General features: G+C 54.5%; 60 protein-coding genes, 1 pseudogene and 1 riboswitch (1 of these 62 cut by a window edge). Of the genes and pseudogenes, 36 read left to right on the top strand and 25 right to left on the bottom strand.

All coding sequences use genetic code 11. From position 1 onward, the window contains the following. The 7 genes in view from ACMHXI_RS13660 to ACMHXI_RS13630 are tightly spaced (at most 22 nt apart) and all read left to right on the top strand, a layout consistent with a single transcriptional unit that may run on beyond the window. Positions 1-20, top strand: the final stretch of a protein-coding gene (locus ACMHXI_RS13660; protein ID WP_109247453.1) for a hypothetical protein. Its footprint begins 220 nt before the window's first position; only the last 20 of its 240 coding nucleotides appear in the window; its start codon lies off the left edge, out of view; its stop codon occupies positions 18-20. Next, positions 17-1249, top strand: coding sequence for a flagellar hook-length control protein FliK (locus tag ACMHXI_RS13655; protein ID WP_115389480.1), 1233 nt, complete (start codon positions 17-19; stop codon positions 1247-1249). The genes ACMHXI_RS13660 and ACMHXI_RS13655 overlap by 4 nt, the downstream gene beginning before the upstream one ends. Before the next feature lie 21 nt (positions 1250-1270). Beyond that, positions 1271-1708 (top strand): flagellar basal body-associated protein FliL, encoded by a 438-nt coding sequence (gene fliL, locus ACMHXI_RS13650; RefSeq protein WP_037474831.1) that lies wholly within the window; start codon positions 1271-1273, stop codon positions 1706-1708. Positions 1709-1730: 22 nt separating this feature from the next. Beyond that, complete coding sequence (locus tag ACMHXI_RS13645; RefSeq protein ID WP_044736031.1) at positions 1731-2441, top strand: RNA polymerase sigma factor FliA; 711 nt, start codon at positions 1731-1733, stop codon at positions 2439-2441. Between the two features lie 15 nt (positions 2442-2456). Further along, positions 2457-3314: a flagellar motor stator protein MotA gene (motA, locus tag ACMHXI_RS13640; RefSeq protein ID WP_413735190.1), complete on the top strand. Its 858-nt coding sequence runs from the start codon at positions 2457-2459 to the stop codon at positions 3312-3314. Next, positions 3314-4282, top strand: a complete 969-nt coding sequence (locus tag ACMHXI_RS13635) for a flagellar motor protein MotB (protein WP_025009155.1) — start codon at positions 3314-3316, stop codon at positions 4280-4282. The genes motA and ACMHXI_RS13635 overlap by 1 nt, the downstream gene beginning before the upstream one ends. After that, positions 4282-4704, top strand: a complete 423-nt coding sequence (locus ACMHXI_RS13630; RefSeq protein WP_025009156.1) for a hypothetical protein — start codon at positions 4282-4284, stop codon at positions 4702-4704. Before ACMHXI_RS13635 ends, ACMHXI_RS13630 begins: the two co-directional genes overlap by 1 nt. Before the next feature lie 12 nt (positions 4705-4716). Here the strand turns inward: ACMHXI_RS13630 and ACMHXI_RS13625 are convergent, their stop codons facing one another. From ACMHXI_RS13625 to ACMHXI_RS13610, 4 genes are all read right to left on the bottom strand, one after another. Then, on the bottom strand, positions 4717-5148 hold the full coding sequence (locus ACMHXI_RS13625) for an acyl-CoA thioesterase (protein ID WP_109247455.1): 432 nt from the start codon (positions 5146-5148) through the stop codon (positions 4717-4719). A 174-nt stretch (positions 5149-5322) separates the two neighbouring features. Then, positions 5323-6003: an acireductone synthase gene (mtnC, locus tag ACMHXI_RS13620; RefSeq protein ID WP_025888419.1), complete on the bottom strand. Its 681-nt coding sequence runs from the start codon at positions 6001-6003 to the stop codon at positions 5323-5325. A 239-nt stretch (positions 6004-6242) separates the two neighbouring features. Beyond that, positions 6243-9374, bottom strand: a complete 3132-nt coding sequence (locus tag ACMHXI_RS13615; RefSeq protein ID WP_062793330.1) for an efflux RND transporter permease subunit — start codon at positions 9372-9374, stop codon at positions 6243-6245. A gap of 16 nt (positions 9375-9390) precedes the next feature. Beyond that, entirely contained in the window at positions 9391-10530 is a 1140-nt protein-coding gene (locus ACMHXI_RS13610) for an efflux RND transporter periplasmic adaptor subunit (protein WP_025009159.1), read from the bottom strand. 469 nt (positions 10531-10999) lie between these two features. Here ACMHXI_RS13610 and ACMHXI_RS13605 point away from each other — a divergent pair, with 469 nt between their 5' ends. Together ACMHXI_RS13605 and ACMHXI_RS13600 are read left to right on the top strand one after the other, a co-directional pair. Continuing rightward, a complete protein-coding gene (locus ACMHXI_RS13605; RefSeq protein ID WP_025009160.1) occupies positions 11000-11947 on the top strand; it encodes a LysR family transcriptional regulator in 948 nt (315 codons plus the stop codon). A gap of 139 nt (positions 11948-12086) precedes the next feature. Beyond that, positions 12087-12824: a TorF family putative porin gene (locus ACMHXI_RS13600; RefSeq protein ID WP_054744273.1), complete on the top strand. Its 738-nt coding sequence runs from the start codon at positions 12087-12089 to the stop codon at positions 12822-12824. 126 nt (positions 12825-12950) lie between these two features. Here the strand turns inward: ACMHXI_RS13600 and ACMHXI_RS13595 are convergent, their stop codons facing one another. Together ACMHXI_RS13595 and ACMHXI_RS13590 are read right to left on the bottom strand one after the other, a co-directional pair. Then, positions 12951-13412 (bottom strand): GNAT family N-acetyltransferase, encoded by a 462-nt coding sequence (locus ACMHXI_RS13595; protein ID WP_025009162.1) that lies wholly within the window; start codon positions 13410-13412, stop codon positions 12951-12953. Between the two features lie 87 nt (positions 13413-13499). Next, the gene (locus tag ACMHXI_RS13590) at positions 13500-14159 is read right to left on the bottom strand and encodes a 7-cyano-7-deazaguanine/7-aminomethyl-7-deazaguanine transporter (protein ID WP_025009163.1); all 660 of its coding nucleotides are present in this window, start codon (positions 14157-14159) and stop codon (positions 13500-13502) included. Between the two features lie 168 nt (positions 14160-14327). Between ACMHXI_RS13590 and ACMHXI_RS13585 the strand changes: the two genes are divergently transcribed. Beyond that, positions 14328-15095, top strand: coding sequence for a substrate-binding periplasmic protein (locus tag ACMHXI_RS13585; protein WP_413735185.1), 768 nt, complete (start codon positions 14328-14330; stop codon positions 15093-15095). On the opposite strand, the gene ACMHXI_RS13580 is transcribed toward ACMHXI_RS13585, so the two are convergent. Next, positions 15092-16450 (bottom strand): isochorismate synthase MenF, encoded by a 1359-nt coding sequence (locus ACMHXI_RS13580; RefSeq protein ID WP_025009164.1) that lies wholly within the window; start codon positions 16448-16450, stop codon positions 15092-15094. The genes ACMHXI_RS13585 and ACMHXI_RS13580 overlap by 4 nt on opposite strands. A gap of 350 nt (positions 16451-16800) precedes the next feature. On the opposite strand from ACMHXI_RS13580, the gene ACMHXI_RS13575 reads away from it, so the two are divergent. The 8 genes from ACMHXI_RS13575 (at position 16801) to ACMHXI_RS13540 (ending at position 24514) form a co-directional block, all read left to right on the top strand. Continuing rightward, entirely contained in the window at positions 16801-18951 is a 2151-nt protein-coding gene (locus ACMHXI_RS13575) for a TonB-dependent receptor plug domain-containing protein (protein WP_413735182.1), read from the top strand. A 2-nt stretch (positions 18952-18953) separates the two neighbouring features. After that, positions 18954-20303: an ATP-binding cassette domain-containing protein gene (locus tag ACMHXI_RS13570; protein WP_025009166.1), complete on the top strand. Its 1350-nt coding sequence runs from the start codon at positions 18954-18956 to the stop codon at positions 20301-20303. Then, entirely contained in the window at positions 20293-20976 is a 684-nt protein-coding gene (locus ACMHXI_RS13565; RefSeq protein ID WP_115389474.1) for an energy-coupling factor transporter transmembrane component T, read from the top strand. Before ACMHXI_RS13570 ends, ACMHXI_RS13565 begins: the two co-directional genes overlap by 11 nt. Continuing rightward, positions 20963-21517, top strand: a complete 555-nt coding sequence (locus ACMHXI_RS13560; RefSeq protein WP_037436264.1) for a hypothetical protein — start codon at positions 20963-20965, stop codon at positions 21515-21517. Before ACMHXI_RS13565 ends, ACMHXI_RS13560 begins: the two co-directional genes overlap by 14 nt. Before the next feature lie 13 nt (positions 21518-21530). Next, a complete protein-coding gene (locus ACMHXI_RS13555) occupies positions 21531-22262 on the top strand; it encodes a DNA-binding protein (protein WP_025009170.1) in 732 nt (243 codons plus the stop codon). Then, positions 22263-22478 (top strand): hypothetical protein, encoded by a 216-nt coding sequence (locus ACMHXI_RS13550; protein ID WP_025009171.1) that lies wholly within the window; start codon positions 22263-22265, stop codon positions 22476-22478. A gap of 161 nt (positions 22479-22639) precedes the next feature. Beyond that, positions 22640-23821, top strand: a complete 1182-nt coding sequence (locus ACMHXI_RS13545; RefSeq protein ID WP_144168199.1) for an HD-GYP domain-containing protein — start codon at positions 22640-22642, stop codon at positions 23819-23821. 75 nt (positions 23822-23896) lie between these two features. Then, positions 23897-24514: a paraquat-inducible protein A gene (locus ACMHXI_RS13540; RefSeq protein ID WP_025009173.1), complete on the top strand. Its 618-nt coding sequence runs from the start codon at positions 23897-23899 to the stop codon at positions 24512-24514. Here the strand turns inward: ACMHXI_RS13540 and ACMHXI_RS13535 are convergent. The 4 genes from ACMHXI_RS13535 to ACMHXI_RS13520 are packed head-to-tail and all read right to left on the bottom strand — an operon-like array spanning position 24505 to position 30059. Next, a complete protein-coding gene (locus ACMHXI_RS13535) occupies positions 24505-24810 on the bottom strand; it encodes a DUF3240 family protein (RefSeq protein WP_044735510.1) in 306 nt (101 codons plus the stop codon). The two genes, ACMHXI_RS13540 and ACMHXI_RS13535, sit on opposite strands and share 10 nt — an antisense overlap. Then, complete coding sequence (locus tag ACMHXI_RS13530; RefSeq protein ID WP_208185247.1) at positions 24807-27860, bottom strand: efflux RND transporter permease subunit; 3054 nt, start codon at positions 27858-27860, stop codon at positions 24807-24809. The genes ACMHXI_RS13535 and ACMHXI_RS13530 overlap by 4 nt, the downstream gene beginning before the upstream one ends. A 1-nt stretch (position 27861) precedes the next feature. Then, the gene (locus ACMHXI_RS13525) at positions 27862-28884 is read right to left on the bottom strand and encodes a hypothetical protein (protein WP_208185246.1); all 1023 of its coding nucleotides are present in this window, start codon (positions 28882-28884) and stop codon (positions 27862-27864) included. Then, the gene (locus tag ACMHXI_RS13520; RefSeq protein ID WP_208185245.1) at positions 28881-30059 is read right to left on the bottom strand and encodes a TolC family protein; all 1179 of its coding nucleotides are present in this window, start codon (positions 30057-30059) and stop codon (positions 28881-28883) included. Before ACMHXI_RS13520 ends, ACMHXI_RS13525 begins: the two co-directional genes overlap by 4 nt. A gap of 150 nt (positions 30060-30209) precedes the next feature. Between ACMHXI_RS13520 and ACMHXI_RS13515 the strand changes: the two genes are divergently transcribed. Further along, on the top strand, positions 30210-30734 hold the full coding sequence (locus tag ACMHXI_RS13515) for a helix-turn-helix transcriptional regulator (protein WP_107005845.1): 525 nt from the start codon (positions 30210-30212) through the stop codon (positions 30732-30734). Positions 30735-31139: 405 nt separating this feature from the next. On the opposite strand, the gene ACMHXI_RS13510 is transcribed toward ACMHXI_RS13515, so the two are convergent. Both ACMHXI_RS13510 and ACMHXI_RS13505 read right to left on the bottom strand, forming a co-directional pair. Continuing rightward, positions 31140-32063, bottom strand: coding sequence for a YeiH family protein (locus tag ACMHXI_RS13510; RefSeq protein WP_101059576.1), 924 nt, complete (start codon positions 32061-32063; stop codon positions 31140-31142). 227 nt (positions 32064-32290) lie between these two features. Beyond that, positions 32291-32896, bottom strand: coding sequence for a malate synthase (locus tag ACMHXI_RS13505; protein ID WP_368873297.1), 606 nt, complete (start codon positions 32894-32896; stop codon positions 32291-32293). A 94-nt stretch (positions 32897-32990) separates the two neighbouring features. Here ACMHXI_RS13505 and ACMHXI_RS13500 point away from each other — a divergent pair, with 94 nt between their 5' ends. After that, complete coding sequence (locus tag ACMHXI_RS13500) at positions 32991-34529, top strand: DUF3612 domain-containing protein (RefSeq protein WP_144168201.1); 1539 nt, start codon at positions 32991-32993, stop codon at positions 34527-34529. A 104-nt stretch (positions 34530-34633) separates the two neighbouring features. Here the strand turns inward: ACMHXI_RS13500 and ACMHXI_RS13495 are convergent, their stop codons facing one another. From ACMHXI_RS13495 to ACMHXI_RS13485, 3 genes are all read right to left on the bottom strand, one after another. Then, positions 34634-34951 carry a hypothetical protein gene (locus tag ACMHXI_RS13495; protein WP_109247463.1) on the bottom strand — a complete coding sequence of 106 codons (318 nt, stop codon included), beginning with the start codon at positions 34949-34951 and terminating at the stop codon, positions 34634-34636. A gap of 151 nt (positions 34952-35102) precedes the next feature. Next, on the bottom strand, positions 35103-37013 hold the full coding sequence (locus ACMHXI_RS13490; protein WP_413735176.1) for a methyl-accepting chemotaxis protein: 1911 nt from the start codon (positions 37011-37013) through the stop codon (positions 35103-35105). Between the two features lie 269 nt (positions 37014-37282). Continuing rightward, on the bottom strand, positions 37283-38932 hold the full coding sequence (locus ACMHXI_RS13485) for an electron transfer flavoprotein-ubiquinone oxidoreductase (RefSeq protein WP_044736027.1): 1650 nt from the start codon (positions 38930-38932) through the stop codon (positions 37283-37285). Positions 38933-39164: 232 nt separating this feature from the next. Further along, positions 39165-39300, top strand: a riboswitch (molybdenum cofactor riboswitch). Here ACMHXI_RS13485 and moaA point away from each other — a divergent pair. The 14 genes and pseudogenes from moaA to ACMHXI_RS13415 all read left to right on the top strand — a co-directional run bounded on the left by moaA (position 39288) and on the right by ACMHXI_RS13415 (position 48306). Further along, a complete protein-coding gene (gene moaA / locus ACMHXI_RS13480) occupies positions 39288-40268 on the top strand; it encodes a GTP 3',8-cyclase MoaA (protein WP_028780719.1) in 981 nt (326 codons plus the stop codon). (Overlaps the previous riboswitch by 13 nt.) A 109-nt stretch (positions 40269-40377) precedes the next feature. Continuing rightward, positions 40378-40527 (top strand): annotated as a pseudogene (locus ACMHXI_RS13475) (molybdenum cofactor biosynthesis protein); the annotation flags it as partial. Further along, positions 40520-40996, top strand: a complete 477-nt coding sequence (gene moaC / locus ACMHXI_RS13470; protein ID WP_025889198.1) for a cyclic pyranopterin monophosphate synthase MoaC — start codon at positions 40520-40522, stop codon at positions 40994-40996. The pseudogene ACMHXI_RS13475 and the gene moaC, both read left to right, overlap by 8 nt. A 4-nt stretch (positions 40997-41000) precedes the next feature. Then, positions 41001-41249: a molybdopterin synthase sulfur carrier subunit gene (gene moaD / locus ACMHXI_RS13465; protein ID WP_025889200.1), complete on the top strand. Its 249-nt coding sequence runs from the start codon at positions 41001-41003 to the stop codon at positions 41247-41249. Between the two features lies 1 nt (position 41250). Beyond that, complete coding sequence (gene moaE / locus ACMHXI_RS13460; RefSeq protein ID WP_025889201.1) at positions 41251-41709, top strand: molybdopterin synthase catalytic subunit MoaE; 459 nt, start codon at positions 41251-41253, stop codon at positions 41707-41709. A gap of 12 nt (positions 41710-41721) precedes the next feature. Next, a complete protein-coding gene (gene modA, locus ACMHXI_RS13455) occupies positions 41722-42522 on the top strand; it encodes a molybdate ABC transporter substrate-binding protein (RefSeq protein WP_219003292.1) in 801 nt (266 codons plus the stop codon). Next, positions 42523-43188, top strand: coding sequence for a molybdate ABC transporter permease subunit (gene modB / locus ACMHXI_RS13450; RefSeq protein WP_025009185.1), 666 nt, complete (start codon positions 42523-42525; stop codon positions 43186-43188). Continuing rightward, a complete protein-coding gene (locus tag ACMHXI_RS13445; RefSeq protein WP_144168203.1) occupies positions 43185-44279 on the top strand; it encodes an ABC transporter ATP-binding protein in 1095 nt (364 codons plus the stop codon). The genes modB and ACMHXI_RS13445 overlap by 4 nt, the downstream gene beginning before the upstream one ends. A gap of 123 nt (positions 44280-44402) precedes the next feature. Beyond that, complete coding sequence (locus ACMHXI_RS13440) at positions 44403-44765, top strand: YgiW/YdeI family stress tolerance OB fold protein (RefSeq protein ID WP_144131323.1); 363 nt, start codon at positions 44403-44405, stop codon at positions 44763-44765. Between the two features lie 55 nt (positions 44766-44820). Then, the gene (locus ACMHXI_RS13435) at positions 44821-45342 is read left to right on the top strand and encodes a PepSY domain-containing protein (RefSeq protein WP_025009188.1); all 522 of its coding nucleotides are present in this window, start codon (positions 44821-44823) and stop codon (positions 45340-45342) included. A gap of 2 nt (positions 45343-45344) precedes the next feature. After that, on the top strand, positions 45345-46022 hold the full coding sequence (locus tag ACMHXI_RS13430; protein ID WP_025009189.1) for a response regulator transcription factor: 678 nt from the start codon (positions 45345-45347) through the stop codon (positions 46020-46022). A 49-nt stretch (positions 46023-46071) separates the two neighbouring features. After that, positions 46072-47334, top strand: a complete 1263-nt coding sequence (locus tag ACMHXI_RS13425) for a sensor histidine kinase (protein ID WP_025889207.1) — start codon at positions 46072-46074, stop codon at positions 47332-47334. Positions 47335-47337: 3 nt separating this feature from the next. Continuing rightward, positions 47338-48018, top strand: coding sequence for a TIGR01621 family pseudouridine synthase (locus ACMHXI_RS13420; RefSeq protein WP_044735494.1), 681 nt, complete (start codon positions 47338-47340; stop codon positions 48016-48018). A gap of 120 nt (positions 48019-48138) precedes the next feature. After that, positions 48139-48306, top strand: coding sequence for a YqaE/Pmp3 family membrane protein (locus tag ACMHXI_RS13415; RefSeq protein ID WP_025009192.1), 168 nt, complete (start codon positions 48139-48141; stop codon positions 48304-48306). 51 nt (positions 48307-48357) lie between these two features. Here ACMHXI_RS13415 and ACMHXI_RS13410 read toward each other — a convergent pair whose 3' ends face one another. Beyond that, on the bottom strand, positions 48358-48792 hold the full coding sequence (locus tag ACMHXI_RS13410) for a hypothetical protein (RefSeq protein WP_413735171.1): 435 nt from the start codon (positions 48790-48792) through the stop codon (positions 48358-48360). 113 nt (positions 48793-48905) lie between these two features. After that, on the bottom strand, positions 48906-49562 hold the full coding sequence (locus ACMHXI_RS13405) for an FMN-dependent NADH-azoreductase (RefSeq protein WP_413735169.1): 657 nt from the start codon (positions 49560-49562) through the stop codon (positions 48906-48908). 108 nt (positions 49563-49670) lie between these two features. On the opposite strand from ACMHXI_RS13405, the gene ACMHXI_RS13400 reads away from it, so the two are divergent. Further along, the gene (locus ACMHXI_RS13400) at positions 49671-50555 is read left to right on the top strand and encodes a LysR substrate-binding domain-containing protein (RefSeq protein WP_208150234.1); all 885 of its coding nucleotides are present in this window, start codon (positions 49671-49673) and stop codon (positions 50553-50555) included. Here ACMHXI_RS13400 and ACMHXI_RS13395 read toward each other — a convergent pair. The 7 genes from ACMHXI_RS13395 to ACMHXI_RS13365 form a co-directional block, all read right to left on the bottom strand. Beyond that, positions 50524-51033, bottom strand: a complete 510-nt coding sequence (locus ACMHXI_RS13395; RefSeq protein ID WP_107110842.1) for a M23 family metallopeptidase — start codon at positions 51031-51033, stop codon at positions 50524-50526. The genes ACMHXI_RS13400 and ACMHXI_RS13395 overlap by 32 nt on opposite strands. Continuing rightward, the gene (locus ACMHXI_RS13390; RefSeq protein ID WP_054744289.1) at positions 51030-51278 is read right to left on the bottom strand and encodes a hypothetical protein; all 249 of its coding nucleotides are present in this window, start codon (positions 51276-51278) and stop codon (positions 51030-51032) included. The genes ACMHXI_RS13395 and ACMHXI_RS13390 overlap by 4 nt, the downstream gene beginning before the upstream one ends. 60 nt (positions 51279-51338) lie before the next feature. Beyond that, entirely contained in the window at positions 51339-51821 is a 483-nt protein-coding gene (locus ACMHXI_RS13385; protein ID WP_045283324.1) for a GNAT family N-acetyltransferase, read from the bottom strand. A gap of 535 nt (positions 51822-52356) precedes the next feature. Further along, entirely contained in the window at positions 52357-52401 is a 45-nt protein-coding gene (locus tag ACMHXI_RS13380) for a KxYKxGKxW signal peptide domain-containing protein (protein WP_208185277.1), read from the bottom strand. Between the two features lie 12 nt (positions 52402-52413). Next, positions 52414-53340 carry an alpha/beta hydrolase gene (locus ACMHXI_RS13375; protein WP_208185240.1) on the bottom strand — a complete coding sequence of 309 codons (927 nt, stop codon included), beginning with the start codon at positions 53338-53340 and terminating at the stop codon, positions 52414-52416. Positions 53341-53373: 33 nt separating this feature from the next. Next, a complete protein-coding gene (locus ACMHXI_RS13370; RefSeq protein WP_413735165.1) occupies positions 53374-53664 on the bottom strand; it encodes a hypothetical protein in 291 nt (96 codons plus the stop codon). 26 nt (positions 53665-53690) lie between these two features. Beyond that, the gene (locus tag ACMHXI_RS13365) at positions 53691-54020 is read right to left on the bottom strand and encodes a VOC family protein (RefSeq protein WP_413735163.1); all 330 of its coding nucleotides are present in this window, start codon (positions 54018-54020) and stop codon (positions 53691-53693) included. A gap of 64 nt (positions 54021-54084) precedes the next feature. Between ACMHXI_RS13365 and ACMHXI_RS13360 the strand changes: the two genes are divergently transcribed. Continuing rightward, positions 54085-55179 (top strand): ISAs1 family transposase, encoded by a 1095-nt coding sequence (locus tag ACMHXI_RS13360; RefSeq protein ID WP_109248997.1) that lies wholly within the window; start codon positions 54085-54087, stop codon positions 55177-55179. The last annotated feature ends 28 nt before the right edge of the window (positions 55180-55207 follow it).

The following is a 55207-nucleotide window of genomic DNA, read 5'->3' as shown; positions in this document are numbered from 1 at the left end:
GTAAAGGAGACCTGTATTGAGTATTGCGCTGATCCCGGCGCTGGCTGAAACGCCGGCGAAAAAAGTGCCCTTGTCCGCTCACCCGGACAGCAGTGGCAGAAAGGACTCTTATCGGCAGGAAGAACAGTCTCTTTCTCAGGCCGCGACTCAGCCGGCCAACTCCACAGCTTCCGGCATGAATGCCAAAGCGCAGGGTGCTCAAGAGAAGGGCTCTCAGGTAAAGACTACTCAAGGGCAAAGCAGCACAGTAGAGGATAGGGAATCAGGGACAGAGTCGGCAGGCGAGATGTCGGCCAATACTGTGGTGGCGCAGGAACTCTTGCCGCCTTTGATGCAGCCAACTGCAATCCACGTGACCACTCCGCCAGGAGCACCCCTGGCGCAATTGCAGGGCCAAGGTCATGATGAAAATACAGTGCCACCTTTGGCCGGCATCACGGCGCAGGGCATTGTGGGCACGCAGCAAACCAATCTGTCACTGGCAGGCATCAGCCAACCTGTGGCAGCGAACCCGCTCAATGGTGAGGGCAGAGGTGCGGGTGATATGCGGGGACAAAGCCTGCAATTGGCCGCCGCCTTCCCTCAAGCGGCTTCTCAAGTTTCGAGTGCGATAGCTGAGGCCAAAGGCACGCCTTTTCTGCCCGTTGGCACCATGGCACAGACCGCCATGCCGTCGCAACAGCTAACGGTCAATGCCGCGGCGCAGCTGGCGGCCTGGCATGCAGATCCTTCCAGCAAGCCTGTGGCTGAGCTTGGTCTGCAGCCGGAAGTTGCCGCATTGACAAGCGAGCGCCCGGGCGTGAGCCAGTGGGGCCCCTTGCCTCTGAGCGCTCAGGGAACTCAGGTGCAGCATGCCAGAGAGCTGTTGCTGCCACTCAGAGATCAACTGCGTTTTCAGATAGATCAACGCATTCAAACCGCCGAGCTGCAGTTAACCCCGCCCGAGCTTGGACGGATAGAACTGAACATTCGCCTCGACGGTGACCGGCTCCATATTCAGATGCATGCGGCCAACAACCATGTGCGCGATGCTCTGCTCAGCGGCCTGGAACGCCTGCGCAGTGAACTGGCCATGGAACACAAAGGCAATATTTCCCTGGATGTAGCCACCGACAGCGAGCGACACCAACCTGAGCAGGATGCCAGAGAAGGGTATGCCGGCGCGATCGCTTCATCCCGGGTGGACGAAACCAAAGGTGACACAGAAGCCGAGCGCAGACGCGATAGGCAACTGAACCTACTGGCCTGATGATAGAGATGAAAGATTGATATGAAACGAAATTTACTCATAGTTGCGTTACTTATTCTGGCCACTGGAGGCGGTTTTTTCATCGGCCATCAGCCGCCCGCATGGTTGGGGAAATGGTTATCGGCGGAAGAAGAAGTACAACCACAGGCCAGTTTTTACCCGCTGGATAAGATGATTATTTCGGTACCGGGGGATGAATATCCCCACTACCTGTTGCTCGAGCTGGCGCTCAAGTCCCGCAGTGACAATGCGGCCCAGGAGATCAAGGCTGCCGATCCACTTATTCGCAACACCATGATGCGAATGTTCAGCAGCAAGTCTTTCAACGTGCTGAATCAACCGCAGAATCTGGAAACGCTGCAACTGGAGGCCAGAGAATCCCTGATCAAGGTGCTGACCAAAGATCAATTTACTCTGGATATTGAAGAGGTCCTGTTCACCCGTATGGTCATCCAGTAAAGGAGGCGCCTTGGACAGTGAGATGACAGCCTATGATTTGGGTTATCAGGCGTATGGCAATGAGCGGCAATCCGAGCAGGCGTTGTTACATCAATATCTGCCCTTGGTAAAACGCACAGTTTGTTCCCTCAAGAGTCATTGTGGCCCGCTTATCGGCCAGGAGGACATGGAGCAGATAGCTCTGATGGCCCTGCTGGAGGCTGCCCGGCGCTATCCGGGAGAGTATGATGCCGGCTTTATCTCCTTTGCCGGCCAGAGGATCCGTGGCGCCATTCTCGATGAACTGCGGCGCCTGGATTGGCGGCCACGCTCGGTGCGCCAGCAGGCACACTCATTCAACGATGTGGTCAGGCAGTTGACCCGGGAGTTGGGCCGTTACCCGAAAGACAGTGAAGTCACTGCAAGAATGGGCCTGACCCAGGAAGAGTACCGGGATTACCTGCATGCAACCCTGGCAGAATCCATGACCAGTTTGGATGAGATGCTGGGAGAGGGTTTGTCACTGGGCGGTCAGGACAAGGAAATTGTCGATTTTGAACGCAATCAGCTGTTAATTGCGGCAATCAAGCAACTGAGCAACAGAGAACAGGTAATTCTGTCGCTTTATTATCAGCATGAACTCAATCTCAGAGAGATTGCAGCCACCCTGGGGTTAACCGAAACCCGGATATGTCAATTACACAAGGTTGCCGTACGCCAGTTACAGGCGATTTATCGGCAGGCTCAACTCTGATTTGGAAGCCTGATAATGAGTAAGTTTGTTGGTTTAATGGTGATTTTGGTGTGTGTCTTCGGCGGTTATGCCTGGGCCGGCGGCAACCTGCTGGCCTTGTGGCAACCGGCAGAAATCCTGATCATCCTAGGTGCCGGCATCGGCTCTTTGCTGATTGCCAACCCCCGCGCTGTGCTGGTGGAGCTGTGGCAGCAGTTGCGCCAGATCGCCAGACAGGATACTCCTGAGCCGGAACTCTACCCTCAGCTGTTTGGCCTGATGAACATGCTGATGGCGCAGATCCAATCCCAGGGGATGAAGGTGCTGGATGCCCATATCGAAAATCCGGACGAGAGTTCGTTGTTTTTGATGTATCCGGTGGTGCTTGAACACCCTCAGTTGCTGCAGTTTTTGGTTGATAACCTGCGCCTGCAGTCGATAGGTAAAATCTCTCCCCACGATCTGGAAATGATACTCGAGGAAGAGATCCACAGAATCGAAGAAGACAGCCTGCGTCCCTCGCTGGCACTGGGACGAATCGCCGAAGCCATGCCGGGATTCGGTATTCTGGCGGCTGTGATGGGGATCATCATTACCATGTCCAACATTGATGGCCCCATCAGCCTGATCGGGGTCAAGGTAGCGGCTGCTTTGGTGGGCACCTCTATTGGGATTTTCGCCTGTTATTGCTTGCTCGAGCCGTTGTCAAAGGCGCTGGAACATCAAGTGGATCGGCAGATCAGTCAGCTCAAGTGTATTGCCGCCATGCTGACGACGTTCGCCAAGGGCAAACCGCCGATACAGGCGATTGATGCCGGCCGCAAACAGATCCAGACCGAGAGCCGCCCCAGCTTTGTGGAATTGGAACAGATACTGACAGAACAGAGAAGTTAATGGCACCAAGACAGGAAACTATCATTGTCCGTCGTGCTCGGGCGGGCAAACAACACGGTGCCCATGGTGGTGCCTGGAAGGTCGCCTTTGCCGATTTTACCCTGGCAATGATGGCGCTGTTTTTGGTGCTGTGGATCATGCAGGTGGCGGATCAGAAAGAGCGGGAAACCGTGGTTAAGTATTTGAATGGTGAGTTGTATCCCTCCGGCGATATCAACCCTTTCGATCTGCGTAACATCCCCTCGCTCATCGATCTGCAAGGGCAACCCAGTGTGCAGCAACCTGTGGTTCCTACCCCGGCCAGTGGTGATGAGATGCGTGGCCCTGCGCTGCGCACCCATGTACCAGAAGGCAAGTGGCAGCCCAAGGCCGGTATGGGGCCCAAACTGAATGCCATTATCCCAGGTGAGTTCGCCACTCAGGTGCAACTGGAAGTGTTGGCGCGGCAGATCCAGCGGGTCGTCGACCAGGCGGGTATGGGGAAAAACGTACAGTTGGACGCCGTGCCTCAGGGAATAAGGATCCGCATTCACGACAACAATGAACAATCTATGTTCAAAGTGGGCCAGGCGCAGATGCGGCCCTATTTTGAAGATCTGTTGTTGGCCTTGGCGCCTGTTTTGCAACAGGTGAAAAATCAACTGATCATCTCTGGCCATACCGACTCGCTGCCCTATGTCGGTCGCAGCTATACCAATTGGGAGTTGTCCAGTGAGAGGGCGCTGATCGCCAGGCAAACCATAGAGTTTGGTGGCGTGCGTCAGGGGCAGATTCTTCAGGTTAACGGTATGGCCGACCGGGTGCCCTTTATCGATAATGAGCCCTTTAACCCGGCCAATCGCAGAGTGGAGATACTGATCCTCACCAAGGAAGCCTCCGAGCAGATCCAGAGCCTGGCAGGCGGAAAGGCACTCTTTGAGGCCAATGAGGCGGCCCGCTTTAATCAGCCAAGGGACAGGTACCAGTAATGACGGACAATAGCAGTGACGAGGCGCAGCGACGCGAGCATTTGCGTATCAGCCTGAGGCTGGGCAATGACGCCGACTTCCTGCTCGACTGTGATGGCATGACGGTGCAACTGGGACACTGGCACTGGTGGCGCCCCGGCAAGCTGGGGCTTGGAAATATCAAAGATATCAGCCGCGGCGGGGTTGGTTTGATCTCCGCCTGCCGTTTGCATCAGGGCATGAAACTGAAATTGCTGCTGAACGATGACCTGGTGTTACCCATCAGCATAACCCATTGCCGACAGTTATACGGTCCACTGTGGTTTTACGGCGGCCGTTACCTGGAGCTGTCGACAGAAGATCTGTACCGGGCACTGCGCTTGGTACAGCAGCACAGGCGCAAACTGCGACAGGGCCGGCGCCAGCCTGTTCTCGAGCCCTGACTTAGCCCTGGCTTAAGCTTCCTGGCTGTGTTGCCTGAGAATGGTCAGCAGTTCCTGCGGTAGTTTGGCCTTGGTGCCTTTCTTGAAATCGTACATCACGGCGACAGAGCTGCCTGTAGTGGTAATGGCTCGCTGCGCCTTACTGTACGCCTCGTAATGCATGGTAAACCTGTCTTCACCTATGTCGCTTATTCTGATGCCTATCAACAGGGTATCCGGGTAGGTGACCGGGCGCTTGTACCTGGCCTGGTTTTCGCTTATTACCGGCCCCATTCCCTGTTTGTACATCTCACCCAAGGGAAAATGGCGGTTGAAGAAGTCGATTCTGGCGGTCTCAAAGTAGCGGAAATAGACCACATTGTTGACGTGTTGCAGGGCATCCATTTCGCCCCAGGCCACCGAGATTTGCGAGTGTTGTGGGTAACGCTGAGTAAAATCTTCCATATTTAAACGACCGTTTTATTTTTGTTGGCTCAGGATAACAACAGCGGCTCTCTGTCTCAAGAGGGGAACAACATTCCGTACAGGCGTTGATTTTCCGGGATACGAAATAGGTGTTGTAAACAATTAAGGGGAGCCATTGGCTCCCCTTGATTTAGCGGCTAACTCTGCTTGTTATCAGTCAATCTTCAGCTCGGCGAAACTCTTCACCTGCCGGAAATCGCCTGTGCGTTGTCCGGCCTCTCGTACCATTTGGCAGGTGATCAGCCCGGCAGCGGCAGCGGCCTTGAGTTCGTCCACCATGTCGGAGACAAACAGTATCTGCTTGGGGCTCAAACTTATGGTGTTAATAATGTTGCAGTAGGCTTGCTTATCCAGCTTGCCGCCGGTGCGGGTATCAAAATGACCGTTGAACAACTCGGTCAGATCGCCGCCGTCACTGTGGCTGAACAGTAACTTCTGGGCTTCCACTGAGCCGGAAGAGAAGCTGTATATCCTGAGTCCCTGAGCCTTGTATTCCTTGATGGCTTCAATGAAGTCAGGATAGATATGACCGGTGAACTCGTTCTTGGCATAGCCCTGTTTCCAGATCAGGCCCTGCAGCGTTTTCAGCGGCGTGGCCTTGCGGTCTTCGGCAACCCACTGCTGGAGTATTTCTATTACCCGCGGCAGATCGGCATCTGGCTCCAGCGCCATCTCTTTGGTATCGCTGATACAGTTTTCTACCAGGATATTATCTTGATAGCGTTCCAAAAATTCCGGCAATGCCTTGGCCGAATAGGGGAAAAGCACATCCTGAATAAAGTTAAGATCTGTCGTAGTGCCGGCGGTGTCGACGACTATGGCTCTGATACCCATAAGGTGAATTACTCCAAAAAGTGCTGTTTTCTGTGCAGATCCTAAGCTTTATTGGCGCGCTTGACCAGCTTCTTTAACCCTTTGTTTCCCTCCAATTTTACATTTTGGGCGGCATGCCAAGCCCAGAGGCCGGATGTGAGGTATGCAGGTGTTAAGTGATTGAAGCTCAATGGAGAAGTAGCCTGCTGCAGACAACAAAAAGCCCGGCACAGAGGCCGGGCTTTGAGGTGACAGGCGAATTACTCGGCCTGTTTTCGCTGTTTGCGTTCTTCGCGCTCACGCTTACTGAACATGCGCTCTACCACCACGAAGAAGAGTGGGATAAAGAAGATACCCAGGAAGGTCGAGCTGATCATACCGCCCAGTACCCCGGTACCAATGGCATTCTGACTGCCTGAACCCACGCCTGTACTGACGGCCAGTGGCACAACCCCGAGGCCGAATGCCAGCGAGGTCATCAGAATTGGCCGCAGACGTACCCGCACCGCGTGCAGTGTCGCGTCAATCAGCTTGGCACCCTGCTCATAGTATTCCTTGGCGAATTCCACGATAAGAATGGCGTTCTTGGTTGCCAGACCTACAGTAGTCAACAGACCCACCTGGAAGAACACGTCGTTTGGCAGGCCGCGGCCATTCATGGCGATCAGGGCACCGATAATACCCAGAGGCACCACCAGAATTACCGCGAAAGGCACAGACCAGCTTTCATACAGGGCCGCCAGTACCAGGAATACCACCAGAATCGACAGTGCGTAGAGCGCAGGCGCCTGGTTGCCTGACAGACGTTCCTCATAGGAGAGGCCGTTCCATTCGATACCAAAGCCTGGAGGCAGTTGGTCAACCATGCCTTCCATGATGTTCATCGCTTCACCGGTACTGAAGCCTGGAACCGTCGCACCCTGTATGTTCATCGCCGGCAGGCCGTTGAAGCGTTCCAGGCGTGGTGAACCATACTCCCAGCTGCCGGTGGCAAAGGCTGAGAAGGGCACCATGTCTCCCTGGGTGTTACGCACATACCAGGAGTCCAGATCTTCAGGTTGCATCCGATACTTGGCATCGGCTTGAACATAAACCTTCTTCACCCGACCACGGTCGATGAAGTCGTTGACATAGGAGCCACCCCAAGCGGCAGAAAGCACGTTGTTGACATCACCTATGTTGACACTCAGCGCACGCAGCTTGGCATGATCTATGTGTAGCTGATACATGGGCGCATCTTCCTGACCATTGGGGCGTACACCCACCAGGTTGGGATTCTGAGCCGCCATGCCCAGCAGTTGGTTACGGGCCTGAACCAGCTTTTCGTGTCCTTGACCATTCTTATCCTGCAGGAAGAGGTCAAAACCGTTGGCCGTACCCAGCTCAATTACCGCAGGTGGTACGAAGGCAAACACAAAGGCTTCTTTCATCTGGCTGAACACCGCCATGGCGCGGCCGGCAACCGCCTGAACATCACTGCCTGGAGCAGTACGCTCAGACCAGTCTTTCAGTCCAACGAAGGCGATACCCATGTTCTGACCCTGACCGGCGAAACTGAAGCCTGCCACACTCAGAACTGATTTGACGTTTTCGTCTGCCAGGAATTGATCCGAAACCTTCTCCAATACCTTCAGGGTACTTTCCTGAGTGGCGTTGGTTGGCAGAATCGCCTGGGTAAACAGAATGCCCTGATCTTCGTCCGGCAAGAAGGCGGTTGGCATGCGGATAAAGATCCAGCCTACGGCCACAACCAGCGCCAGATAGATGGCACTCATACGTACCGAACGTTTAATGATGCCGGCAACAGTACCTTCGTACTTACCCGTCATGCGCTCGAAGTTACGGTTAAACCAACCGAAGAAACCGGTTTCGGCGTGGGTATGCCCTTTCTTCAGCGGTTTGAGCATAGTGGCACAGAGCGCCGGAGTCAGTACGATTGCCACCAATACCGACAAGGCCATCGCCGATACGATAGTGATGGAGAACTGACGGTAAATAACCCCGGTAGAACCCGACATGAAGGCCATAGGTACAAACACAGCTGACAGTGTCAGACCTATACCCACCAGTGCGCCGGTGATCTGGCCCATGGACTTCCTGGTCGCTTCTTTGGGACTAAGTCCCTCTTCCGACATCACCCGCTCAACGTTCTCCACCACCACAATGGCGTCATCCACCAAGAGACCGATAGCCAGTACCATGGCGAACATGGTTAGGGTGTTGATCGAGAATCCGGTGAAGGACAGGATGGCGAAGGTACCCAGCAAAACCACAGGCACGGCGATCGTTGGGATCAAGGTGGCGCGGAAGTTTTGCAGGAACAGATACATGATGACGAACACCAGTACCACGGCTTCCAGCAGAGTATGAACCACACCTTCGATAGAGTTCTTCACGAAGGGGGTTGTGTCATAGGGATACACCACCTGCATGCCGGCCGGGAAGAAGGGACGCATCTCTTCGACTTTGGCGCGAACAGCTTCGGCAGTATCCAGCGCGTTGGCACCGGTAGCCAGCTTGATTGCCAAACCTGTAGCGGGGCGACCGTTATAGAGTGACTCAATGGCGTAACTCTCGGAACCCAGCTCAACCTTGGCAACATCGCCCAGATAGACGTTGGCGCCCGAGGCGTTGGACTTGAGGATGATGTTGCGGAATTCCTCAGGCGTCTGCAAACGGCTCTGGGCCGAGATAGTCGCATTCAACTCCTGGCCTTGAACCGCAGGGGCACCACCCAGCTGACCGGCAGAAACCTGGGCGTTTTGTTCTCTGATCGCGGCGATCACGTCCAGAGTCGTCAGGTTGTAGTTGGTCAGCTTCAGTGGGTCGACCCAGATACGCATTGAGTACTGGGCACCGAACAGGGTGGTTTCACCCACACCGGGCACACGACTCATGGGGTCCTGAACGTTGGAACCTACGTAATCGGCGAGGTCGGCCTTGGTCATGGAGCCGTCTTCAGAAATAAAGGCGACTACCATCAGGAAGCCGGAGCTGGATTTGTTAACCCGGACACCTTGAGCCGTTACTTCCTGAGGCAGCAAGGCCATGGCGGCCTGCAGCTTGTTCTGAACCTGAACCTGGGCGATGTCGGGATCCGCTTCGGCGTTAAAGGTCAGAGTGATTTCGGCGTTACCGAAGCTGTCACTGGTGGACTTGATATAGCGCAGGTGGTCTAGACCTGTCATGCGCTGTTCAATCACCTGGGTCACAGAGTCTTCAACAGTTTTGGCCGACGCACCTGGATAGTTGGCAGCAACCACAATGGTTGGCGGCGCTATATCCGGGTACTGGGAAACCGGCAGGGCCTTAATGGCCAGGACACCTGCCAGCATGATAATAATCGCGATCACCCATGCGAAGATGGGGCGATCGATAAAGAAACGTGCCATAACTTCCGCCCTGTTATTACTGGTTTGCTGTCATGGGTTTAGCCGTCACTGGCATGCCTGGACGGATTTTCTGCAGCCCTTCGACAATCAGTTTGTCACCAGGCTTGAGGCCATCGGTAACCCGCCACTGGTGATTGATGACATCGGCAGTCTTGATAACCCGAGCTTCCACCTTGTTTTCGGCGCCAACCAACATGGCCACAGCTTCACCCTTTGGATTACGGCTGATAGCCTTTTGCGGTACCAGAATTGCTTGAGGATCGACACCTGTGTTGAGAATGGCGCGAACATACATACCTGGCAGTAGTGTGTGATCCGGGTTCGGGAACTCGGCTCTCAGAGTCACAGAACCTGTGCTCTGATCGACACTGACTTCGGCAAACTGTAAGCGACCCTTGTGATCATAAGTCGAGCCATCTTCCAGTAGCAGAGTCACTTCAGCATCATCGGAAGCCTGCAGTTTGCCAGCTTTCAACATGCTCTTGAGACGCAGCATCTGGGTGCTGGACTGAACGATATCCACATTGATGGGATCCAATTGCTGGATAGTCGCCAGAGGTTGAGCCTGGTTGGCGGTCACCAGAGCACCGGCAGTAACGCTGGACTTACCGATACGGCCGGAGATAGGCGCCTGTACTTCGGTATAGTTGACGTTAATGGTTGCAGTATTGATGGCCGCCTTGGCCACTTCCACCGCCGCCAGCGCTTCTTTATAGGAAGCATCTGCCTTGTCGTACTCTTCTTTACTTATGTACTTGGTCTTGACCAGTTCCTGGTAACGGGCCTGAGTTGCCTTGGCAGACGCCAGAGCCGCTTCGGCGCGGGCCAGATCGGCTCTGGCACTCTGCAAAGACGCCTTATAAGTAGAAGGGTCAATCTGATACAGTGACTCACCCTGCTTCACATCTCCACCTTCGGTAAAGCTGCGCTTCAGAATGATGCCGTTGACCTGAGGCCGAACTTCGGCTTCAAGGAAAGCTACGCTGCGCCCAGGCAGTTGCACTTGCAGTGCCTGCGGAGCCGACTTGACTTCGAGGACACTGACTTCCATAGCGGGGGCCGCCTGATTGCTTTTGGCTTTTTCAGCTTCCGACCCACAGGCCGTCATCCATAACGCCATACTTACAACTGAGGCAACTTTTAATACATGCCGCATGATAACTCCTAATCAGTATCTGCTTGCCGGGAAGGAAAAATGTCTTGTACGACAGGCTTCCTGGCGCAGTTAGCCAGCAAAATTTTCGAACCCATATTTATCGCACAAGCATTCTGTATCAACAAGCTACAGGATAAGCGAAAAGTGTAAATGAATGAAAATTTTTTAATCAATAAACGACACTATTGCCATTTATTTACATTTAGTTGTGAGATTTATGAATTCAACAACTTATGTATCCAAATCCCGTTTTTGCCCGTTTGGGAGAGATTCTGTTTTTGCCCTGAAGGCAGAGAGTTCTTTCCCAACAACAGCAAGCGTTTTATGGTTGAGCGAACCAAGGCAAAACTGCATAAATTTCTCTGCGTCATGCTGGATCCTCCACCGCGAGGCGAGTATTCTACTACTGTCACTATAATTTGATTAGTCACATAGAAATAAACCCACTGTCCCACAGGTGCAACAATAAATGGATCTAAACAGGGTACAAATATTTGCTCAAGTTGTTGAGCAGGGTAGTTTTACCGGCGCGGCCAAGGCGTTGGGGCTTACCAAGACCACCGTCAGTCGTAAAGTTGCCGAATTGGAGAAGGCGACCGGTGTTCAGCTACTGTTCAGAACCACCCGGGCATTGAGGTTAACCGAGGCCGGCGCCGAGTATTACAACAAGATCACCAAGATACTGGTAGACCTGGAAAATGCCGAGGCGCAGCTCAGTGCCAACCAGCAGAGGGTCAAGGGTAACCTAAGGGTGGTCTGCCCGATCGAGATGGGGCAGCTATTTCTCGGTCCGGTATTTGCCCGCTTTCTTGAGGCCTACCCGGATATCACCATAGAAGCTGAGCTGACTAATCGCAAGGTGGACATGGTTGAAGAAGGAATAGACATACTGTTCCACCTGTGTGGTATCGAAGATTCACGCCTGCAGCATTACCAACTGGTGAAGACCAGCACCACCCTGATGGCCAGTCCGGAATACCTTAAACGCCACGGTACTCCGCAGACCCCGGATGATCTTTGGCATCACAAGGGCATAGAACAGGGGGGGATCCAGCTCATCAATGATGGTTGCTGGAAGATTTTCGATGGTAAGGAGTGGCAGGTGATCACTCCGGAGGTACAGCTCAAGGTCAACAATATTACCTTGGCCCGGGAAGCGGCCATTGCCGGTTTGGGGATCACTTGTCTGCCTCCCATGATCGCCGATGAAGCCTTGCAAAAGGGGGAGTTGGTGGCCGTGCTGGAAGACTTTCCCATGGAACATAACACCCTGTTGCTGTCTTATCCAAAACGGGCCTATTTGCCTCGTAAATACATAATCTTTATTGATTTTATCTATCAGGCCTTGTTCGGTTACTGGGGTAACATGTTGCTGGAGATCCCCGAGTATGTGAAGCGCCCCGAAGGCTTCGAATAAGCCGCTAAGACTGCGGCGTTGCCGCAGTCATTCATAATTGTTCACATTCATTCCTCCATGGTTCATTCACCTAGATAACCCTGTTCACAACTTCTTCTTACTATCCGGGCTAACAATAATCATGCTCTGGTGGATAAAGATGAACCCAACTCATAAGCTGTTTTTATCAGGTTTGCTGCTGTGCAGCAGTTCTATGGCTCTGGCAGACGAAGCTCCCCGTTTCGCCGGTGGCAGTTTTGCCGGCAATCTGACCTTTGCCTCTGACTATGTGTTCCGTGGCGAATCGGAAACCCTGGATGGCGATGTGCCTGTAGTCCAGGGCACATTCAGCTGGAACCATGATGCCGGCTGGTATGCCGGGGTGTTTGCCTCCAACATCAAGTTTGCCGACCCCAACCTTGAAATAGTCACTGCGCCTTTCATCGGCAAGAGCGGTGAGTTGGGTGATTCAGGTTTCACTTATGATGTCATGCTGTTCTCTTATCTCTATCCGGGTGCGTCCTACTCCAACTACACAGAGCTGTGGCTGAAACTCGGCAAGTCTTTCGGTCGGGCCCATCTGCAACTGGAAGTGACACCGACCGTAGATGACTGGTTCGGTGTCGATGGTTGGCACGGGGTCAACTATGCCCTGCACCCCAGTTACAGTTTCGAGAACGGTATCAAGGTTTCCGGTTCTGTCGGTTATCAGGACCTGAGCGGCAATGGTGCCGAAGGATGGGGACACTGGAACTTGGGGGTAAGTAAGGAGTTCTATGGCTTCAACCTGGATCTGCGCTACCACGGCAGTACAGTTGAATCAGACCACAAGGTTTATGGTACCCAGACAGAGATCTTCGATGACAGATTGGTAATAGGTATCAGCAAGGCGTTTTAAGAACTGCTTCCCTGCAGTCTTTGTGAGTACGCCGGTTGGCGTACTCTTTTTTTAGGTAAGGTGCGAACAAGCCTGGATGCAAGGCGTGGTTCGCAGCAAATGGCCCTAGTCCTTTGCAAGACTTCCTTAGTACATGCTCTTTTCAAGATAGAGACGGTTGTCGGCAATATGTCCAGGCTCGGCGCGGAAGTCCACCACCTGATACTGATGGCTGATCAGCATGTTCAACATAGAGCGGAACTGGTTGCGGGTCTTGACCTGGATCTGCTTGTAGCCGGCCTGGGTGGCCCAGCGTTCCTGAGCCTCAAGCATGCTGCGTGCCAGTCCCAGACTGCGATAATCGGGTAATACACCGCCCAGCCAACTGTAAAAACACTGCTCATCCAGAGCATAACCCAGCTTGAATCCCGCCAGCTCACCTTCCACAAAGGCCAACAACAACAAACAGGCATTGCCTGTCAGTCGACGCTCGAACTCCTGCTTTTGGTAGCCGGAATCAAACTCGGGGATCTGGGCACTCAAGGCCATGATCTCATCGATCTGTTGCTGATCTATTTCAGTAATAGCTTTGATTTCAATGGAGTACATCATCATTCTCTCAACGGACCGCAAAATGTCACAGGTTGCGGGATAAAAACTGGCCAAAATTATAACAGGTCTGGCCAGTTGAATGCATCAGGAGAATTGCTGCTGGTTTTCCGTCTGTAAGATCTTGTCCTGAAGTACCCGCAGCAACACGCCATAGGCCGGCAGGAACAGCCCCAGACTGACCAACAGCTTGAAGCCGTAATCCACGGCGGCGATTTCCGGCCAGTTGGCGGCCATGAAGGGGTCGCTGGAGGCGAAGAAGGCGATACTGAAGAACACCAGAGTATCCACCAGGTTGCCCACCAGGGTTGAGGCTGCCGGTGCGACCCACCAGGCACACTGGCGGCGAATTCTGGCAAACACCGCGATATCCATCAGTTGGCCCACCAGATAGGCGGCGAAACTGGCAAAGGCGATACGGAACACAAAGGTATTGAAGTCCGACAGGGCGCTCAGCCCCTGAAAATCACCCTGATGAAACAGTACGCCCATGGCATAGGAGATCACCAATGCCGGCAGCATGGCCTTGAAGATGATCTGCCGGGCGGCGGCCTGGCCGAATATCCGTACCGTCAGATCGGTTGCCAGATAGACGAAAGGAAAGCTGAAGGCACCCCAGGTTGTGTGGAAGCCGAATAGCTGAAACGGGAGCTGCACCAGATAGTTACTGGCACTGATAATAAGGATGTGAAAACTGACCAAGAGGATCAGTGCGCGTTTGAGCTGCGCGCCGGTTAACATTAACATATTGTGACCTTTTTAGTTGGCTGGGCGGGGTGAGGGAACCCGCATCTTCGGTTCGACCGAAAGGGCGCACATTATAGTGCCCATAATCCGGCTGACAAGGGGGAAGCGTAAAAAATGTCCAGTCCATCTCAAGCTACTCTACACTGAAAAGGAAGACAGGAGAGTAAAATGAATCGAATCTGCTGCCTGCTGCCTGCTGCCTGCTGCCTGCTGCTGGCCTTGCTGACTTTTGTTTGGCCGGCCATTGCCGAACCGACCAAGATCCAGATAGCTACCGCCAGTTGGGGCGGTTATACCGAAACCAATGGCGAAGGCTATTATTTTGAGCTGTTGCGAAGGGTCTTTCCCGAGTCGGAATGGCAACTGGAAATCCAGTTTGTGCCCTTTCCCCGTTCCCTCTACATGCTGGAGCGTGAACAGGTGGACATGGTGTTGGGGCTCTATCTGGGGGATATCTCCAAGGGGATTTACAGTGCCAAAAAGGTGGAAACCGAGGTGATAGATGCCGCGGTGACCCCTGAGCTGGCCAGTGTTTGGCAAGGAATGGACTCACTGACCCATCGCAGGGTTCAGGCCCTGATCGCTTATCGCTTTTTTACCCTGACCCAGGTACCCATGCACTATCAGGAAAACAGTAGCCTGCTGGAAATGCTGCGCAAGGTGAATGAAGGCAAAATCGATGCCGTGCTCGACTATAAGCCGGACATCTTGCCGCTGTTGCCACAGTTGGAACAGCCCAGAAGATTGGTGCTTATTGAGGATGTGCTACGGGCAGATGTTTATTTTGCCTTCGCCAATAATCCCAAAGGGCTCGAGCTGAAGGCCTTGTTCGACCAAGGTTTTGAGCAGTTGGAGCGTTCCGGGGAATTGGCGGAGATTAAACAGCAGAGCCTGGAGCAGCTGCAACTGAGGATACAGGAACAGCCATCACCCTAGAAATCCAGCAGAATCGACATTATGGTGGCGAGCTTGTTTTCCAGCTCCTGCCATTCGGCTTCCGGGTCTGAGCCTGCGACTATGCCGGCGCCGGCAAACAGATTGATGCAGCCGGGTTCCAGCAGGGCGCAGCGGATGGCTACCGCAAATTCACTCTCATATTTATTCAGATAACCGCAGGCCCCGGCATACCAGCCGCGCATATAACCTTCCCGTTGGCGCAGAAAACTGATGGCCGATTCCCGTGGCAGGCCGCCGACGGCCGGTGTCGGGTGCAAGGCCTGCAGCAGTTGAAAATCTTTTACCCCGTGCCGTAGCTCGGCGCGAATCGATCTGTGCAGATGCTGAATATGGTTGAGTTTGAAGATGGTCGGTGTCTCATCGGCACCAACATAGCGGCTCAGCGGAGTCAGTGCCTTGACAATATGCTCCCTGACCAGCTGATTCTCATGGCTGTTTTTGCTGTCATCCAATAGCTGCTGCGCCAGTAGTTCATCCTCTTCCGGGCTCAGGCCGCGAATGGTGGTGCCCGCCAGTGCTTCGGTATACAGCTCTTGCTGATGGCGGCGATAGAGACGCTCGGGCGAACAGGAGATAAAGCTGCGCTCGGGGCTGAATTCGAAGCCGAATTGAAAACTGTTGGGGTTGCGCCCTTGCCAACTGGCCAACACCTGCCAGGGATCCGGAGTGTCTTTTACTTGCAGCTGAGTCAGGCGCGACAGCACTACTTTGGGCGTGTCCTGGTTGAATCTGGGGGCAGTCACCTGTTCCACCAGTGTCTTCCAGCGTGGGTAGTCGGGCCTGTCATTGCGTGACAGCTGTTCTGTCTTGGTCGGTGGCGTCATGGGGCGTGCCGGAACCAAGGCATCCAGCGCGGCTTGTGCCTGGGCTATTTCCGCTTGCCTGTCAGCCTGGCCCAGATTCAGGTTAACCAAGAGGCGGAAATGATCTGAACTGCGTCTCAGCTCTATTCTGGGTAACAGGAATCTGGCGCGGCCAAACTCGGGCCAGGAGGCGATTTCGCGGTCGAAGGCGACGCCGCCGTAGTAGCGGATCTCCTGATTACTGGAGTAGGCGCGCTGCTTTTCATAAATTTCGGCCAGGGCCTCGTCTGTGACTTCATCCTCGAAGCGGAAATCCAGACAGCAGCCGATGGCGGCAACCTCCTCGAGTCTGTCTCTTCCTTGCCAATAAATTCTGGGATAGCTGGGTTGGGAAGCCAGCCAGGAGATCAGTGGAATTGCCTGTACCTCGGCGGCCAATTGGACAATAGGCTCTGCTGGCGTCAGCTTGGCCAGTTGACACAGCTTGTCTTTGAGTGACGAAATGGCCTGAGGCAGGGTAAGTGCAGACAAGGGGAGCTCCGAACATCCGAACAAAGGGATCCGGAAGCAGAAAGCGTCCGGCTAACAGTATCTTTAACACAAACTAAAGTTCCACACCTTGAGTGTCAAGCCGTCGAACGGGCCTGTGTGACGTGTAGCATGATCCCATTAATCAGCTTAGGTTAATGTGACACGAGTGGACATTTTTGCTAGGCAAATTGTCTTGATGGGACAATCTGTCCGCGACAGACTCTGTTATCTACTCCCTTTGTATTAATTTGTCGATCTGTATTGGTTTTTACCGTCACTGAGCTTGTAGCTTTTTTGGGCGGCGCCAGAATAGCCCGGATAATCCCAATCAGAAATGACAGAAGAGCCTTATGTCCCATATCCCGGTAAAACTCTCTGCCCTCGCACTGGCGTTGGGCTGTGCCATGCAGGCCAATGCGGCCTCTATCGAACGCGATCCACTGGTCAACAATGCAATGGACGTCATAGTGGTGCACGGTGAGCGTGCCAACGCCACTGAAGTTGCCACTACAAGTTGGAGCATTTCCGAAGATGAAATCAAGGCCTTGGGCGCCCAAAGCCTGGATGAAGTGCTGAAAAATGTTCCCGGTGTTTACGTACGTTACGGCGGCGAGGGTACGCCAAGAGTGGATATCCGTGGTTTCAAAACCCGCCATGTGACCCTGTTGGTCAACGGTGTACCGGCCAACAGTGCCGATGATGGTCAGTTTGATCCCAGCGTGATCCCAACCAGCCAGATTTCCAGAGTCGAAGTCTCCGTTGGCCCAACTTCAGTACTCTATGGCCCAGGCGGCGCCGGTGGTGTTATCAACATCATCACCAAGCGTGGCGACAGCGCCCCGGCAGTATCCGGCAACCTGGAATTGTCCAAGGACGATACCTTCAAGGGTGATATCAGTGCCGCCGGCTCGGGCGACAACTGGCAGGGACTCATCAGTGCCGGTTATCAGCACACTGATGGTTTCCCCATGTATTCTGACTATCAAGTCACTGAGTACCAAGACAAATATCAGCGCAACAACGCAGATAAAGAGCTGACCAATCTGTACGCCCAAGGCAGCTATTGGCTCAGTGACAATACTCAACTCATTGCCAATATGGCGCTGCGTTCAGGCGAGTGGGGTAAGCCACCAAGAGATGGCAGCGGCAGCGGCCGGGTGAAATTTGAGCGCGTCGATGACTATGATTCACAGACTTTCCAGCTGGGTCTGGCACATAAGTTCAATGATACTTTCACTTTCCGGGGTTTTGGTTATCACAACCAGAGCGACACCTATGAAACCGTGTACGGTGACAACAGCTACGCTGAGCTGACCCAGGCTCAGGACGGCCGCTCCAAAGTACAGGGGGCAAACCTGCAGCTGATCACCGACTTCGACACCGCGGGTATCCTGACCACCTCTGTGATTGCTGAAAAGCAGAGCTGGGAAGCGGTAGCCGAAAGCTTAGGTTCCTCCAAGTCCGGCAGCAGCAAGGTTGCAGCAGCCAAGGGCTCAGGTGGTGGTACTGGTTCAGGCGGCGGTAACGGCTCAGGCGGTGGTACTGGTTCAGGCGGCGGTAACGGCTCAGGCGGTGGTACTGGTTCCGGTGGCGGTAACGGCTCAGGTGGTGGTACTGGTTCCGGTGGTGGTAATGGCTCAGGTGGTGGCAGCGGTGAGTCTTTCGATGATTCGGCCTGGGTTTATACTGCGGCGGCCGAATATCAGTTCCAGTCGGAAGGCGATTGGGGCTTTACTCTGGGCGGCGCTTACCACGATATGGACAAGACCGAAGGCAACGAGAACGATTACTCGGCGCTGGCCTCAGGTTTCTGGCAAGCGGCTGACGATACCCGTCTGAGCCTGAGTGTAGCTCGGAAGGTGCGTTTCCCATCCATGCGCAACCTGTACTCCCTGTCTTCAGGCAATCAGGAACTGGAGACGGAAATCTCCAAGCATGTTGAGTTGGGACTGGAGCAAGGCCTGGGTATGAATACCGAGCTGCAACTCTATCTCTATCACACAGATGCCGATGATTACATTGCCAAAGATGCCAGCGGCATGTATCAGAACATGGGCAACTATCGCTTCCAGGGTTTGGATACTGTGCTGTCCAATAACAGCATAGAGAATCTGGATCTGAGCCTGAGTTACAGCTATCTGCATGCCGAAGACAGAGACAGCAGCACAGGTTTTGATGGTCTGGACTATCGTCCCAAGCACCAGCTGCGCTTCCAACTGGGTTACAAGCTGCCTACCGAGACCCGAATCCACCTGAATGTGGAACGCATCATGGATCAGAACTACTACGAGCAGGAGAAGATTGGCGGTCAGAAGGTGTGGCAGGAGAAATCACTGGATGATTACACCCTGGTAGACATCAATCTGGTACAGCCTTTGCTTAAAGATAAGCTAGAGCTCTATTTACGAGCCACCAACCTGCTGGACGAGAACTACTATCAGAGCGATTCTCTGCCTCAGGCAGGTAGACAAGTCTTTGTTGGGATTAACTGGCAGATCTGATAATGCGCTTACTCGAACTCGAAGGGATCAATTTCAATCATGGCTGTTTGCAGCCCTTGATATTGAGGGATCTGGATCTAAAAATAGAATCCGGCTCCTGCCACTGCATCAGTGGTCCCACGGGTTCGGGTAAATCCAGTCTGCTGGCTTTGCTTGCCGGGCTGCAACGGCGTCCCTGTGAAGGCGGCATTTTCCGCCGTCAGGGGTTGTTGGTGGGCCTGGTGATGCAAGATCCCCAGGTGCAGATACTGCGCCAGACAGTCGGGGCCGAAGTGGCCTTTGCCTTGGAAAACCTCGGTGTGCCAAGCGGCCAGATGATCTCCAGAGTGCAGCATGCATTGCGCCGGGTGGGGCTGTTTGTCTCGCTGGAAACTCAAGTCAGCAAGCTGTCTCTCGGACAGAAATATCGCCTGATGATCGCTGCCCAGTTGGTGAGTGAGCCTGCGGTACTGCTGTTGGATGAACCTTGGGCGCAGTTGGATGACGCCGGTGTCGATGAACTGCTGGCAGTAATCCGTAACCTGCTGGCGGAAGGTATGGCTGTGGTACTGGTGGAGCATAATCCCCAGGCTTTTTCCTCAGTTGTTGAACACTTCTGGTACCTGGACCAAGGGCGCCTGTTACCCGGCAGTTACCGGGTCGAATCCGCCAGCCATTTGAAACGCCTGGAGCCGGACCGAAGTCGGGAACTGGTCAGTGCCACTTCATTTGAATTTCGTTATCAGGGGCATTCGCCCCTGTTTGTGTGTCAGCAGGGCCTGTCTTTGGGCGCCGGTGAGCTGGTTACTCTGGTGGGTAACAACGGCTCGGGCAAGAGCAGCCTGCTGAAGGCGATAGCCGGTATTCAACCCGCGGTGGCGTCGATGCCACTGCGGGTCTTTGGCCGTAAGCCCAAGCCTGGTGCCTATGGCCCCATGCTAGGCCTGTTGATGCAGCGCCCCAACCGTCAGTTGTTTGAAGCCACAGTCATAGAGGAGATGCAGTTCAGCCTGCGCCGCTTCGACCTGCCGCTGTCCCGGGCCGAGAGCCTGCTTGAGCAGCTCGACTTGCTGCATCTTGCCCAAAGCTCGCCCCATACGCTTTCCTATGGGCAGCAGCACTTGATTGCCCTGGCCTCTATCGCTTGTTTAACCCCCAGCTTGATGCTGTTGGACGACCCCTTGGCGGGGTTGGATGGCAAGCATCTGGGGCAGCTTTGGCAGATACTCAACTATCTGCGGGAACAGGGCGGCAGCATAGTGATTGCCAGCCACAGACCCCTGCCGGGGTTACCTTGTAGTCAGCTGTGGCAGTTGCAACAAGGCCAACTGGAAATCGAGTTTGCCCCAGAGGAGGTTGCCTGTGTGGGCTAAAGGACGGCGCCACGGCCGTGCTTCTCCCAAGGGGCTGAATTTAGGTTTGTGGGGCAGTGCCACAGCCTTGTTCTTGGTAGTGACTCTGTCATCGGCAGCCTTTCTCCTGCCTCAGGCGCAGCTTCCCTGGCTGGCGGCCATTAATCTTATCTTGGTGGTTCATGGTATGCTGCAGCGCGGCGCCATAGGCGGGGTAATCCGCTTTGTTCTGCTGCAACTCGGCTTTACTTTGGGGCTGTATGCACTGATGCATGGTGGCGAGCAGCTGGGACAAGGTACCTTGGCGGTGGCCCGCATCACCTTGGCGCTGCTGCCGGGATGGTGGCTATCGGTTACCGTGCGCCCGGAGCGGATCGGTGAGGTGTTATGCCTGATCATGCCGGCTAAATGGGCCTTTGTGGTGGCCGCTTCTATAGGTCTGCTGCCCTTTATGACCCAGGAGATCGCCGAGATCTACCAACTGCAGCGGCTGCGGGGAGCGCGAATTGCGCCCAAGCAACTGCTCAACCCCCGCAACTGGCCTGAACTGGCCTACTGTGTGTTATTTCCCCTCTTGATCCAACTGCTTAAATTGGCCAAACAGATGGCGCTTGCCGCCAAGAGTCGCCACTTTGGCCACACTTCCAAGCCGACCCATTGGCAGGACAACCGGAGCGAACATGGCAACAAATAAAATCAAAGGATTTCAATTGCAGGATGCGCTCTTTATCGGCTTTTGTGCCACCTTATTGGTGGCAGTCAAGAGTATGCTCAGGCTGAAACTCGGCTTGTCGGGACATTCTATGTTGCTGATGAGCTTTTTCTATCTCACCTGTTACGGCATTGTCGGACGCATGGGCGCCATGACAGCTTGCGGCGCCTTGGCCGGAGTGGTTGCCATGACCTTGGGCGTGGGCAAAGGCGGCCCGCTTATTCTGCTCAAATTCGTGGTTCCGGCTGTGTCCATGGACCTGGCGCTTCTGCTGCTGGCCAATGCTTTCAACTTGCGCTGGCGTTTCATCGCCCTGGCATTGGTGGGTTGTATCGCCTGGGCCGCTAAAGGGCTGGTAGAGGATTTGCTGGTGGGCATGAGTGAGCAGGTGGCCTTGGTGCGCTTTGGTCTCAAGTGTTTGCAAGGTGGAGCCTTTGCCATAGTCGGGGCCCTGCTGGTGCCCCCCGTTTTGAGACGCCTCAAGGCTCACGATCTCCTCCACAAAGATACCCAGACAGATTGATTAAGGTTTATTGATGAAAGATTGGCTGATTTGTATAGACGATACCGATGATATTGGCACCAAAGGCACCGGCGAGATCGCTTCCGAGATTGCTGAATTGTTGACCCAGCAAGGCGGGCAAACCTCCCTGGTGACCCGGCATCAGCTCTATGTGCATCCGGATATTCCTTACACTTCCCACAATAGTGCCATGTGCTTTGGTTATCGTGGCGAGCTTACCTTGGAGGCGATACGTGAGGTGGCCATAGCTCATCTTCTCAGGGAATCAGCCAGCGCCGCCGACCCTGGGTTAGCGCTCTTGTCTCTGGCCGATTTCAGCGGCCAGGACGCACTGATGGCTTTTGGCCGTGAGGCCAAGCAAGAGGTCAAGACCAAGGAGCAAGCCTACGGCTTGGCCGAACACTTGGGTATCAGTCTCAGCGAGCACGGTGGCACGGGGCAGGGTGTTATCGGCGCGCTGGCGGGCCTCGGGCTCAGGCTCACAGGGAATGATGGCCGGGTGAAAGGCCAACTGAAATTTGGCCAGACAGATGAAGCGGCGCCCTTCAGCGTTGCCGACATACTAAATCGCTCTGAGCTGGATGGCGTATTGACCACAGATGGTGAGTGGTTGCAGGAAACCGACACTGTCTGGCTCGGCGGCAAGGTCAAAGCGGTGTGGGCCGAGCATAAGTTTGCCCTCCTGGTCAGCAAACGTGGCGCCGAGTGGCACAATGCCGGCAAACAGCAGCTGAAGGAGTTCTGAATGCAGCAATGGTTTGAACTAAAGCAGGGCAAACGCTTGTTTCTCGGTGGCAGCAGCAATCTGCAGGCCGCCCGAGAGGTGGCCGGCCAGTGTGTTTGCTTTGCCGAAGATGACGAAGATGAACAGATAGATGATGTCACTCGCTCCTGTTACAACTGCCAGTATCGCCGCTGGTTGAGTGAAGGGTTTCAATGTCTTGGCCCAATATCTGAATGAGATTGGCATCATAAAGACAAATTTTACCCCCTAGGATGCATAGGCATTTCCGGCTTTGGCTTCTAGAATAAGGCAGAGCCGAGTGACATTTGTTGGAGAGTCGTTAACCCCTGGCAAACGTTTTTCGGATTGAGGCCAAAAGCATTTGCCGGAGTGAAAGAATGACCGATGTGGTATCGACAGCAGCCCTTTTGAAGTTGCCCGTCACTCAATTGGGGATAGGCATGTATGTCTCGGCCATTGAGAACAACGGCCAATTGGCCGTCGCCAATGCCGGCCAGATCAGGAGCCGCCAGGCAATCACTAAACTCAGCAACAGCGGCATTCGCTTTGTCTGGGTCGATGTGGAGCGTTCCAGCGACAACTGTGGCCTGAAAAAACAACGCCCCGCCTTCAATCACCATCCCCGTAAAACCTCGGTGAACCATCAATTGGCAATAGGTCAGGCCAAACAGCTACTGACAGAAGCCAAGGGCTTGGTGCGCAAAGTCCTCAGTGAAACCTTCGAAGGCAAGGCAATAGAAGTCGAGCCTTTTGCGGCACTGGCAGACAATATGATCGAGTCGGTGATGCTCGACTCGGATGCGATGAAGTGCGTTTCTGCGTTGAGATCCAAAGATGCCTACCTGCTGGAACATTCGGTCAATGTTGCCTTCCTGCTGATCACCTTCGGTAAGTATCTCAAGCTAGATCGCGAGATGCTCAGACAGCTGGCCATCGGCGGTATTCTCCACGACATCGGCAAGATCAAGGTGGATAACAAGATACTGCACAAGCCGGGCAAGCTGACGCCGGAAGAGTTTGAGTACATGAAGCTGCATCAGGCCTACGCCATCGAGATCATGGAACAGGCCAAGGGCTTGTCTCAAGTGAGCAAGGATGTGTGTCTGATGCACCATGAAAAACTCGACGGCCGTGGTTACCCGAGGGGCCTGAAAGGAGATGCATTGCCGCTGCATGGGCGTATGAGCTGTATCGTGGATATCTATGATGCCCTTACCGCCACCCGCTGCTATAAAGAGGCGATGAGCCCGGCAGCCGCCTTTAAGATTCTGCTCAGTCTGACGCCCTTTCATCTGGATGAGAGCCTGGTGTACGAATTCATCCGTTGTATCGGTGTCTATCCGGTCGGTTCATTGGTGCAACTGTCCGATGGCCGAGTGGGCATAGTCTGGGAATCCAAAGACAGGGACGTGTTGCACCCCATAGTCAAATGCTTCTATTCATTGAAGTTTAAGCGATATACCGATGTGACCATGGTGGATCTGCAAAAGTCTGATCTCAACATAGACAGAGGTGTATCGCCCAGCTCTTTGGATGTCGACCCCAAGCCCTTCTATTGATCTGGCGGTAAACTGGGTAAACTGTTGGGCCCACCGAGTGGTGGGCCTTTTTGTTGAGTTTGTGGAGTGACCCCGATGCGCCGAATTTTACCTATCATGACCCTGTTATTGTCGCTGGCCTTGCTGATCCCCGGGGTGACTCAACCTATTTTGAGTGTCAGCGGCACGGTGGAAAAGGCCGAGCTGACCGAAGCCGGGTTGGACATGATTGCCGAAGCCGTCAGTGATGGTTCCGGACGCGACAGTGCCAGGGGAATGCTGGCGATGATCAGCGGTATGCTGGGGCTGAACAATCTTCAAGGTGAAATGGAGGTGTTCAACAAGACCCGCAGTATCTGGGGTACAGTGACCGAGCTGCATCAACACGGCAATACCCTGGTGGCGGCGCTGGTGATGCTGTTTTCCGTGATAGTGCCGGCCTGCAAGCTGGGGCTGATGCTGCTGGCTCAGGCGCCGCTGTCCAGTAAGGTGCGGCAGATCATCGACAGTATTACCGCGGCCATTGCCAAATGGTCCATGGCCGACGTATTTGTGGTGGCGCTTATCATCACTTATATGGCCGGCAACGCCTCGGCCGGCATGGGGGATTTGGTTCACACCCACGCCAGCCTGGAGTCGGGCTTTTGGTTCTTCCTCGGCTATTGCCTGTTGGCCATCGCCGGCCAGTATTGGCTCAAACCCCGTCAGTCCTGACCCAGCACGCCGTCTGTCGCTATCGGTACTATCCAATAGCGGCAGGGGTTGTGGCGGCAGACCTCCGCCAGGGTTTGCAGCAGCATCTGCTGTGACTCTTGCGGGTGCATCACCTCAAACTTGTAGAATTCCCGATAACCTTCCACCTGTTCCTTGAGATTGAAGTGGCTGTGCTCGCGGCTGAAGCCACAGATATTGATCAGGCTGAAGCCGGAGAGGTAGTCCAGCGACATCAGAGTGTCGACCACATCGTCTTTTAGATTGTGCTGCACTATCAGCACCAAGAGTTGTTTCATTGGCGTTTCTCCAGGGTTTGATACAGCAGTGGCAACAAATAGAGGGTGGTGATAGTGGAGGTGATCAGCCCGCCTATGACCACTATTGCCAGCGGCCTTTGAATTTCGGCGCCGGGCCCGGTGGCAAAGGCCAGCGGGATCAGGCCGAACATGGCGGTGGTGGCCGTCATCAGAATCGGCCGCAGTCGGCGGGCGGCCCCCTGTTCGACCCGCTCACTGAGGCTGGCAAACAGATGCCGCGACTGTTCATAGTAACTGACCATCACCACGCCGTTGAGCACGGCTACCCCCAGCAGGGCGATAAAGCCCACTGAGGCTGGCACCGACAGGTATTCGCCCGAGATAAACAGGCTGAAGATACCGCCCATCATGGCAAAGGGGACGTTGGCCAGGATCAGCAAGGCTTTGGAGATATTGCCGAAGGTGGTGAACAGGATCAGGTTGATCAGCATCAGCGCCACGGGTACCACCAACAACAGATTACGGGTCGCCCGTTGCTGGTTCTCGAATTCGCCGCCGAAATTCAGGCTGTAACCGCTGGGCAGAGACAGCTCAGCCGCCAGTTTGCTCTGCAGTTCTTCAACAAAGCCGACGATATCGCGGCCGCTGACATTGGTGGTGACCACGGCAAAACGGTTGCCTTGCTCGCGCTCAATCAGTATCGGCCCTTCGCGATAGCTTATTTGCGCCAGTTCACCAAGGGGCCTGAGGCTGGCATCCGGCATTACCAATAGCCTTTGCTCCAGTTGCGGCAGGCTGTTGATACCATCTGCTGCCTGGGCTATCAGCACGGGAGTTCGCTTCTTGCCCTGGATTATCTCGGTTATGGCCAGGCCTTCCAGTTGGCTCTTGAGATATCGGCCAAACTCATCGGCACTCATGTTGTAACTGCGGGCCAAACCTTCCTTGAGACGGAGGTTGATAAAGGGGCTGCCTTCGGTCATGGCGGTTTTGACATCCTGGCTGCCGCGAGTGGCGCTCGTCAGGTGTGCCGTCTCGCTGGCCAATCTTGAAAGCGTCTCAAGATCTTCACCGAAAATTTTAATCGCCACATCGCCTATGCTGCCGGTAAGCATCTCGGAGACCCGCATCTGGATTGGTTGGGTGAAGTTGAAATTGATCCCCGGAAACTTGAGCACTTCGGTGCGTATGGCATCGATAAGCTCCTCCTTGCTGGCAAAGCGCCACTCCTCCACGGGTTTAAGTTCCATGAAGACATCTGTCTCATTCAACCCCATGGGATCCAGCCCCAGCTCATCGGCACCGGTGCGGGCGACCAACTGGCGTATCTCGGGCACAGTGGCCAGCAGGTGCTGCTCTATCTGAGTATCCAGTGCCAGCGAGGCCTGCAGCGAAATCGACGGGGACTTCTCCAACTGCAGAATAATGTCACCCTCATCCAGGGTCGGCATAAAGGTTTTACCCACCTGAGTAAACAGCCCCAGGCTCAGTACCAGTGCCACCAGTGCCGTGGCGCAAAATGCCTTACCGTGCTGTAACACCCACTGCAGACTGAGCAGGTAGCGCGCCTTGAGCCAGCCAATGGCCTTGGGTTCGTTGGCCGCTTTTTCATTGACCAGATAGGAGGCCAGCACAGGGATCACCGTCAGCGACAGTGCCAGTGCCGACAGCATGGCAAACACTATGGTGATAGCCACTGGGGTGAACAGTTTGCCTTCGAGGCCGCTGAGGGTCAGTAGCGGTGAGAAGACTATGATCACTATCAGGGTGCCGGACACCACAGGCACGGCCACATCTTTGGTAGCGCGGTAGATGAGGTGCAGCCTGGGCAGGCGTTTGCCGCCGGCAATCTGGTTGACCATGTTCTCCACCACCACCACGGAGGAGTCCACCAACATGCCGATGGCGATCACCAGACCGCCGAGGCTCATCAGGTTGGCCGACAGATTGAAGTAGCGCATCAGCATAAAGGTGGCCAGTGCCGCCAGCGGCAGCGACAGTGATACCACCAATGCCGCCCGCAAGTTGCCGAGAAACAGCGCCAGTAACAGAATAACCAACACCACGGCTTCAAACAGGGCATCTGAAATGGTGCCTATGGCCGTGCCTATCAGGTTGGCCCTGTCGTAGAACACATTCAGCTGGCTGCCGGGAGGAAGGGTCTTTTCTATCTGGGCCAGCTTTTCCCTTACCAGTTTGATGACTTGGTCGGTATTGGCATCCTTGAGACCGACGATCAAGGCCTCTGTGGTTTCTTCACCATTACGGGTCACGGCGCCGTAGCGGCTGAGATGGCCTATTTCGACCCGGGCGAGGTCTTGCAGGCGATAGCTGCCGCCCTGATTGGTGGCAATCACCAGTTGTTGCAGGGCCTCCAGCGAGTCGATGCGCCCTTCGGTGCGAACCGTCAGGTTATCTGTCCCTAGCGTGATGCGTCCGGCACCCGTGTTGCTGTTGTTTCTCTCGATACGGGCTATCAACTCTTCCTGGCTGATACCGGCCTGAGCCAGGGCGACTGGGTCAGGGGTGATCTGCAGTGTCTTGGCAAAACCGCCGAGAATGTTGACATCGGCGACTCCGGGCACGGTACGCAGCAGCGGCCTGATTTCCCATTCCAGCAACTGACGGCGTTCCAGCAGCGACAACGAGGGATTCTCCAGCGAGAACATAAAGATTTCACTGAGCGGGGTGCTCATGGGGGCAACGCCGCCTTCCAGATCGGCGGGCAACTTGTCCCATACCGCCGCCAAGCGTTCACTCACCTGTTGTCTGGCCCAGTAAATATCTGTGCCTTCGTTGAAGTCCAGGGTGATGTCGGTAATTGCATACTTGCTGGTGGAACGCAGTATCGCCTGCTTGGGGATCCCCAGTAGCTCAGTCTCAACCGGTACTGTCACCTGGGCCTCTATCTCTTCGGCTGTCATGCCGGGAGCCTTGAGGATGATTTTCACCTGGGTCGGCGAGATATCCGGGAAGGCGTCCAGCGGCAGCCCCAACCAGGAATAGGCGCCGGCACCACAGAGCAGCAGCGCTGTTATCAGGGTAAACAGCCTTTGAGTCAGGGAGAAACGGATAATGGCACTGAGCATGCTATTCGCCCCCCAAACCCAGGAGTATGCCTTTGACGGCCGCCACTGAGTCGCTCAGCACCTCGGCACCGACCAGTGTCTCATTGGGCGCCAGGAAGTAGCTGTCGGCGCTGGCTCCTATCACTTGCACGTCGGTTGGCCGCAGCTTGTTTTGGCTGTGACTCAGCACCTGGCTGCCAGTGCCCCAGGAATAGAGACTCTGTTTGGGCACCACCAAGGCATTGATGGACTGCAGCGGAATAACCTGTAGTTGCTGCCCGGGTTGCAGGCCGCAGCTTGGGGGAACGGCCTGGCTCCAGGCGTCGACAAAGCCCTGTTTGGCCAGCTGGTCTTTGCGTCTTATCTGCAGTTGGCACTCTCCGGCCATCACGGCATTGACACTGTCTTTCTGGGCCAGTGGTAAACGTAGCTTAAGCCTGAGTTCGTCGGCGGGCAGTATCCCCAGCAGTGGGGCGCCGCTCATCAGCGGTTCACTGCTATCGCCGTATTGCAGCAATCCGGCCATGGGCGCGTGCAATATCAGAGTCTCGGGATTGTCCCCCGGCTTAAGCAATTCACTGAAATGCTGCAGGTGTTCATATTGCAGCAAAGCGTCGAAATACTGCCGGCTTATCTGCGACCAGGTTTCGGCACCTATGGCGCCGTTGGCCCGCAACTTTTGGTTGCGATCATAGCGCTGCTTGGCGAGCTTGAATGCCGCTTCGGCGGCGGTAAATTGCAGTTGAAAGTGGGCAATTTCGGCGCCCTTAAGTTGCACCAGTGCTTGGCCTCCATCGACCCATTCTCCTTCGGCCACCAACCAGCGTCGTTGTTGGATGGTTTCCGGGGCCGTGAGATAGAAGCTGCTGCCTGGCTGGGCCGCCAATATTGCCGGTACAGGGGCGGCCTCTATCTGTTGTACTTGGTTCACTGAGGTGAAGCTGAGTGTCAGCTTACCTAGGTCCGCAACCGAGATTTCCTGCGCCCACAGCGGGGAGAAGAACAGTGTCGACACCAGTGTGCCAACCAGGGTTTTAGGGGTCATAGGGTAACTCCGAGCGCTTGCAGTTGTTGGGAATGCAGCTGGGCTTGTGCCAGCCGGTTGAGCGACAGCCTGGCTTGGGTATCCAGGGCCTCAAGATGGCGCCGCAGCCAGGACTCATACTGGGCTGGGCCTTGTTCGGCCGTGGTCAGCAGGGTTTCACTGAGCTGTTTGCTCAGCTGCACGGCTTGCTCCAGCCCTTGCTGCTCTTGTTGTAGCTGGGCTTGACGACGTTTGAGTTGCTGCAACAGCAGTTGGCTCTGCAGTAACTGCTGTTGTTGCTGTTGCTCCAGTTGCAGCCTTTGTTGCTGCAACTCGCCAAGCTGTTGCTGGCTCAGGCCGTTGCCAACAGGTAAGGGGATCTCCAGTGCCAGACCCAGAGACTGTTCATCCAGCCCTTGGGTGGCAGTGTTTTTGGCCGTGACAGACACCAGCCAAGGAGTGTCATCTCCTTCGAGTTGGGCGTTTGTGGTGAGCTGCTGACGTTGCTGCTGCAGCGCCAGCAATTGCCACATGGGATGCCCGGCACCGGCATCATCCGGCAGTGGGGTGTCACTTTCATCCAGTGACGGCAGCTGTTGCAGTCCGGTCAGTCGCTTGAGTGCCTCATTGGCTTCTTGTTGTTGTTGCTCCAGTGGGAGTTTAGTGAGCGACAACTCCAGCAGTTCACGTTTTAACAGCAGTACCGAAGTTGCCGGCATTTCACCACTTTGGCTCAGGGCCTGTTGCCGTTGCAGCAGTTGCTGCAGTACCTGTTGCTTGTGGCGCAGTTGCGCCAGCTCCTGCTCGGCTTGTGCCTGTTGCCACCAATACTGACGCAACAGGCCAGAGAGATAGAGGCGCTGCAGCTGGCTTTGCAATTCCAGCATGCGTTCGTTAATGGGCTTGAGCTTGGCATTCTGGCGCTGCATGGCCGGTGACTGAAAAGGCAGGTTGAGCGAGAGCTCCTGCTCATAGCTGTTGTGGCTTTCCAGGCTGCCAAGATGGCTCAAACTGATGCTTGGCAAGCCTGTCAGCCAGTCCGAGCTGTGATATATTGGAGCCAATTGTGCCGAAGATGTGTGCAGCCTGTTTTGACTCAGGGACAAAAGGGCGTCTCTGTCTGTTTCCGGGGCCGCTCTCAGCTGAAACACCATTAACAGCAGGCTACAACCCAGATAGAGGGGGCGGATTTTCATGGGAGTGTCTCTTGGGGAAATACCAGCCGCCAGCCTGGCACTGATTTGGCCTGTCGTCTTCGGTGACCTGTATCATATTTGCACTTATGGGACATATGTACCATAAGGTAACTACATGTTTTTGAAGCCTATTAATCGGGAGTTGCGTCAATGAAGGATCTGGTGATGATAGTGCTGCTCAGTGTGATAATGACGCTGAATCTGCTGGATGTGTTGTCAGATATGCAACTTGGTGTGCCGACTTATCACATAGTGCAGGAGAGCATTTTGGTGGCACTTTCCGCCTGTGGTGCCCTGTATATCAGTTTTGATCTGATCCGCCGCAGCCGCGAGATGCAGTTACTCAAGTCAAAGTTGGCCAATGCCGATGCCAAGATCTGCAATATCTCCAGTCGAATGCAAGCCGCCCGCCAGGAATACACCCAGGCGGTACAGCAACAATTTGAGCTCTGGTCGCTGACCCGCAGTGAGCAGGAAGTGGCTTTATTACTGTTGAAAGGCTTGAGTTTCAAAGAGATTGCCAGTGTTCGCAGCACCAAGGAGAAGACGGTGCGGCAGCAGGCATCGGCAATTTACGCCAAGGCGGATGTTGATGGCCGTCATACCTTCTGTGCCTGGTTTATGGAAGACTTTATTCAACCCGTTGCTAGCGCTGATACTTCACAGGCGGCCTAAGACACGGGTGGCATCTGTCGTTTTGAAGCGACTTTACACGCGTTTCTTGAAGCTAATCCTGCGGCGGCTGAGCAAGTAGGATTAGGCATTTTCCCCGGCAACTTTCCTCCTTGCTACCAGGCTATCCCTGTCTAAGAGAGCGGGTTTCCTGCCAGTTAATGCACATAAAAAGGTATAAAAAATTTTTTCTTAGTGCTTTGGGTTCTTTATTATCGAGAATCGATATTGGCACCCAGGCTCCACAGACACCAATAATAGCGGCATTATTTAACTGTGGAGGTGGCGGTGAAGCCTGGCTATATCCTGCTGTTTCTCTTACTGGTGGTACTGGCATCGACCCAGACCCAAGGCTTGTTGCGGGCTCTGATTGAACTCAGCGCCTTCGCAGGTTTTTGTTACCTGTTTTCAACCCTGCCAGAGAATATAGCCAAGAGACGAGCTGCCGATAAACAGCCAGAGAATCACTCCAAGAAGTAAGGGCTTACTACCACTCTGCTGTAGTTTCCTGAAGGTGATACCACAGCCAATCAGGAACAAACACACCACCAGGGTACGCTTTGCCAGCTCAAATAGTTCCTGATAGATAAATTGGCCCTGAGGTAACACACTGGTGATGGCAATAGCCAGGCAGTAAAACAGAATAAACCCGGGAATATTGAGTTTACCCTTGCCACCAAACAACAAGGCGCTGATTGCCGCCAGAGGCACTATCCACAAGGCACGTGCCAGTTTGATGGTGGTCGCCGTTTTGAGTGCTTCTTCACCGTAGGCGGATGCGGCGCCCACCACGGACGAGGTGTCGTGAATGGCGATGGCGCTCCAAACCCCGAAGTCATGTTGGCTCAGCTGCAGCAGATGACCTATCACGGGAAAAACAAACAGGGCAACCGAGTTAAGTACAAAGACGCAGGCCAGTGCAATGGCGGTTTGTTCGTTGCGGGCATTGATAGCCGGTGCCACCGCGGCGATGGCGCTGCCACCACAGATGGCGGTGCCACTGGCAATCAAGTGACCGACTCGTCTATCCAACCCCAAAACCCGAGTCAACGCCGTGCCCGCCAGCAGGGTCAGCAGTATGGAACCGAGAATTAACGGTAAGTTGCCTACAGAGGCGTCGATCGCCTGTTGCAGCGGAATGCCAAAACCCAGACCGACAATGGAGATGGCCAGCAGTTTTTTGGTCAGTTTCCCCAGATCCCAGTCCGATGGCAACCAGCCGAGATTAGCCAGCACAAATCCCACCAAGAGTGCCAGAGGTGAGGAGATTGCGGGGTGTAGGCAGGCGATGGCAAGCAGGCAAAACAGCCACTTTTTCTGCAGTTGGCTCATGGACAAGAGATAGCAAGATTCCGGGAGCGTTAGTATAAGTGAGGCAAAATGCTAGGAAAACTAAAATTAACTTAATGTACAGCGTAAGTTTTACTGAATCTCTGACTAAGACAGCAGGATCAGGGAAGCCAGTTCCCCGATCCCGAGTTTATGTCATTTCTGGCAGAAGTTTGCTGTGCCTTTTGCTGTGTCTAATAAGGCCAAGTGCCTATGACGCTCTGTTGCGATTAGACCCGTGAAGACAACTGATATTCATGGCCATCTTTGGTGGTAAAGCGTTTGCAACTCTTGTTGCTGCGTGGTTGACCGCCATCATTATGCAACAGGCTAATCCACTCACGTTTGAGTCTGTTTTCCTGGCAGCGGCCATCGATGAGACAGCGTTCCAGCTGAATGTCTTCAATGGTGGCACAGTCGCGGCTGCCGATGCAGCCTTGGCGGTCAAAGCTCAGTTCCAGGTGACAGCCGCAATCATCCTTGAGCAGTATGGCTTCTGGCTCGCTGCGGTGGCCGCTCAGGGCGACAAACTGTTGTGGCTGTTTGAGGCCACACTGGCTGCCATCGGCAAAGCAGGCCAAGAGATGCTGATAGTAAACCACATAACAAACCACCTCGGCATGTGAGCCGTTTGCCAGTGGGAACAGCCGGTCAAGCAGTTGCTTGGCATTGGCCATCTTGTCGGCGATATGGCGTTCACCGAGTGCTTCCACGGCAAAGACGGCTTCGGCGATGAAAGGGTTGTGCTCTTGATTGATTTTTTGCTGCATAGTGGAGATGTTCATCGTCTCGCCCTCGTGTTTGCTTTCCTTGACCTGATGGCACTGTCGCCTCATGGCCGGACAATTCCTGTGAATTGCTTAATTTGTAGGCTAGCGTTTTTTTGATTACAATTTCACAATAAAAATTTTACAGTGTGAATTTTACAAAATGCGCCAAGACCAAAGCCTGATCCGTAAGTCACATTTTCTGGGAACTAAAATAAGAAACCTCAGAAAACGCAATCACTTAACTATGGAAGATTTGTCGGCACGCTGTGTCAGGGTCGATCCTGAGTCGGCACCGTCCGTGTCATACCTGTCGATGATCGAAAGGGGCAAGCGTGTTCCCAGTGCAGGTATGCTGGCGGTCATAGCTGCAGTTTTTCAAAAAGAGGTGAGTTGGTTTCTGGACGATGCGCCGGAGGAGCAGGCTATCACCCCGGACAAAGGACGACGCGGCGGGGTGAGTGGTATGCCGCTGGAGCCGGGCTTCCTGTTCTCCAATGATATTTTGCAGATAGCTATTCCCGAGATGCTGTCACAAACGGGGATCAGCGGCCGCCAGTTTGCCCACCTGTTGATCCGCGCCCATCAGGAACACCATCAAAACCATTTCCCCGATCTGGAACGGGCCGCCGAAGAGGTGGGTAAGAAGCGTCTGCCCTTGTCGGTAGAAGAGATGCTGGATCTCGCCGCGGCGCAGGGACTGAAGATCCAATGGTTCGCCCGACCGGCAAAACAGCTGACGGATGCCCAGGGGATATGTACCGGAGAGTTGGTGACTTCCTACATGGAGCCGCCGGGAACGCTATTTCTCAACGAGATCCTTAAGTCTCAACCAACCAGGCTCAAGTACGATTTGGCGGTGCATATAGGTCACTGTGTGCTGCACAATCGCGATGGGCTGAGCAATGTGTTGACCGTGGGCCGCAGTGGTTTCAGTGAAACCGATCCCCAGATCCAGAGTTCGTCTCTCAATGCCCAGGATATTCTCCAGGCCTGGCGTGGCTTTGAGGCCAGTTTCTTTGCCGGGGCCTTGCTCTGCCCCAAAGTAGCATTCAGGCAACTGCTGGACAGATACGGCTACGAGATAGATGCTCACCGGCTGGCGGGGGTTTCTCCCTCGGTAGCGATGCGGCGTATGACAGTGGTTTCACCTTATCCTCACTGGCATTATTTCGATGCCTATGCTCCGGGCAAGCTAAAAGCTGTGTATCGGGGCAACGGTATTCCGCTACCCTGGGGGAATATGCGGGCGGTGGCCGACCCTTGTCAGCACTGGGCGGTATTTCGGATGATCACCGAGCCCAAGGAGGGCAGTTCGGCGCAGATATCCATTCTGGATGTGGAGCAACAACCCAGGATCTATTGCTGTGAATCGGTCAAGGTAGAAGACTTGGCCGGTAATCATCATGTGCTCTGTGCCGGAATAGATCTCAATCCTGCCATTGAGGCCCAGGGGGAGGATGCCTTGTCATTGGCGCAGGATCTTAAACAAGCTTGTGTCGAGCAGGGCGGAGAAGGTGCCATTCCCAGAAAGATAAAACAGCAACTGCTGACAGTAGCGCGGATACTCAATATTAATTGGGTCGAGCGTGGTATCGCCAGCGATGCCAGATTGATCTGCTCCAGAGGTGCAGTTTGCCCAAGACGCCCCACCTGCTATGGCGAGCAGCCTGAGGTGAGTTTTCCCTGGCCCAAACAATAACCTTGGAACACTAGCAGAACTCTGGGTTAGTAAACACAGGCCATAGATAACTTATATTCATCTATAGCCTGTCTTGAATAGCGCTGGACTTAACGGGTTTTAGCTCACTCTAATATGGCCATTACAAAGCCCATGGTCAACAGAATAGCCATGATCAGTCTAAGGCTGCTCTGTTGTTTCTGATAACGAATAATCACAGGATCCTGGCTGTTGGCCAGAGTGCCAGACTCCAGCGACTGTTTGACTCTTATCGCTATATTTGGTGAATCATTTTCAGCTGTATGAGCCAGTTCAGGATACTGAACCCGTATATGTTTCAGTAGCTGCTGCCAACGCCAAAGCTGCAAGACAAAGAAGAGTCCTGCCAGAATAAACATCAGCCAGGCGATATGTGACAGCGCCCATTCTATCTGTGGTTCCATGAATACTCTTTTATTAGCCGAAAGATAGTTGCGGCTATGTTATACCAATCAGAAGTAAGATTCAGGAGTTGCATGTGTACTCAAGGCTTTGCGGGAATGAGGTTCAGTATTCCCAACGGCAGTTGCAAGGCTGCCGTTGGGGAACCTGAGGTTAAACCTTGAAGCGGGCGACTAAGGTATCCAGCCTACGGGCCAGATTATTGAGTGCGTCACTGGCCGCGGCGGCGGCTTCAGCGGTCTCGGCTGTGCGCTGGGTTATCTCATTGATCTCACTGACGTTACGATTGATATCCTCCACTACAGTGGATTGCTCCTCTGTGGCCGCCGCCACTTGGATATTCATATCGCTTATCTGGGCAATTTGTCCTGAAATACCGCTGAGCGCCTGGCTGGCTTCATCTACGGCCTGAACGCCTTCACGGGAGCGGTTACGACTCAGCTCCATGGCACTGACGGCTCTGGCAGCTTCGGCCTGCAACTTATCTATCATTACCTGCACTTCATCGGTTGAGGCAGCGGTGCGGGAAGCCAGGTTTCGGACTTCATCGGCCACGACCGCAAATCCACGGCCGGCTTCACCGGCCCGAGCCGCTTCAATGGCGGCATTCAGTGCCAGTAGGTTGGTTTGCTCCGAGATGGCACGGATCACATCCAGAATGCCGCCGATGGATTTGGTATGGGTCGCCAGAGACTCGATTACTTCGCCGACCTGAGCCACATCCTGCGACAACTGGTTAATGGTATCCCGGGCGCGGGTCACCACCTGTTGGCCAGTGGCCGATTCGCTATCGGCATCTTTGGCTGTTACCGCCGCCTGGGCCGCATTGGCGGCAATCTCGTTAACGGTTGCCCCCATTTCGTTGATGGCGGTCACCACCATCATGGTGCGGTCTTTCTGATCCTGGCTGTCGCTCATGGTCTGCTGGGCCTGCGCCGAGACATCCTTGGCTGATAACCCCAACTGTTCGCTGGTGGCGGCCACTTCGACCACAGAGTCCTGGATCTTGGAGATAAAGCTGTTGAAGCCCTTGGCCAGTTGGGCTATTTCATCTTCACCCTCGACCGGCAGACGTTGGCGCAAGTCGCCTTCGCCTTCGCCTATGTCGCGGAACATTTCCGCCACCTTGCTGATGGGGCGGCTAACAGAGCCGGCCACTATCACAGCCAGGAAGATGAAGCCGGCGGCAATCAATGCTGTCCATAACAGAATCTGGTAGGCGGCCTCTTGCAACAGGGCAAAGATTTCCCCTTGAGGAACTTGAGCCACCAGATACCAATCCATTGACGGAATATAGCTGCTGGCAACCAGCATATCGGTACCATTGACTTCGGTTTCGAGCAACTGGAAGTCGCTCTTATTCAACAGTTTGCTGACATTGCCTGGGTAGAGATCCTGCAAGTTACGTTTGCCTGTCAGACTCTTGTCCGGATGCAGTTGGATCTTGCCCTGATTGTCGGTGAGGTACACATAGCCGCTCTGCTCAATCTTGAAGGAGTTGAGCAGGCGCACCATATCGTCGAGCGACTTGGCCAGCCCCACCAGGCCGCGACCGTTGGGCTGTTGATAGTTAATGAAGAGTTTGACCTCGCCGTTGGCTTCGGTAAACACATTCAACATGCGTTCCTGGCGACTGTCTCTGTAGTTGAAGAACCAGCCGTCCTGCTGTTGATTGAGGATCCGCAGGAAACCGTCCTGGGTGTAATAGGCCGCCGTCTCGCGGTCGGCGTAGGAGGCTTGCGCCAAATGATACTGACGGGTCATGTCCTTGAGTTGTGAGATGACCAAGGGGACTTCGGCTTCGGGACGCCCCTGTTCCAACCAGTGTTTGAGCATCTGACTGTGGGCTAGTTGCTCGGCGCCGTTCATCAGTGTACTGATCTCCAGATCCAACTTATTGCGGATCTGCAGCATCAAGCTGGGCAGCTCGGAACCGAGCATACGTTGTTCGACAACTTCACGGGCACTGCGCTGGCTGAGCACACCAACTAAAATAGTCGACATCAGCACGGCCAGAGTCACCGTCAGTAAAATCTTTTGTTTAATGGTGAGTTTGAGTTTCATAGCGATCGCCTATCCATATCCTTATTAATGTGGACAACAGCATTAATTAGCCGGCGTTGGTTACGGCCGCGAGCTAACACAGTGGCAGGGACTTTCCCTTAAGTCTTTGTAGAGTATAGGCATGCCAGCTGTTTTATGGGGCTGGATCTTATTGTATAACCGCGATTATGACTAAAAATTGCCCTTCCTTCAATAGAGCCTAATGTTGCGTTCGGTAAATAAAAAAACGCGCCTTATAAAGACGCGTTTTTGTGGTTTAGGTTAATCAATTACATATTGGGATAGTTGGGACCACCGCCTCCTTCGGGCGTCACCCAGGTGATGTTCTGGCTGGGGTCCTTGATGTCACAGGTCTTGCAGTGAATGCAGTTCTGGCTGTTGATCACAAACTTGGGTTGCCCCTCGTCTTCAACCACCTCATAGACACCCGCAGGGCAGTAACGCTGCGCCGGTTCATCGTATTTCACCAGGTTGACCGCAATAGGGATGTTGGCATCTTTCAAACGCAGATGGCAGGGCTGATCTTCCTCGTGGAAGGTATTGGAAAGATACACTGAAGAGAGCTTGTCGAAGCTAAGCTTGCCATCCGGCTTGGGGTAGTCAATCTTGCTGTAGGCGCTGGCTTCACCCATCTGGGCATAGTCGGGATGATCATCTCTCAGGGTCACAGGGAACTTGCCGCCAAACCAGTTTTGATCGATATAGTTAAAGGCTCCACCCAGGAAAGTGCCGAACTTGTGCATGGCCGGGCCGAAGTTACGGGAGCGGTAAAGCTCATCAAAGAGCCAGCTCTGTTCCAGCCGTTCCTGGAAGCAGTCGAGATCTTTTCCGCCTTCAACCCCCGCAATAAGACCTTCGGCCAGAGTCTCAGCCGCCAGCATACCGCTCTTGATGGCGGTGTGGGTACCCTTGATCTTGGCGAAGTTGAGTGTCCCTGCATCACAACCTATTACCAGACCGCCTGGGAAGCTCATCTTGGGCAGAGAGTTGAGACCCCCCTTGGTGATGGCGCGGGCACCATAACTCAAACGTTCGCCGCCACTTAAGGTCTTGGCGATGACAGGGTGGGTTTTGTAACGCTGAAATTCATCGAAAGGGCTCAGATGCGGGTTCTTGTAGTTGAGGTCGATGATCAGTCCCACGGCAACCTGGTTGTCTTCCATATGGTAAAGGAAACCACCACCGCTGGCGCCTTCCAACAGCGGCCAGCCGCCACTGTGAACCACTTTACCCTGTTGGTGTTGCTCGGCCGGGATCTTCCAAATCTCTTTGAAGCCTATGCCGTAGTGCTGTGGTGTCTTGCCGTTATCCAGGTGGAATTTTTCTATCAGCTGCTTGCCCAGATGGCCGCGGCAGCCTTCGGCAAACACAGTATATTTGGCGTGTAATTCCATGCCCGGCATATAGCTGTCTTTGGGCTGGCCATCGGCGCCTATGCCCATGTCGCCAATCAGTATGCCCTTGACGCTGCCATCTTCATTGAACAACAGCTCGCTGGCGGCGAAACCGGGGAATATCTCCACTCCCAGGCCTTCGGCTTGCTCGGCCATCCAGCGGCAGAGATTACCGACGCTGATAATATAGTTGCCATGGTTGTGCATGGTCTTGGGTACCAGACTGTTGGGCAGATGTTTGGCATCTTCGGCCGACTTGAGCAGATAGATTTCATCTTCTGTAACCTGGGTATGCAGGGGCGCTCCCAACTCTTTCCAGTCACCGAAGAGTTCTTCCAATACGCTGGGTTCAAAGACGGCGCCGGAGAGAATATGCGCGCCAACTTCAGAGCCTTTTTCGACCACACAGACACTGATCTCTTTGCCGCTGTCTTTGGAGATCTGCATCAAACGGCAAGCCGTAGCCAGTCCGGCGGGGCCTGCACCGACGATAACAACATCGAATTCCATTGATTCGCGTTCCATCATGTCACCTCTATCCTTCAAAGTCCCCCGATGTAAACGGGTGTTTTATTTTTATCCAGCTCCAACCTTACCTGAAAATCCATCCAGGGCACAGTATTTGATCGGAAAGCGGCACAGGGATTCGATGAAATTTCTGAGTGAGACCTGTCACAAAAAGTCCACGCAGATTTGAGCCAAGTCGGGAAATACATTTTTAGGGGTATGGTTCGCCCCCCTTTTCGTTCTATAATTGGCGCAGACGGTTCTCCGAGCTTTTGGTCCTACGTCAGTGAAGATATGGTCCTTTAGCCGTGGCAATTTTGCCACCGGGGTGAGCAAAGAAATGCCCTCACCTCCCTGACTTGGAAAGGTGATCATGTCCCAGTTACAAGACAATTTTGGTCGAAGATTTCACTATTTGCGGATGTCAGTCACTGACGTCTGTAACTTCAAATGCAGTTATTGCCTACCGGATGGTTATCGCCCGGAGGGCAAGCCCTCTTTTCTGACGCTCAGCGAGATTGAGAATCTGGTTGCCGCCTTCGCCAAAGTAGGTACCCGCAAAGTGCGGATCACAGGTGGCGAGCCTACGCTGCGCAAAGACTTTACCGATATCATCCGTGCAGTTGCCGATAACAGCGAAATTCACACTATCGCGACTACCACCAATGGTTATAGGCTCGAGAAGCACGCCAAAGAGTGGTACGACGCCGGGCTGAGGCGGATTAACGTGTCTGTGGACAGCCTGGACCCCAGGATGTTTTATCAGATCACCGGCGAGAACAAGTTCGATGAGGTCATGCGCGGTATAGATGCGGCGCTGGAAGCCGGCTTTGAGCGGGTCAAGATTAACGCCGTGCTGCTCAAGGATCTCAACGACAAGGATCTGCCGCGTTTCCTGCATTGGATCAAACATACCCCCATAGATCTGCGTTTCATCGAGCTGATGGAAACCGGGTTGGGTCACGACTATTTCAAGGCGCATCACCTGGCCGGAGCCGATATCAAGGCCAGACTCGAGGCCGAAGGTTGGCAGTATGATCAGCCCGCGGCCGAAGATGGCCCGGCGCAAAACTTCAGCCATCCTGATTATCGTGGCCGTATCGGGCTCATCATGCCTTATGCCAAAAACTTCTGCGCCAGCTGCAACAGGTTGCGGGTTTCTGCCAAGGGTAAGCTGCACCTGTGTCTGTTCACCGAACATGGTGTCGATCTTCGTGATCTGCTTCAGAGTCCTGAACAGCAGGATGAGTTGATTGCCCGTTTGCATCAGCAGTTGCAGCAGAAGAAAGAGACTCACTATCTGCACCAAGGTATTACCGGTGTGACCCAACACCTGGCCTCTATCGGCGGTTGAGGGAGGCCGCTCGTTTGGGCGTCAGATACTATCATCGCCATCTCGGTAGCATTCAGCAGCAGGAACTGACATGGGACATTGCAGTCATACCCATTTTGAGCCTTTGAATATCGCCAATCAAACGGCGCTGTTTTGTCTGCCCGCTTCCACCGGCGCATGCCGTACGGCCTGGAACAAGATCCTCAAAGAGCAGCCGGATGCCCGGCACCGGCCCTGTAACTTCGTATCCCATTTGAAAAAGGTTGCTATAGATGACTAATGCCTTTACCCATATCAATGCCGATGGCAACGCCCATATGGTGGATGTGACCGAAAAGTCGATCACCGAGCGCGAAGCCCGTGCAGAGGCCTATATTGAGATGTCTGCCGAGACGCTGCAGATGATCATGAGTGGCAGCCACCATAAGGGCGATGTGTTCGCCACCGCCAGAATCGCCGGCATTATGGCAGCGAAGAAAACCTCAGAGCTGATCCCTTTGTGCCACCCCTTGATGCTGACCAAGGTCGAGGTGGATCTACAGGCCGAGCCGGAGCAAAACCGGGTCAGGATCACCAGCCTGTGTAAGCTGGCTGGCAAAACCGGGGTTGAAATGGAAGCCCTGACGGCGGCCTCGGTTGCGGCACTGACTATTTACGATATGTGTAAAGCGGTGCAGAAGGATATGGTGATTACCCAGGTAAGACTGCTGGAAAAACGCGGCGGTAAATCCGGTCATTTTAAGGTGTAACGATATGATTAAAGTGCTGTTTTTTGCTCAAGTACGCGAATTATTGGGAACGGCTGCCATTGAAGTTGAGAGCCAGCCGGGTTTGACGGCCGAGGCGCTGCGTGCCCAATTGGCGGCCACAGACGACAAGTGGGCCAGAGTGATGGCGTCCGACAAACTGCTGGTGGCCGTCAACCAAACCCTCAGTCCCTGGCATACAGAGATCAAAGCGGGTGACGAGGTGGCCTTCTTCCCACCGGTAACCGGAGGTTGAGATGCAAAGCGATCGTATTTTGGTACAAACCGCCGACTTCGATGTCCCGGCCGAATATGCCCGCATCGCCGCCGACAACAGCGACGGCGCCGTGGTGACCTTTGTTGGCAAGGTGCGCGACTTCAACGATGGCAGCGCGGTTACCGACCTGACGCTGGAACACTATCCCGGGATGACAGAAGCCGTTTTGGGGCAAATTGCCACTCAAGCCCGTGAGCGCTGGCCGCTGAATCAGCTGACCATAATTCACCGGGTTGGCACTATGCATTTGGGCGAGCAGATAGTGTTTATCGGTGTCAGCAGTGCCCACCGCAAGGCGGCGTTTGCGGCTTGTGAGTTTCTCATCGATTTCCTCAAGACCAAGGCGCCATTCTGGAAACTGGAAGCCGGTGAGAGTGGTCAACACTGGGTTGAGGCCCGCGATGCCGACGAGCAGGCCGCCAAGGCCTGGGAAAAGTAACCGGAGCTTGTGATGGTGCTATTGGAGCGATTGCTGAATTCGACGACCAAGGCCGTGCTGACCGCACTGGCGCTGCTTGGTCTGTGTCTGCCGGCTGCGGCGGCGCAAAGCGTTCATGTGGCTGCGGCGGCCAATATCAAGTTTGCCCTGGATGATATTGCCGAGCGTTATCAGCAGGAGACAGGACGCCAACTCAAGATCTCCTACGGCTCGTCCGGTAACTTTGTGGCGCAGATAAAACATGGCGCGCCATTTGAGCTGTTTCTCTCGGCCGACGAGCGTTATGTCGACGCGCTGGCTGATGCCGGTATCACCCGTGACAAGGGGGTGGTCTACGCTTACGGGCGCTTGGCGCTGGTGGCTCCCAAGAATTCACCGCTGAAACTGGATCAAGAGTTACTGGGGCTGCAACAAGCTCTGGCCGCCGGGCAGATCAAGCGCTTTGCCATCGCCAACCCGGATCATGCTCCCTATGGCGAACGCGCCCGTGCGCTGCTCAAGCAAAAGGGCCTGTGGCAGGAGTTGCAGGCCAACCTCATCTATGGCGAAAACGTTTCCCAGGCGGCGCAGTTTGCCTTGAGTGGTTCGACTCAGGGCGGCATAGTTGCCCTGTCGCTGGCAGTGGCGCCGCAGTTTCAGGCGAGAGGTCACTATCTGGCGTTGCCGGTAGACTCCCATGCCCCGCTGACCCAGCGCATGGTACTGCTCGAGAAAGCCAGCGACGATGCCAAAGCCTTTTATGACTATCTGCAGGGGCAGGAAGCGCGACAAGTGTTCAGCGCCTATGGCTTTGCCTTGCCCGAGGGAGGCTGAATGGATTGGCAGTCGCTGTGGCTCTCGGTCAAACTGGCTGCCATCAGTGTCTTGGTGCTCTTGCCGCTTGCCATCTTGTTGAGCCGCTTGCTGGCCTATCGTGAGTTTCACGGTAAGTCCTGGGTAGAGGCGCTGATCATGGTGCCCCTGGTGTTGCCGCCCACGGTTATAGGCTATTACCTCTTGGTAGGGCTTGGCAGTGAAAGCTGGCTTGGCCAATGGCTGCAGCAAACCCTGGGAGTGCAGCTGGTATTTCATTTCTCCGGCCTGGTGGTCGCCTCGGTACTGGTCAATATTCCCTTTGCGGTGCAGCCTATTCAAAGAGCCTTTGAAGCTATTCCTCAGGATGTGCGCGATGCCTGCGCCTGTTGTGGCATGAGTCGCACCAAACAGCTGTTCAAGGTGGAGTTGCCCTTGGTGTGGCCGGGGATTTTGACGGCCCTGGTGTTGTGTTTCTCCCATGTGCTCGGCGAGTTTGGTGTCGTCTTGATGATGGGGGGCTCCATCGCGGGAGAGACCAAGACGATTTCCATCGCCATCTACGACAGTGTCCAGGCGTTTGACTTCGCCTCTGCCGGTACTATGTCGCTGGTACTCTTGCTATTTGCCATCACCACATTGGCATTGACCACAGGGCTGTCGCGGCGGCTCGGGAGATTGAAATGACCCCGACAGATCTGCATGTCAGCGTTCATCAAACCAAGGGGATTCCACTGCAGGCCGACTTTGTTTGCCGTGCCGGTGAAGTCCTTGCCGTGGTGGGGCCCTCCGGTGGCGGCAAGACCACGCTGCTGAGGATGATTGCCGGTCTCAATAAGCCGCAATCCGGCAGCATCCGCTATGGTGATAAACCCTGGTTTTCCGAGACGGTGAACCTGAGCCCGCAGCAACGCCATCTGGGGTTTGTGCCGCAACATTTTGGCCTGTTTCCCAACCTGAGTGCGGTCGACAATGTAATCGCCGGGCTGGATCATCTGCCCAAGGCCGAACGCCGGGGCAGGGCGCTGGATTGGCTGGAGCGGGTCAATCTGCACGGTTTGCCGGATCGTTTGCCGGAGCAGTTGTCCGGTGGCCAGAGACAGAGGGTGGCGCTGGCCAGAGCGTTGGCGCGTGAGCCTTCGGTATTGCTGCTGGATGAACCTTTTTCCGCGGTCGATCGTGAGACCCGTGAGCGCCTGTATCTGGAGCTGGCGCGGCTTAAGTCACAGCTGCATATTCCGGTGATCATGGTGACCCATGACCTCAACGAAGCCTTGTTGCTGGCCGATCGCATGGTGCTTATCAGCCAAGGGCAGTTGTTGCAGCAGGGTGTGCCCCATGAAGTGTTGGCTAAACCCCGCAACGAGGCGGTTGCCCGGCAGATGGGCCTGAGAAACCTGTTTGACTCCGAAGTGGTGGCCCTGGAGCAGGAGCGGCAACTCACCTGGCTCAAGTTTGGCGAGCAACTGATTGCCTGTGACTATGACGCGCGCCTGAATCCGGGAGACAAGGTGCGCTGGGTGGTGCCCAATCAAGGCGTCAGATTTAACTCTATCAGCCGTGGCCGCCTGTGCCGCAGCTTCAATAAACTCAATGTCAGGCTCGAATCCCTGCTGGTAATGGGCGAATCTGTGCGCCTGCTGGCGGCAATCGAAGGCGTGGATCAGACTCTCAGCGCCGAAGTGCCGTTACATCTGGCGCGCAAGTTGGAGCTGGTTGCCGGTATGCAGACCGAAGTCGCGCTCAAATCCGAACAAATTCATATCCTCGAGCGCTGACAAAGGCTGCGTTTTTGTGCCTGTTGTTAACTAGATGATCAAAACTTAATCTTGCTTCCATCCTGGCTTCAAGCGCGGAAATCTATACTGCAGCCATTGAAACAACCACAGGAGTGAAACAAGATGCAAAAGTTAACTTATTTATTGGTATTATCCTCATTCTGCAGTGCCGCTGCTCTGGCTGCTTATACCGGTCCAGGAGCCGAAAATCGGGTTAGTACAGCGTCTCAGGTCGAGCAGGCCAACGATGACACCCAGGTGGAGCTGACAGGTTATCTGGTGAAGAGCCTGGGCGACGAAACTTACCTGTTCCGTGATGATTCCGGAGAGGTTAAAGTCGAAATCGACCATGACCTTTGGCGGAATATCAATGCCGATGTGAAAGAAAGCACTCTGGTGAAACTGACCGGTGAGGTCGACAAGGAGTGGAACGGCAAGGAAGTTGAAATTGAAAGTATCACTCTAGTTGGTGAAACTGCAAAATGAACCATGGCTTGTATGAGTGGCTGGCCTTCAGTGCCAGCGCTCGGATGGAGGCAAAATGAGACGTTTATTGGCGGGGCTGGTACTGTTTTCTTCGGTGGCAGTCGCGGCTCCCTCGCTGCTGGAATTGTTGAATGATAATGAACGCATTCAACCCATAGAGCTGATGCAGCGTATTGAGTCCCAGTTTCCCGGGGTGATCGTCGAGTTTGAAACCGATGTGGAAAATGGGGTCTTGGTCTATGAAATTGACCTGATAAACCCGGATGATCGTACAACTACGGAGCTGGATATACTCGCCAGCAACGGCGAAGTACTCAAGCGCAAAGTCGAACGCCTCGAGGCAGACGATATGGCCGAGTTGGCTGTGGTCAAACTCCTGGTCAAGAAGCAGCTCAGCTTTTCCCAACTGGTGGAAATGGCAATGCAAAACAGCAATGCTCATCTGCTGGAAGCCCAACTGGATAAAGATCTAGGGATTGCCTACCTGGAGCTGAAAGTAATGGATGAACGAGGCAAGCATAAGCTGGCGTTTGATATCGAAAAACAGCGGCCATTGCCTCTACTGAAATGGGACTGACAATGAAGATACTACTGGTCGAAGATGACGCAACCACACAGGACTATATCGTCAAAGGCTTCCTGGAGCAGGGACACAATATTGAAACTGCTGCCGATGGTCATCAGGGTTTGCTGTTGGCGACCAGTAGTCAGTATGACTTGGTAATACTGGATCGCATGTTACCCGGGCTCGACGGCCTCAAGGTGCTGGCGGCGCTCCGGGCCACCGGCAATCAGACCCCAGTACTGATCCTCTCGGCGCTCAGCCATGTCGACGAGAGGGTCAAGGGACTGCGCGCCGGCGGCGATGACTATATGACCAAGCCGTTTGCCTTCTCAGAGCTGCTGGTGCGGGCCGAGAAGCTGATGCTGCGCGGCCAGTCACAGCCGGCCAAGACAGATCTCAAGGTGGGTCTGCTGGAGATGGAGCTGCTGACCCGTAAAGTGACTCTGGACGGCACTGAGCTGATGTTGCAGCCCAAGGAGTTCCAGCTGCTCAAGTACCTGATGGAACATGCCAACCAGGTGATCAGCCGCACCCTGCTGTTTGAAGCCGTATGGGACTACCACTTTGATCCCAGAACTAATGTTATTGATGTGCATATCGCCAAGTTGAGACGCAAGTTTGAAGAGCTGGGTCACGGCGAGCTGATTGAAACCATAAGAGGAGCTGGTTATCGTCTCCGCCAAAGCCATTAAGCCTTACCAGAGCAGCGTATGGCGTATTACCATCTTCTTCTCTGTGCTGGTGACTCTGATCATCGGCGCCTTGCTTTTTGCCCTCTATCAACAGCTGGTGACAGAGCAGCAGTCTCAGGTTGAGAAACACCTGGCGTCGGAGGCGCAGCGCTATCAACAGCTGGCCTTGAGTGTGGATCAGCGCAGTTTTGCGGCGCAAATTCGCGCCGCCGATCCACAAACCGCACTTATAGCCTGGCAGGGCAGCCCGGATATGGTGGGGGCGCTGACCTTTATGCCCGACAATATGCCGCTGCTACCCAGAACCCGCGATTTCCCCATTCTCACCGGTGGCCCGGATAAGCTGCATATTCTCACCGGTGGCGTGGTGATGACCCGCTATGGCCCTGTGCTGATCGCTACCCGTACCGACCACCTGGCGACGCTGATCGAGAAGTTTCTCAGCGCAGCGGCTACCGCCGTGATGCTGACAGTGGTATTGACCTTGGCCATGGGATACCTGTTCTCCAAGGCGCTGCTCAGGCGTCTGGTGCAATACAACCGCTTGAGTGAACGCATAGAGCGAGGTTACTACAACACCCGCCTGCCGGTGAGTCGCAACAGTGATGAATTCGACATGCTGGCGCGCCAGTTTAACCGGGTGCTGGATACCCTGGAGCACAACCTGACGGCAGTGCGCGGGGTGACAGACAATATTGCCCATGACCTGCGCACGCCTTTGTCGCACCTGCGGATAGGACTGGAGCAGTTGCCGCAATATCCGGCGGAAGAGATCCCGGAGCGCAGTGCGATTCTTATTGAAAAGCTGGATCACTGCCTGGCGACCTTCAACGCCATGCTGTCGCTGACCCGCATTGAAGAAGGGCAGCAAAAACTGGAGCTGGAAAGTTTCAGCTTGCAGCAGATGTGCACCGATCTGCTGGATATGGCGGACGTGCTGGCCGAGGCGGAAGGCCAGCAGCTCAAGCTGGAAACCAGTGAGGATTGCCATATCACAGGCGACAAACACCTCTTGTTCCAGGCGCTGTTCAACCTGGTCGACAACGCCATTCGCTATGCGGGCGAGGGTGCCTGTATCACCATCTCGCAGCAAGCCAACCAGGTCATCATCAGCGACAATGGTCCAGGGATCCCGGAGGCGGAGCGTGAGCGGGTCTTTGAGCGTCTGGTGCGGCTGGATCCCAGCCGCCATCAGCAGGGTACCGGCTTGGGGCTTTCCATGGTCAAGGCGATTCTATCGCGACACAACGCCAGTATTTCGCTGGAAGATAACCATCCAGGTCTCAGAGTCAGAGTGACATTTCAGGTTTAACCCATGTATTCAGTGATAGCCACAGAGCCCGACTTTATCCTGCTGGACAAACGTCCTGGGGTTCATTTTCACAGCCAGCACGGTGAGGCAGGTTTGGTGGCCAGTGCCGAGCGGGATCTGGGCTGCAAGCTCTATCCCGTGCATAGACTCGATACCTTGACCTCCGGCCTATTGCTGCTGGCCCGTTCATCCGAGGCGGCAGCTGAATTTACCCGTATGTTCAGTGAACACAAGGTGCAGAAATATTATTTGGCATTGGCCAAGGGCAAACCGGGCAAAAAGCAGGGTTGGATCATAGGCGATATGGCCAAGTCCCGCCGCAGTCAGTATAAGCTGCTGCGTTCCACCGACAACCCGGCCGTTACCCAGTTCTTTTCCTGGTCGGTTGCCGAAGGGCTGCGCCTGTATCTGCTCAAACCCCACAGCGGTAAGACCCATCAGCTGAGGGTGGCACTTTCCAGTCTGGGGGTGCCTATTTTGGGGGATACTCTCTATGGTGGCAGCGCTGTTGATGCCGACCGTGGTTACCTGCATGCCTATGCGCTGGAGTTTGAATGGCGCGGGCAAACCCTTAGATACCTGAGCTTGCCATCTCAGGGCGACGCCTTTCTGCAGCCGGGAGTGTTGAGTCAGGTGCAAGCGTTAGCGGAACCTTGGACTTTGGACTGGCCCAAGCGCAAATGAATTCCGGCGTGGCCGAAACGTCGGCTCGCTTCGAGGCAAAGGTAAAAAAGGTTGCAAGCCGGGCGTCATGCTGCCAAGTTAAACGGGTTGTCCCTTTAATTCCTCGCCAGGAGTCATACCATGGATACCAACAAACTCTTGCTCGTCATCATCGCTATTTTACTGCCGCCTGTGGCGGTATTTCTCAAAGCGGGTGCCGGTAAAGACCTGCTGATCAATATCATTCTCTGTCTGTTCTTCTGGTTCCCCGGGCTGCTGCATGCGCTCTGGGTGGTGACCAAGAACTGATATCAACAACCGGCTTCAAGCGCAGAGAGCTTGGCGGTGAAGTGGCCGCAGTTACTGAGCGGCCACGATTCTGCCAAGCAGGTTAAAATGCTTGATGCTTGTGCCTTCCTGGCTCTGATTACCGAACAGCTTTAGCCACTTGTCCTGTGGCAGCCTTACTTGACTCTGACTGCTGTAGTGGCTGCTGTTGTGATGAAAGTCGGCGGTATAGTTAAGCTGCCAGACACCGCTCTCTATCGCCAGGAGTTGGTAACTCAAGCTGAACTCCTTATCTGTGACCCTGCCAGCATCTTCATCAGGCAACAGGGTCACTGTCAGTGACCGTGATTTGGCCAGGAACTCCCGGCTGAGTTCCTGTGTTTCCAAAGGAGCTGCACACTGGCAATAACGCAGCTCGAGTTGCAGCGGTTGTGCGTCCTTGGCCAGTGCCATGCCGCTTGCCAACAGGGCCAGCAAGCCAATCATAGGGTTAAGTATCCGCGGCATCTTCAATTCTCCCTCCAAATCGTCTTTTGCCCTTGCAATAGAGGTGGGCTTTCAAGACGGGAGAGCCTAGCATCTTCGCCGGTCGATGAAAGGTTATTTACACTTATGAATGGCTAGAGTATTTGGGCCAACTCTGTCAGCGAGTCTCCGGCTGCTGCGACGGAAGCCTGATGGCGCTCGTCGGCAAACTCCTGGTATTCGCTGCGCACTTCATAAAACTGCTCCACCCCCAGATAGTGGCTCAGGGTCTTGATATGGGGGCCCAGGTGATTCATTCCGGCGCGGATCCCCTCTTCGCCAAAGCCAAACTCGCCGCAGGAGTAAACCAAAACCAGTTTTTTGCCGCTGAGTATCGGCCGCAGCGGAAAATCGCCGCGCTTTAAGTCGAAGCTGAATGTGCGATTGATGCGTATGACCTGATCAAACCAGGCCTTGAGTGCCGCCGGCATGCCATAGTTGTACATGGGTGTTGAGATCAGAATGATATCGGCCCGCTGCAGCTCGTCGATAAGGCAGTCCGACAGTGCCAGCAGCCTTTGCTGCTCTGTACTTTGGAGTTCCTCCGGGGTGAATACGGCGGCGATCCAATCTTGGGTGACGGCCGGCGGTGCTTGGTCACTCAGATCACGATAGATGAATTCTGATAGGTTATTTTGGGCTTGCCAGTGATCGCAGAATAGCTGCGCCAACGACTTGGAAATCGAATTATAGCTGGGTTTGTCATTGTCGGTTCTTCTCGCGCTGGCATCTATTCTTAAAAGGGTTTTCATCACTTTCTCCGTTTGTTTGCTCAGGGCATAACTATCTGGAATACCGCTCGAGTTGACAAAGGGTCATTTCTCACTTATAGATGAGTAAAATTCACTTATTTGATCGCAATGTTTGCCCATTTACCCACACTGAATAACTTGAGAGTGTTCGAAGCCGCCGCCAGGCATCTGAGCTTCAAGCTGGCTGCGGAGGAGTTGAGCCTGACTCCGACCGCCGTTTCCCATCAGATAAGAAATCTCGAGACTCAGCTGGACACCCGACTGTTTATCCGCCAGACCCGGGCGGTATCACTGACACCGGCCGGAGCCGAGTTGGCAGAATCCTGTCGCCAGGCCTTGCTCGGCATAGCCCAGGGGATTGAACGTTTGGGAGTGACACCAAACCAGCTGAGAGTTTCCACCACCCATGGCTTTGCCGCCCTATGGCTGGCGCAGCGATTGCCGGACTTTCAGCAGCGTTTCCCCGATATTCGGGTGTCGGTCAGCAGCAATGAGGGGCTGCAGCCTAGCGACCCTCTGGGTGAGACAGATCTCTGCATACGCTACGGCAAAGCGGCAGAAGGCGAAGAGGTGCTGTTCAGTGAGACGTTCGGCATTTACGCCAGTCCCGGTTATCTCAAGAGCAAGCAACCTCAGGTGACGCTATTGCAGACCCGCTGGCAGAACCCGGCTCTCGACGGGCTCGATTGGCCGCAATGGCAACAGACCTATCACGAGTTCAAAGGTGCCAGAATGCTGGAGTTTACCCAGGAGGATCACCTCGTGCAGGCCGCTCTGGCAGGTGAAGGCCTGGCACTTGCCAGTTCTGTGCTGGTGGCCTCTTTGGTGGAGCGGGGTTGGTTGAAACCTTGCTTGCCGGGCAAGGTGTTGCCTGGGCTCAGTTATCGGCTGCTGCCGACCTCCGGCCGGGAGCAGAGCCACAGAGTCAGGGTGTTTCTCGAATGGCTCAGGCAGCAGGCACTCAGCGGGGCGCCAGATAAGTCACAGGATTGAGATAAAACGCCTTCTTGTATCCCTGGGGCGCATCATCTATCAACCAAGGCATGGGCATTAGACTGACTATGCTGTAGTGCAGATGGGGCGGCTTGCCTTTGGCATTGCCCGAGTCGCCGACAGTGCCCAGTTTGCTGCCCTGAGGTAGATAAAAACCGTTCGGCTCCAGGCTGTCCAGATGGGCGAAATAATGCAACTTCCAGCCTGGCCCCAAGGCCAGCACCACCTTGCCGCCGAGACGCCACTCCCCTTGATAGAGGCGCAGCATGGGCGTCGGGGCCTGCACTTGAGTGCCGCGGGCGGCGAAGATGTCTATGCCCTTGTGTACCCCTGAGGTGCCCCAGGGGTAATACCAGAAACTGTCTTTATGCCAGTCTTTGGCGCTGGCCTGGTTAACCGGCACCTGTGGGTTTTCCGGGATCAGGGCACCGGCAAAGATCAGCAGTAGCAGCAGGATAAAGCCATAACGTTTCTTCATGGTCTTAGGTCACGCTGTCGTTGGGCCAACTCTATGATGGCACTGATAGCCGCGCGGGCCTGGGGACTATTGTGCCAGCAGCTCGAGCCCATCAACTGGGCTATGGCGCGGGTGATATCGCTAGCGGATTCATCGGCCAGCTGCGACAGCTGACTGAATCCCAGCTGCTCGAGTCGACCAACGACTGTTGCTCCTACCCCCTTGAGATCGCACATCTGCTGTTTTTCCCGGTCACTGAAGGCCATGGCAACTCTCCTTGTAAATGCTTGTCCCTGGAATAATTCCACTGGATGTTCTTTCTTGGGTTAGATCTCTGCCAGTGGACAAGCCAACAGCAGCAGATCCAGACAGAGAATACCGTTTTCCACTATCGGCTCAGGGTAAGCGGCAAAGAAGTCCGGAACAATACCTTTGATACGAAAACCGCACTTCTGATAGAGGCCAAGCTGCGCCAGGCTGGAGTTGCCCGTGGCTATCCAAAGGCTATCCAGTCCCTTTTCCCGGCTCAGCGTCTGACACTGTTGCAATAGCCATTTACCTATTCCCTGGCCTTGGTGATCCGGATGAACGGCGAGGTTTTTTACCTCAGCCTGAATCTGTGTGGACGCCGGCGTCAGTTGCAGCAGTGCCAGCCCAAGCAGACGGTCTTCAGTATCCAGGGCTCTGAGCAGCAGACAGTCTCTCAGGTAAGCCTGCACGGCTTCGCGGCTTGGGTCGGCCAGCAAGAGTAAGGCCCACTCAGGTTCAGTGAGTGTGATGTCTGCGGTATTTGCCAGCTCCAGCTTCATTATATTTGCTCCGCAGCCAGTTCCGGCTCGCCGTTGTGCCAATGACTGTATTCCTCCCAGCGCCGTGCCAGTTCGCCATCACCCAGTTTGGGAATGCCGCTGCGCCTAAGCCACTGCCAATATGGTCCCCAGAGGTAGTCTTGCCAAAAGGCCAGAGAGCCCTGGAGGCCACCCAGAGTATCGGGATCCAGTTCGGGAAAGCTCTCCCAAGGCATGGGCGGAGTCGGTGCCAGCTGTTGGACTTGCGCCAGAAGCTCGCTGTGATCAGATTGCAGGCACAGAAGGTAACCACCAAAGTCGGTGGTCAGTTGCAGATAGAGCTTTATCGGTGCCTGAAACTCGGTCTCGAAGTTATCGCCCTGACACTGCAACTGCTGCGCCAGCACTAGATAGTCAGGCAGGCCTTCTCCCAGCTGTTCTATCTTCATGCCATGTTGTTGTAAATAGAGGCGTAGCAGGTCAAGCAGAGCCGGCACCTGATGCTGGCTTATCAGGCAGGAAAGCGCACCGCCCTCGAAAGGACGGCTGATGGATTTTACTTGGGGGTAGCCGTCAGCCAGTGCTTGCCACTGAGTCTCATCCAAGCTGCTTGTCATGCCGCTTCTTCACTGTCACGACGCAGAATGGCCGCCAGTTGTGCCAGACACTCGCGCGCGGCCGAACTGATATCGGCCAATTGGAAGAAACCATGGATCACGCCCTGAAAGCGGCAGGCTCGGGCATCGACACCGGCGGCTACCAGCTTGCGATACAGGGCTTCTCCCTCATCCCGCAGCGGATCAAATTCGGCGGTAATAATGTGAGTCTGACACAAGCCCTGAAAATCCTCCCGATAGAGGGGGCTGATTTCAGGATGGTTGGCGTCGACACCAGAACCTTGCTGATAGGCTTCAAAACCGCTGAGCAAGGCATCGCGGGTGATAATAAAGTCGTCGCCGTTGCTGCGGTAGCTCGCCATGGCAGCGGTGGCATCCAACATGGGGTAGATAAGCAACTGCCGTTTCGGCTGCCAGCCCAGTTGTTTCAGGCGCAGGCAGGTGACCAGCGCCAGATGACCGCCGGCACTGTCGCCGCCCAGAGTGACGCTATCCGGATCCAGCTGTAGCTGCGCCGCCTGGGCCAGTATAGCCTGGGTGGCCTTGAGCGCATCGTCGTGTGCTGCCGGATAGCAGTGTTCCGGTGCCAGGCGGTAGTCGACGGCAATAACCTGGGCTTTGCCATGACAGGCCAGATAGCTGAGCTGCTGCTCGTGAGTCACAAAGCTTCCGGCCACAAAGCAGCCGCCATGGAAGTAGATAAGCGTGGGCCAAGGCCCCGGGGTGTCCGGCAGGTAACGTCGCAGGCGAATGCCTTCCAGCTCCAGCTCCTGGGTGCAAACTTCGGCGGCGGGTCCCGCCAGCACCACACTGGCTTCATAGCCCTGACGTCGTTCATTCAGTGGCTGCAGACGCGCGTTGGGACGACCGGCTGCAATAAACTCATCCACCAGTCGTTGTATTCCTGTTTCCAATCCCGTCATGGCGGGAACCTCCTGTGAAAACTTGTCCTGAGCTCAGAGGCGATCCTGTTGCTCGGATACGATATTCTGCACCTGACCATTACTCAGAGTGACTGTTAGCAAATACTCACCCCCTATGCTGCCTTGCAATCGGTAACTCCATACTTCTACTGTCTTACCGGCGGTGGCTCTGCCGCTGTCGACACCAAGTGTCTGGGTGTATTTATCCATGGGGGAGCCAGCAAGTTCAAGTAGCTTTATGTGGCTCATGCCGCAATGCAGCAGCTTTCCGTCCTTGAGGCGAAAACTATCGCAGGCAGAGCCAACAAACACAGGGAGAGGCATAAAAGTAATTTCTTCATTTCAAATACCTACAGGGGTTGATGGCATACGGCTTCGACATTGTTGCCATCTGGATCCAACACAAAGGCACCGAAGTAGTGTGCGTGGTAATGAGGCCTCAGCCCAGGCTGACCATTGCACTGACCGTCATGTTCAAGTGCCAGCTGATAAAACCGGCTGACGGCATCGCGGTCGGCGGCAGTGAAGGCAATATGCCGCGGCGTATGGGGCGTCTTGGTTTCAATGATCCAAAACACGGGTTTGTTGTCCGGTCCGAAGGCGCACATACGCTGGCTGGGAAACTCGCTGTTCCACTCGGCCACCAGTTCCATCACCAAGGGGTCAGGGCGGGATCCCACTTTAAATTGAACTTTTACGGTTGGTCATGATCTGATCTGCCTTGCCCTTAATCCACAGATGACCATGACCCTTTTGAAACAACTAGAACAGATTACCGATCCCCGTAAGGACATCAATCTAAAGCATAATTTAGTGGATGTGGTGTTCCTGACACTCAGTGCTATCCTCAGCGGTGCGACTGGGTGGAAGTCCATTCAGGAATTCGGAGAAGAACAGCTAGATTGGCTCCGTCTGTACCGAAAATTTGAAAATGGCATCCCTAAAAGGCATTGTATCAGTAATATAATCAAAGCATTGGACAGCGAACTGCTCCTTCAAGCCATATTTGGCTGGATCAATGAGCAACGGCAAACGGAAGGGAAAACCGTTATCGCGCTGGATGGAAAAACCCTGCGCGGGGCGTGGAGTGAGGATGCTAAGAATGCACTCCATGTTGTCAGCGCATTTGATGTCGGCAACGGCATTACACTTTACCAAGACAGTTCACATTCTAAAGGGAAAGAAGCTGAAGTCGCCCGCAACATGATTGATGCTATGGCACTGGATAATGCCGTTCTGACGCTGGATGCACTGCATTGTCAGGTGTCTACCATGAACAAAATTAAACAGGGGAACGGTGATTTCATTATTCAGCTCAAGTCGAACCAGCCGGGATTATTTGAAGCAGTCAAAACCAGCTTCAGTAAAGCGTATGAGCAGCCAGAACTGGCTATATTTGAGCAGTTCAACATGGGTCATGGCCGCAGGGAGCGCCGAACAGTCATGCAGATAGAAGCAGAATTATCAGCGGAACTTAAGAAAAAGTGGCCGCACATCACCTCATTTATCGAAGTTGCCAGTGAACGGACAGTCGATGGAATAACATCATGTTCTTCACGCTGGTATGTCAGTTCCTTACCGCTCAATGCCGAAGAGGCCGCGAGGACTATTCGAGAGCATTGGGGGGTAGAAAATCAGCTCCATTGGGTGCTGGATGTGGTCTTCCGCGAAGATGCGCTGAAGGTAACGGATCCTGATGGCGCAAAGCATCTCGCCCTATTTAACCGAGCGGCTCTGAGTGCGATAAGGCAGCACCAAGGCAAAAAAGACAGTCTGGCAGGTAAGCGCCGCCGTGCTGGTTGGAGTCCTACATTTCGCTCAGAGTTGTTATTTGGTTAAGATATAAGCAAAGTGGAATCCCGCCCTG

It is taken from the genome of Shewanella sp. BJSY2023SW005 (genome assembly GCF_047314585.1).
GTDB classification, from domain to species: Bacteria; Pseudomonadota; Gammaproteobacteria; order Enterobacterales; family Shewanellaceae; genus Shewanella; species Shewanella algae.
Note: the sequence above shows the minus strand (reverse complement) of the source record. Positions and strands in the feature narration are given on the sequence as shown.

Coding starts and splice junctions, on each gene's coding strand:
- ACMHXI_RS13535 (WP_044735510.1), bottom strand. CDS start 24,810: ATGAAACAACTCTTGGTGCTGATAGTGCAGCACAATCTAAAAGACGAT.
- ACMHXI_RS13585 (WP_413735185.1), top strand. CDS start 14,328: ATGAATCGAATCTGCTGCCTGCTGCCTGCTGCCTGCTGCCTGCTGCTG.
- moaA (WP_028780719.1), top strand. CDS start 39,288: ATGTCCCAGTTACAAGACAATTTTGGTCGAAGATTTCACTATTTGCGG.
- ACMHXI_RS13630 (WP_025009156.1), top strand. CDS start 4,282: ATGACGGACAATAGCAGTGACGAGGCGCAGCGACGCGAGCATTTGCGT.
- ACMHXI_RS13625 (WP_109247455.1), bottom strand. CDS start 5,148: ATGGAAGATTTTACTCAGCGTTACCCACAACACTCGCAAATCTCGGTG.
- ACMHXI_RS13360 (WP_109248997.1), top strand. CDS start 54,085: ATGACCCTTTTGAAACAACTAGAACAGATTACCGATCCCCGTAAGGAC.
- ACMHXI_RS13495 (WP_109247463.1), bottom strand. CDS start 34,951: ATGGAACCACAGATAGAATGGGCGCTGTCACATATCGCCTGGCTGATG.
- ACMHXI_RS13560 (WP_037436264.1), top strand. CDS start 20,963: ATGGCAACAAATAAAATCAAAGGATTTCAATTGCAGGATGCGCTCTTT.
- ACMHXI_RS13615 (WP_062793330.1), bottom strand. CDS start 9,374: ATGGCACGTTTCTTTATCGATCGCCCCATCTTCGCATGGGTGATCGCG.
- ACMHXI_RS13390 (WP_054744289.1), bottom strand. CDS start 51,278: ATGGCCTTCAGTGACCGGGAAAAACAGCAGATGTGCGATCTCAAGGGG.
- motA (WP_413735190.1), top strand. CDS start 2,457: ATGAGTAAGTTTGTTGGTTTAATGGTGATTTTGGTGTGTGTCTTCGGC.
- ACMHXI_RS13540 (WP_025009173.1), top strand. CDS start 23,897: ATGCGCCGAATTTTACCTATCATGACCCTGTTATTGTCGCTGGCCTTG.
- ACMHXI_RS13430 (WP_025009189.1), top strand. CDS start 45,345: ATGAAGATACTACTGGTCGAAGATGACGCAACCACACAGGACTATATC.
- ACMHXI_RS13600 (WP_054744273.1), top strand. CDS start 12,087: ATGAACCCAACTCATAAGCTGTTTTTATCAGGTTTGCTGCTGTGCAGC.
- ACMHXI_RS13570 (WP_025009166.1), top strand. CDS start 18,954: ATGCGCTTACTCGAACTCGAAGGGATCAATTTCAATCATGGCTGTTTG.
- ACMHXI_RS13500 (WP_144168201.1), top strand. CDS start 32,991: ATGCGCCAAGACCAAAGCCTGATCCGTAAGTCACATTTTCTGGGAACT.
- ACMHXI_RS13415 (WP_025009192.1), top strand. CDS start 48,139: ATGGATACCAACAAACTCTTGCTCGTCATCATCGCTATTTTACTGCCG.
- moaC (WP_025889198.1), top strand. CDS start 40,520: ATGACTAATGCCTTTACCCATATCAATGCCGATGGCAACGCCCATATG.
- ACMHXI_RS13515 (WP_107005845.1), top strand. CDS start 30,210: ATGAAGGATCTGGTGATGATAGTGCTGCTCAGTGTGATAATGACGCTG.
- ACMHXI_RS13645 (WP_044736031.1), top strand. CDS start 1,731: ATGACAGCCTATGATTTGGGTTATCAGGCGTATGGCAATGAGCGGCAA.
- modA (WP_219003292.1), top strand. CDS start 41,722: ATGGTGCTATTGGAGCGATTGCTGAATTCGACGACCAAGGCCGTGCTG.
- ACMHXI_RS13505 (WP_368873297.1), bottom strand. CDS start 32,896: ATGAGGCGACAGTGCCATCAGGTCAAGGAAAGCAAACACGAGGGCGAG.
- ACMHXI_RS13440 (WP_144131323.1), top strand. CDS start 44,403: ATGCAAAAGTTAACTTATTTATTGGTATTATCCTCATTCTGCAGTGCC.
- ACMHXI_RS13400 (WP_208150234.1), top strand. CDS start 49,671: ATGTTTGCCCATTTACCCACACTGAATAACTTGAGAGTGTTCGAAGCC.
- modB (WP_025009185.1), top strand. CDS start 42,523: ATGGATTGGCAGTCGCTGTGGCTCTCGGTCAAACTGGCTGCCATCAGT.
- ACMHXI_RS13490 (WP_413735176.1), bottom strand. CDS start 37,013: ATGAAACTCAAACTCACCATTAAACAAAAGATTTTACTGACGGTGACT.
- ACMHXI_RS13530 (WP_208185247.1), bottom strand. CDS start 27,860: ATGCTCAGTGCCATTATCCGTTTCTCCCTGACTCAAAGGCTGTTTACC.
- ACMHXI_RS13520 (WP_208185245.1), bottom strand. CDS start 30,059: ATGAAAATCCGCCCCCTCTATCTGGGTTGTAGCCTGCTGTTAATGGTG.
- ACMHXI_RS13405 (WP_413735169.1), bottom strand. CDS start 49,562: ATGAAAACCCTTTTAAGAATAGATGCCAGCGCGAGAAGAACCGACAAT.
- ACMHXI_RS13445 (WP_144168203.1), top strand. CDS start 43,185: ATGACCCCGACAGATCTGCATGTCAGCGTTCATCAAACCAAGGGGATT.
- mtnC (WP_025888419.1), bottom strand. CDS start 6,003: ATGGGTATCAGAGCCATAGTCGTCGACACCGCCGGCACTACGACAGAT.
- ACMHXI_RS13510 (WP_101059576.1), bottom strand. CDS start 32,063: ATGAGCCAACTGCAGAAAAAGTGGCTGTTTTGCCTGCTTGCCATCGCC.
- ACMHXI_RS13595 (WP_025009162.1), bottom strand. CDS start 13,412: ATGTACTCCATTGAAATCAAAGCTATTACTGAAATAGATCAGCAACAG.
- ACMHXI_RS13635 (WP_025009155.1), top strand. CDS start 3,314: ATGGCACCAAGACAGGAAACTATCATTGTCCGTCGTGCTCGGGCGGGC.
- ACMHXI_RS13605 (WP_025009160.1), top strand. CDS start 11,000: ATGGATCTAAACAGGGTACAAATATTTGCTCAAGTTGTTGAGCAGGGT.
- ACMHXI_RS13375 (WP_208185240.1), bottom strand. CDS start 53,340: ATGACGGGATTGGAAACAGGAATACAACGACTGGTGGATGAGTTTATT.
- ACMHXI_RS13555 (WP_025009170.1), top strand. CDS start 21,531: ATGAAAGATTGGCTGATTTGTATAGACGATACCGATGATATTGGCACC.
- ACMHXI_RS13575 (WP_413735182.1), top strand. CDS start 16,801: ATGTCCCATATCCCGGTAAAACTCTCTGCCCTCGCACTGGCGTTGGGC.
- ACMHXI_RS13410 (WP_413735171.1), bottom strand. CDS start 48,792: ATGCCGCGGATACTTAACCCTATGATTGGCTTGCTGGCCCTGTTGGCA.
- ACMHXI_RS13420 (WP_044735494.1), top strand. CDS start 47,338: ATGTATTCAGTGATAGCCACAGAGCCCGACTTTATCCTGCTGGACAAA.
- ACMHXI_RS13610 (WP_025009159.1), bottom strand. CDS start 10,530: ATGCGGCATGTATTAAAAGTTGCCTCAGTTGTAAGTATGGCGTTATGG.
- ACMHXI_RS13550 (WP_025009171.1), top strand. CDS start 22,263: ATGCAGCAATGGTTTGAACTAAAGCAGGGCAAACGCTTGTTTCTCGGT.
- ACMHXI_RS13385 (WP_045283324.1), bottom strand. CDS start 51,821: ATGAAGCTGGAGCTGGCAAATACCGCAGACATCACACTCACTGAACCT.
- ACMHXI_RS13590 (WP_025009163.1), bottom strand. CDS start 14,159: ATGTTAATGTTAACCGGCGCGCAGCTCAAACGCGCACTGATCCTCTTG.
- fliL (WP_037474831.1), top strand. CDS start 1,271: ATGAAACGAAATTTACTCATAGTTGCGTTACTTATTCTGGCCACTGGA.
- moaD (WP_025889200.1), top strand. CDS start 41,001: ATGATTAAAGTGCTGTTTTTTGCTCAAGTACGCGAATTATTGGGAACG.
- moaE (WP_025889201.1), top strand. CDS start 41,251: ATGCAAAGCGATCGTATTTTGGTACAAACCGCCGACTTCGATGTCCCG.
- ACMHXI_RS13485 (WP_044736027.1), bottom strand. CDS start 38,932: ATGGAACGCGAATCAATGGAATTCGATGTTGTTATCGTCGGTGCAGGC.
- ACMHXI_RS13545 (WP_144168199.1), top strand. CDS start 22,640: ATGACCGATGTGGTATCGACAGCAGCCCTTTTGAAGTTGCCCGTCACT.
- ACMHXI_RS13395 (WP_107110842.1), bottom strand. CDS start 51,033: ATGAAGAAACGTTATGGCTTTATCCTGCTGCTACTGCTGATCTTTGCC.
- ACMHXI_RS13370 (WP_413735165.1), bottom strand. CDS start 53,664: ATGCCTCTCCCTGTGTTTGTTGGCTCTGCCTGCGATAGTTTTCGCCTC.
- ACMHXI_RS13525 (WP_208185246.1), bottom strand. CDS start 28,884: ATGACCCCTAAAACCCTGGTTGGCACACTGGTGTCGACACTGTTCTTC.
- ACMHXI_RS13435 (WP_025009188.1), top strand. CDS start 44,821: ATGAGACGTTTATTGGCGGGGCTGGTACTGTTTTCTTCGGTGGCAGTC.